The organism is Inquilinus sp. YAF38 (assembly GCF_052113205.1).
In the GTDB taxonomy this organism is placed as follows: domain Bacteria; phylum Pseudomonadota; class Alphaproteobacteria; order DSM-16000; family Inquilinaceae; genus Inquilinus.
This window is the reverse complement of the sequence record NZ_JBFRCU010000054.1, coordinates 1-49,861: the sequence shown is the minus strand read 5'-3', so window position 1 is coordinate 49,861 and position 49,861 is coordinate 1. Positions and strand designations below refer to the sequence as shown.

General features: G+C 69.5%; 51 protein-coding genes and 1 tRNA gene. 20 read left to right on the top strand and 32 right to left on the bottom strand.

Features of this window, described 5'->3' with window-relative positions:
* The 10 genes from AB4Z01_RS22440 to AB4Z01_RS22395 all read right to left on the bottom strand — a co-directional run.
* On the bottom strand, positions 1 to 130 hold a 130-nt coding region (locus AB4Z01_RS22440; RefSeq protein WP_441697745.1), incomplete at its 3' end, for a transposase family protein.
* A 176-nt stretch (positions 131 to 306) separates the two neighbouring features.
* Positions 307 to 1,410 carry an NAD(P)/FAD-dependent oxidoreductase gene (locus AB4Z01_RS22435; RefSeq protein ID WP_441697743.1) on the bottom strand — a complete coding sequence of 368 codons (1,104 nt, stop codon included), beginning with the start codon at positions 1,408 to 1,410 and terminating at the stop codon, positions 307 to 309.
* A 7-nt stretch (positions 1,411 to 1,417) separates the two neighbouring features.
* The gene (locus tag AB4Z01_RS22430) at positions 1,418 to 2,935 is read right to left on the bottom strand and encodes an ABC transporter substrate-binding protein (protein WP_441697742.1); all 1,518 of its coding nucleotides are present in this window, start codon (positions 2,933 to 2,935) and stop codon (positions 1,418 to 1,420) included.
* A gap of 26 nt (positions 2,936 to 2,961) precedes the next feature.
* Positions 2,962 to 3,942 carry an ABC transporter ATP-binding protein gene (locus tag AB4Z01_RS22425; RefSeq protein WP_441697740.1) on the bottom strand — a complete coding sequence of 327 codons (981 nt, stop codon included), beginning with the start codon at positions 3,940 to 3,942 and terminating at the stop codon, positions 2,962 to 2,964.
* The gene (locus AB4Z01_RS22420) at positions 3,939 to 4,919 is read right to left on the bottom strand and encodes an ABC transporter ATP-binding protein (RefSeq protein ID WP_441697738.1); all 981 of its coding nucleotides are present in this window, start codon (positions 4,917 to 4,919) and stop codon (positions 3,939 to 3,941) included. Before AB4Z01_RS22420 ends, AB4Z01_RS22425 begins: the two co-directional genes overlap by 4 nt.
* A complete protein-coding gene (locus tag AB4Z01_RS22415) occupies positions 4,916 to 5,773 on the bottom strand; it encodes an ABC transporter permease (RefSeq protein WP_441697736.1) in 858 nt (285 codons plus the stop codon). Before AB4Z01_RS22415 ends, AB4Z01_RS22420 begins: the two co-directional genes overlap by 4 nt.
* Complete coding sequence (locus tag AB4Z01_RS22410) at positions 5,770 to 6,708, bottom strand: ABC transporter permease (RefSeq protein WP_441697734.1); 939 nt, start codon at positions 6,706 to 6,708, stop codon at positions 5,770 to 5,772. The genes AB4Z01_RS22415 and AB4Z01_RS22410 overlap by 4 nt, the downstream gene beginning before the upstream one ends.
* Positions 6,709 to 6,737: 29 nt before the next feature.
* Positions 6,738 to 7,631 (bottom strand): proline iminopeptidase-family hydrolase, encoded by an 894-nt coding sequence (locus AB4Z01_RS22405; RefSeq protein WP_441697733.1) that lies wholly within the window; start codon positions 7,629 to 7,631, stop codon positions 6,738 to 6,740.
* A gap of 132 nt (positions 7,632 to 7,763) precedes the next feature.
* On the bottom strand, positions 7,764 to 8,459 hold the full coding sequence (locus AB4Z01_RS22400) for an SDR family NAD(P)-dependent oxidoreductase (RefSeq protein ID WP_441697731.1): 696 nt from the start codon (positions 8,457 to 8,459) through the stop codon (positions 7,764 to 7,766).
* 9 nt (positions 8,460 to 8,468) lie between these two features.
* On the bottom strand, positions 8,469 to 10,082 hold the full coding sequence (locus AB4Z01_RS22395; protein ID WP_441697729.1) for a GMC family oxidoreductase: 1,614 nt from the start codon (positions 10,080 to 10,082) through the stop codon (positions 8,469 to 8,471).
* A gap of 187 nt (positions 10,083 to 10,269) precedes the next feature.
* Between AB4Z01_RS22395 and AB4Z01_RS22390 the strand changes: the two genes are divergently transcribed.
* Positions 10,270 to 11,301: a glycosyl transferase family protein gene (locus tag AB4Z01_RS22390; RefSeq protein WP_441697727.1), complete on the top strand. Its 1,032-nt coding sequence runs from the start codon at positions 10,270 to 10,272 to the stop codon at positions 11,299 to 11,301.
* On the opposite strand, the gene AB4Z01_RS22385 is transcribed toward AB4Z01_RS22390, so the two are convergent.
* Together AB4Z01_RS22385 and AB4Z01_RS22380 are read right to left on the bottom strand one after the other, a co-directional pair.
* A complete protein-coding gene (locus AB4Z01_RS22385; protein ID WP_441697725.1) occupies positions 11,298 to 11,816 on the bottom strand; it encodes a hypothetical protein in 519 nt (172 codons plus the stop codon). The two genes, AB4Z01_RS22390 and AB4Z01_RS22385, sit on opposite strands and share 4 nt — an antisense overlap.
* 33 nt (positions 11,817 to 11,849) lie before the next feature.
* Positions 11,850 to 12,704, bottom strand: a complete 855-nt coding sequence (locus tag AB4Z01_RS22380) for an MBL fold metallo-hydrolase (protein WP_441697723.1) — start codon at positions 12,702 to 12,704, stop codon at positions 11,850 to 11,852.
* Positions 12,705 to 12,791: 87 nt separating this feature from the next.
* Between AB4Z01_RS22380 and AB4Z01_RS22375 the strand changes: the two genes are divergently transcribed.
* Positions 12,792 to 13,406 (top strand): TetR family transcriptional regulator C-terminal domain-containing protein, encoded by a 615-nt coding sequence (locus AB4Z01_RS22375; RefSeq protein WP_441697721.1) that lies wholly within the window; start codon positions 12,792 to 12,794, stop codon positions 13,404 to 13,406.
* A 74-nt stretch (positions 13,407 to 13,480) separates the two neighbouring features.
* On the opposite strand, the gene AB4Z01_RS22370 is transcribed toward AB4Z01_RS22375, so the two are convergent.
* Both AB4Z01_RS22370 and AB4Z01_RS22365 read right to left on the bottom strand, forming a co-directional pair.
* Positions 13,481 to 14,695, bottom strand: a complete 1,215-nt coding sequence (locus tag AB4Z01_RS22370) for an NAD(P)/FAD-dependent oxidoreductase (RefSeq protein WP_441697719.1) — start codon at positions 14,693 to 14,695, stop codon at positions 13,481 to 13,483.
* A gap of 65 nt (positions 14,696 to 14,760) precedes the next feature.
* Complete coding sequence (locus tag AB4Z01_RS22365; RefSeq protein ID WP_441697718.1) at positions 14,761 to 15,666, bottom strand: LysR family transcriptional regulator; 906 nt, start codon at positions 15,664 to 15,666, stop codon at positions 14,761 to 14,763.
* Between the two features lie 95 nt (positions 15,667 to 15,761).
* Here AB4Z01_RS22365 and AB4Z01_RS22360 point away from each other — a divergent pair, with 95 nt between their 5' ends.
* Entirely contained in the window at positions 15,762 to 16,511 is a 750-nt protein-coding gene (locus tag AB4Z01_RS22360; RefSeq protein ID WP_441697716.1) for an SDR family NAD(P)-dependent oxidoreductase, read from the top strand.
* A 4-nt stretch (positions 16,512 to 16,515) separates the two neighbouring features.
* Here the strand turns inward: AB4Z01_RS22360 and AB4Z01_RS22355 are convergent, their stop codons facing one another.
* From AB4Z01_RS22355 to AB4Z01_RS22345, 3 genes are all read right to left on the bottom strand, one after another.
* Entirely contained in the window at positions 16,516 to 16,992 is a 477-nt protein-coding gene (locus AB4Z01_RS22355; protein ID WP_441697714.1) for a heme-binding protein, read from the bottom strand.
* Between the two features lie 65 nt (positions 16,993 to 17,057).
* A complete protein-coding gene (locus tag AB4Z01_RS22350; protein WP_441697712.1) occupies positions 17,058 to 18,086 on the bottom strand; it encodes a methyltransferase in 1,029 nt (342 codons plus the stop codon).
* Positions 18,087 to 18,233: 147 nt separating this feature from the next.
* Entirely contained in the window at positions 18,234 to 18,539 is a 306-nt protein-coding gene (locus AB4Z01_RS22345; protein WP_441697711.1) for a hypothetical protein, read from the bottom strand.
* Between the two features lie 217 nt (positions 18,540 to 18,756).
* Here AB4Z01_RS22345 and AB4Z01_RS22340 point away from each other — a divergent pair, with 217 nt between their 5' ends.
* Positions 18,757 to 19,545 carry a metallophosphoesterase gene (locus AB4Z01_RS22340; protein ID WP_441697709.1) on the top strand — a complete coding sequence of 263 codons (789 nt, stop codon included), beginning with the start codon at positions 18,757 to 18,759 and terminating at the stop codon, positions 19,543 to 19,545.
* Here AB4Z01_RS22340 and AB4Z01_RS22335 read toward each other — a convergent pair.
* Both AB4Z01_RS22335 and AB4Z01_RS22330 read right to left on the bottom strand, forming a co-directional pair.
* The gene (locus AB4Z01_RS22335) at positions 19,542 to 20,765 is read right to left on the bottom strand and encodes an adenylate/guanylate cyclase domain-containing protein (RefSeq protein ID WP_441697707.1); all 1,224 of its coding nucleotides are present in this window, start codon (positions 20,763 to 20,765) and stop codon (positions 19,542 to 19,544) included. The two genes, AB4Z01_RS22340 and AB4Z01_RS22335, sit on opposite strands and share 4 nt — an antisense overlap.
* A 64-nt stretch (positions 20,766 to 20,829) precedes the next feature.
* The gene (locus tag AB4Z01_RS22330) at positions 20,830 to 21,600 is read right to left on the bottom strand and encodes a sulfite exporter TauE/SafE family protein (protein WP_441697705.1); all 771 of its coding nucleotides are present in this window, start codon (positions 21,598 to 21,600) and stop codon (positions 20,830 to 20,832) included.
* Positions 21,601 to 21,750: 150 nt separating this feature from the next.
* Here AB4Z01_RS22330 and AB4Z01_RS22325 point away from each other — a divergent pair, with 150 nt between their 5' ends.
* Complete coding sequence (locus AB4Z01_RS22325; protein ID WP_441697703.1) at positions 21,751 to 22,677, top strand: glycine/sarcosine/betaine reductase selenoprotein B family protein; 927 nt, start codon at positions 21,751 to 21,753, stop codon at positions 22,675 to 22,677.
* A 24-nt stretch (positions 22,678 to 22,701) separates the two neighbouring features.
* Here AB4Z01_RS22325 and AB4Z01_RS22320 read toward each other — a convergent pair whose 3' ends face one another.
* Complete coding sequence (locus AB4Z01_RS22320; protein WP_441697702.1) at positions 22,702 to 23,679, bottom strand: GlxA family transcriptional regulator; 978 nt, start codon at positions 23,677 to 23,679, stop codon at positions 22,702 to 22,704.
* A gap of 164 nt (positions 23,680 to 23,843) precedes the next feature.
* On the opposite strand from AB4Z01_RS22320, the gene AB4Z01_RS22315 reads away from it, so the two are divergent.
* The 3 genes from AB4Z01_RS22315 (at position 23,844) to AB4Z01_RS22305 (ending at position 26,628) form a co-directional block, all read left to right on the top strand.
* Complete coding sequence (locus AB4Z01_RS22315) at positions 23,844 to 24,479, top strand: HD domain-containing protein (protein WP_441697700.1); 636 nt, start codon at positions 23,844 to 23,846, stop codon at positions 24,477 to 24,479.
* Positions 24,480 to 24,661: 182 nt separating this feature from the next.
* Complete coding sequence (locus AB4Z01_RS22310) at positions 24,662 to 25,228, top strand: helix-turn-helix domain-containing protein (protein ID WP_441697699.1); 567 nt, start codon at positions 24,662 to 24,664, stop codon at positions 25,226 to 25,228.
* Between the two features lie 206 nt (positions 25,229 to 25,434).
* Complete coding sequence (locus AB4Z01_RS22305) at positions 25,435 to 26,628, top strand: MFS transporter (protein WP_441697697.1); 1,194 nt, start codon at positions 25,435 to 25,437, stop codon at positions 26,626 to 26,628.
* A 116-nt stretch (positions 26,629 to 26,744) separates the two neighbouring features.
* On the opposite strand, the gene AB4Z01_RS22300 is transcribed toward AB4Z01_RS22305, so the two are convergent.
* The 5 genes from AB4Z01_RS22300 to AB4Z01_RS22280 form a co-directional block, all read right to left on the bottom strand.
* Positions 26,745 to 27,005, bottom strand: a complete 261-nt coding sequence (locus AB4Z01_RS22300; RefSeq protein ID WP_441697695.1) for a MoaD/ThiS family protein — start codon at positions 27,003 to 27,005, stop codon at positions 26,745 to 26,747.
* Between the two features lie 30 nt (positions 27,006 to 27,035).
* Complete coding sequence (locus tag AB4Z01_RS22295; RefSeq protein ID WP_441697693.1) at positions 27,036 to 28,118, bottom strand: WD40/YVTN/BNR-like repeat-containing protein; 1,083 nt, start codon at positions 28,116 to 28,118, stop codon at positions 27,036 to 27,038.
* Positions 28,119 to 28,288: 170 nt separating this feature from the next.
* Positions 28,289 to 30,697, bottom strand: coding sequence for a hypothetical protein (locus AB4Z01_RS22290; RefSeq protein ID WP_441697691.1), 2,409 nt, complete (start codon positions 30,695 to 30,697; stop codon positions 28,289 to 28,291).
* Between the two features lie 400 nt (positions 30,698 to 31,097).
* Positions 31,098 to 31,952, bottom strand: a complete 855-nt coding sequence (purU, locus tag AB4Z01_RS22285) for a formyltetrahydrofolate deformylase (protein WP_441697690.1) — start codon at positions 31,950 to 31,952, stop codon at positions 31,098 to 31,100.
* 150 nt (positions 31,953 to 32,102) lie between these two features.
* Positions 32,103 to 32,513, bottom strand: a complete 411-nt coding sequence (locus tag AB4Z01_RS22280; protein WP_441697688.1) for a VOC family protein — start codon at positions 32,511 to 32,513, stop codon at positions 32,103 to 32,105.
* Between the two features lie 186 nt (positions 32,514 to 32,699).
* Here AB4Z01_RS22280 and AB4Z01_RS22275 point away from each other — a divergent pair, with 186 nt between their 5' ends.
* The 8 genes from AB4Z01_RS22275 (at position 32,700) to AB4Z01_RS22240 (ending at position 38,765) form a co-directional block, all read left to right on the top strand.
* The gene (locus AB4Z01_RS22275) at positions 32,700 to 33,908 is read left to right on the top strand and encodes a Tm-1-like ATP-binding domain-containing protein (protein ID WP_441697686.1); all 1,209 of its coding nucleotides are present in this window, start codon (positions 32,700 to 32,702) and stop codon (positions 33,906 to 33,908) included.
* 10 nt (positions 33,909 to 33,918) lie between these two features.
* Positions 33,919 to 34,749 carry a phosphoenolpyruvate hydrolase family protein gene (locus tag AB4Z01_RS22270; protein ID WP_441697684.1) on the top strand — a complete coding sequence of 277 codons (831 nt, stop codon included), beginning with the start codon at positions 33,919 to 33,921 and terminating at the stop codon, positions 34,747 to 34,749.
* A 257-nt stretch (positions 34,750 to 35,006) separates the two neighbouring features.
* Complete coding sequence (locus AB4Z01_RS22265; protein WP_441697682.1) at positions 35,007 to 35,447, top strand: SRPBCC family protein; 441 nt, start codon at positions 35,007 to 35,009, stop codon at positions 35,445 to 35,447.
* A gap of 69 nt (positions 35,448 to 35,516) precedes the next feature.
* Positions 35,517 to 36,842, top strand: a complete 1,326-nt coding sequence (locus tag AB4Z01_RS22260; RefSeq protein WP_441697681.1) for a YbiU family protein — start codon at positions 35,517 to 35,519, stop codon at positions 36,840 to 36,842.
* A gap of 257 nt (positions 36,843 to 37,099) precedes the next feature.
* On the top strand, positions 37,100 to 37,276 hold the full coding sequence (locus AB4Z01_RS22255; protein ID WP_441697679.1) for a hypothetical protein: 177 nt from the start codon (positions 37,100 to 37,102) through the stop codon (positions 37,274 to 37,276).
* A 51-nt stretch (positions 37,277 to 37,327) separates the two neighbouring features.
* Positions 37,328 to 37,843, top strand: coding sequence for a DUF1643 domain-containing protein (locus tag AB4Z01_RS22250; protein ID WP_441697677.1), 516 nt, complete (start codon positions 37,328 to 37,330; stop codon positions 37,841 to 37,843).
* 110 nt (positions 37,844 to 37,953) lie between these two features.
* Positions 37,954 to 38,400 carry a hypothetical protein gene (locus AB4Z01_RS22245; protein WP_441697675.1) on the top strand — a complete coding sequence of 149 codons (447 nt, stop codon included), beginning with the start codon at positions 37,954 to 37,956 and terminating at the stop codon, positions 38,398 to 38,400.
* 71 nt (positions 38,401 to 38,471) lie between these two features.
* On the top strand, positions 38,472 to 38,765 hold the full coding sequence (locus AB4Z01_RS22240) for a hypothetical protein (protein ID WP_441697673.1): 294 nt from the start codon (positions 38,472 to 38,474) through the stop codon (positions 38,763 to 38,765).
* 58 nt (positions 38,766 to 38,823) lie between these two features.
* Here the strand turns inward: AB4Z01_RS22240 and AB4Z01_RS22235 are convergent, their stop codons facing one another.
* The 7 genes from AB4Z01_RS22235 to AB4Z01_RS22205 all read right to left on the bottom strand — a co-directional run bounded on the left by AB4Z01_RS22235 (position 38,824) and on the right by AB4Z01_RS22205 (position 47,302).
* A complete protein-coding gene (locus tag AB4Z01_RS22235; RefSeq protein ID WP_441697671.1) occupies positions 38,824 to 40,740 on the bottom strand; it encodes a calcium-binding protein in 1,917 nt (638 codons plus the stop codon).
* 284 nt (positions 40,741 to 41,024) lie between these two features.
* A tRNA-Lys gene (locus AB4Z01_RS22230) sits at positions 41,025 to 41,100 on the bottom strand.
* Between the two features lie 68 nt (positions 41,101 to 41,168).
* Positions 41,169 to 43,028, bottom strand: a complete 1,860-nt coding sequence (mrdA, locus tag AB4Z01_RS22225) for a penicillin-binding protein 2 (protein WP_441697669.1) — start codon at positions 43,026 to 43,028, stop codon at positions 41,169 to 41,171.
* Between the two features lie 3 nt (positions 43,029 to 43,031).
* Entirely contained in the window at positions 43,032 to 43,550 is a 519-nt protein-coding gene (mreD, locus tag AB4Z01_RS22220) for a rod shape-determining protein MreD (RefSeq protein WP_441697667.1), read from the bottom strand.
* The gene (mreC, locus tag AB4Z01_RS22215; RefSeq protein ID WP_441697665.1) at positions 43,547 to 44,371 is read right to left on the bottom strand and encodes a rod shape-determining protein MreC; all 825 of its coding nucleotides are present in this window, start codon (positions 44,369 to 44,371) and stop codon (positions 43,547 to 43,549) included. The genes mreD and mreC overlap by 4 nt, the downstream gene beginning before the upstream one ends.
* 136 nt (positions 44,372 to 44,507) lie before the next feature.
* On the bottom strand, positions 44,508 to 45,545 hold the full coding sequence (locus tag AB4Z01_RS22210; RefSeq protein ID WP_429228616.1) for a rod shape-determining protein: 1,038 nt from the start codon (positions 45,543 to 45,545) through the stop codon (positions 44,508 to 44,510).
* 158 nt (positions 45,546 to 45,703) lie between these two features.
* The gene (locus AB4Z01_RS22205) at positions 45,704 to 47,302 is read right to left on the bottom strand and encodes a hypothetical protein (protein ID WP_441697664.1); all 1,599 of its coding nucleotides are present in this window, start codon (positions 47,300 to 47,302) and stop codon (positions 45,704 to 45,706) included.
* Positions 47,303 to 47,484: 182 nt separating this feature from the next.
* On the opposite strand from AB4Z01_RS22205, the gene AB4Z01_RS22200 reads away from it, so the two are divergent.
* The 4 genes from AB4Z01_RS22200 to AB4Z01_RS22185 all read left to right on the top strand — a co-directional run.
* Positions 47,485 to 48,030, top strand: coding sequence for a sigma-70 family RNA polymerase sigma factor (locus tag AB4Z01_RS22200; RefSeq protein WP_441697662.1), 546 nt, complete (start codon positions 47,485 to 47,487; stop codon positions 48,028 to 48,030).
* A 5-nt stretch (positions 48,031 to 48,035) separates the two neighbouring features.
* A complete protein-coding gene (locus tag AB4Z01_RS22195; protein ID WP_441697660.1) occupies positions 48,036 to 48,791 on the top strand; it encodes an anti-sigma factor family protein in 756 nt (251 codons plus the stop codon).
* A gap of 26 nt (positions 48,792 to 48,817) precedes the next feature.
* Positions 48,818 to 49,534, top strand: a complete 717-nt coding sequence (locus AB4Z01_RS22190) for a Bax inhibitor-1/YccA family protein (RefSeq protein WP_441697658.1) — start codon at positions 48,818 to 48,820, stop codon at positions 49,532 to 49,534.
* Positions 49,535 to 49,538: 4 nt separating this feature from the next.
* Positions 49,539 to 49,861: DUF2076 domain-containing protein (locus AB4Z01_RS22185; protein WP_441697656.1), on the top strand; the 323-nt coding region annotated here is incomplete at its 3' end.

Sequence of the window (49,861 nt, the reverse complement as noted above, 5' to 3'; positions counted from 1 at the left end):
TCTCCACGCAGCTCTTGGCCCCGCACAACGTCGCCGCCAGCGCCACGAACAACAGCTCCGCCAGATCGTGCCGGGCGTTCGGGTCGCGCGGATCGCGAACCTCGCGCAGGATTGTGATCAGCGACGACATCGGGCCTCCTCCGCAAGAGAAAGCCTCTACAGAATCGATCTCTCTTCCTCCCGCAACCCCCTCCTTCATTCAAATGCGATTCCCCTGCCCGCAAGGGGAGGGGGAGGATAGAAGGGATAGGCCGGTCCAAACGGCGGTGTTCCGAAAAGGTCTCGCAACCGGGAGAGGCAACGCGATCAGGAGAAGAAGCGCGCCGGGCGGAAAGTCGCCAGCTCGGGGCGGACGGCGCCGTGCAAGACCTCGTCGGCCACGGCGGCGCCGAGGAAGGCGGCCAAGGTGACGCCGCTATGGGTCACCGCGGCGTAATAGCCCTCGACCTGCGGCAACGGTCCCACGGCGGAATAGCTGTCCCTCGGGATGGCGCGGATGCCGAGGCGCACCGCCTCCGGCTCCACCGGCCCCATCGCCGGCAGGATCGCCCGGGCCTTGCGGATCAGCTCGCGCATCTCCGGCAGGTCGACGCTGGGGCGCGGCGCCGTGGCCGGGTCGAACTCGTCGTCGTTGCGGCAGACCAGCAGGCGGCCGGCACCGTCCGGCCGGATGTCGCAGCCCGGCGCCTTCAGCAGGCGCTCGAGCCCGACCGCGACCGGCGGGGTGAAGGCCAGCAGCCCCGCGGTCGGTGCCAGCGGGATGCGCAGCGCCGGGTCGAAGCCGGCATCGTCGGCCCAGCGGCCGGTGCAGTTGACCACCAAATCGGCACCCAGCGTCCGGCCATCCGCCATGGTCACGCCGGTGACGCGGCCGGAGCGCAGCTCCACCCGCACCACCCGGGCGCCGACCTCGACGCGCGCGCCGAGACGCCGCGCCGCGGCGAGCATGGCCTGGGCATAGACCACCGGGTCGACCCAGCCCTCCTCCGGGAACCAGGCGACCGGCGCGTCGCCCACCGCCGCCGGGTCGATGTCGGGCGCCAGCTCGCGCAGCTGCGCGGCCGAAATCCATTCGGCGGCATAGCCCCAGTCGCGCAGCCGCTCGAAGCGCCGGCGCTGCTCCTCCCGCCCGGCCTCGTCCGCCCATTCCAGGCTGCCGTTCAGGTGCAGCCAAGGCGTCGCCGCGAACTCGTCGCGCAGCGCCGCATGTGCCTTCATCCCGGCGACGTTGAGGTCGTGATAAGCCCGCGGCGTCTTGCCGTGCGAATTGACCCAGGCGAAGCTGGTGCCGGAGGTGCCGGCACCGATCCGCGTCGCCTCCAGCACCGTGACCGACGCGCCGCCCTGTGCCAGGCGGTACGCCACCGAGGCGCCGATGACGCCCGCGCCGATCACGATGATGGAAGTCATTCCGTCCTCAGTTCTTCTTCACGTCTTCCAGGTAGAACCGGCCGAGCGGGGTCTGGCCGAAGCCCTCGATGTTCTTCCGCGAGACCGTCAGATACGGGCTGTAGTAGAGGTCGATCCAGTTGACATCCGTCTTGGCCATCTTCTGCAGGTCGACATACATCGCCTCGCGCTTGGCCGGGTCGGTCTCGACCCGGGCTTTGGCCACCAGCGCCACCACCGCGTCGTTCTTGTAGCGGGTGTAGTAGTTCAGGTTGGCGTCGTAGCCGAGGACGAAGGTGGTCTTCTGGTCCGGGTCGATGATGTCGTTGGTCCAGTAGTTCATCGCCAGGTCGTAGTCGCCGGCCACCTCCATGTCCCAGCTCTGGCTCGGGTCGACCTTCTGCAGGTTGACGGTGATGCCGACCTTGGCCAGCTGCTGCTGGATCAGCACCGACACCTGCTCGTCCACCGTGTCGCCGGTCTGCACCAGATAGGTCAGCGCGATCGGGCCGGCGCCGGCCTTCGCCAGCAGCGCCTTCGCCTTCTCCGGATCGTAGGGCCGGGCGCCGTTGTCGTCGGTGTGGTACAGCGCGCCCTTCGGGACGTAGGAGTTGGCGACCGTGCCGATGCCGAAGGTGACGGTGTCGACGATCACCTTCTTGTCGATGGCGTAGTCGATCGCCTCACGCACCTCCAGCTTGTCCAGCGGCGCATGCGAATGGTTGATCAGCAGGTGGTCCTCGCGGGTCGAGGGGTCCTTGTGCATCGTCAGGTTGGAGTCCTTCTCCAGCTCCGCCACCTTGGCGAAGGGCACGAAGATGGCGGTGTCGAGCTCGCCGGCCTGGACCTTCAGCATGCGGGTGTTGTCGTCGGGGACCGAGATCCATTCGACGCCGTCGAGGCTGACCTTATCGGCCTGCCAGAAGCTCGGGTTCTTCTTCAGCACCACCTTGTTGCCGCGGCTCCACTCCTCCATGGTGAAGGCGCCCGAGCCGATCGGCTTCTCGGCGAAGGCATCCTCGCCCATCGCGGTCACGACCTTCTGCGGCAGGATCCCCGTGCCGGGCAGCGCCAGGCTGGCCAGGAACGGCGTTGCCGGCTGGTTCAGCGTGATCACCAGCGTGTGGTCGTCCTTGGCCTCGGCGGTCTTGATCACCTTGTAGTTGTCGGCGATCAGCGACCCCGGATTGTCGCGCGCCCGCAGCAGCGAGAAGGCGGCATCGGCGGCCGTGACCGGGCTGCCGTCGGAGAATTTCGCGTCGCGCAGCTTCAGCGTGTAGACCACGCCGTCGTCGGAGACGGTCCAGCTTTCGGCTAGGCCGGGGACCAGCTTGGTGCCGTCCTTGCTGACCCGGATCAGCACGTCATAGACGTTCGAGAACACCCAGTAGTCGACATTCTGCGAGGTCTTGATCGGGTCGAAGGTGGTGCCGTCCTCGCGCCGGCCGATGGTCAGCACGCCCGCCGCCTCGGCCGCCGCCCCACCGGCGACCAGCGCCGCCAGGAACGCCGCCGACGCGACGCCGAGAATCCTGTTCCGTTTCATCGTGAGCCTCCGGTTGTTGCCCCGCCTCAGTTTGCGGGGATTGCTGGATAGAGATGGCAGGCGGTAAAGCGCCCGTCGACCGGCCGCAGCGCCGGCGGCGCCCCGGCCCGGCATTCCGCCATGGCGAAGGGGCAGCGCGGATGGAAGGCGCAGCCCGGCGGCAGGTCGAGCGGGCTCGGCGGCTCCCCGGCCAAGAGGTCCGCCGGCAGCGTGCGGTCGGGGTCGATCTCCGGGATCGCCCGGACCAGCGCCTGGGTGTAGGGGTGCTTCGGCGCGGCGAACACCGCCTCCGCCGCCCCCTCCTCCACGATCCGGCCGAGATACATCACCGCCACCCGGTCGCACAGCCGCCGCACCACGGCGAGGTCGTGCGCGATGAAGATCAGGGCCAGGTTCATCCGGGCCTTCAGCTCGATCAGCAGGTTGATGATCTGCGCCTGGATCGAGACGTCGAGTGCCGCCACGCATTCATCGGCGATGATCAGCTTCGGCTCGACCGCCAGGGCGCGGGCGATGCCGACGCGCTGGCACTGGCCGCCGGACAGCTCGGCCGGGCGCCGGGCCGCGTGCTCGGGCCGGAGGCCGACCAGGGTCAGCAGCTCCGCCACCCGGGCCGGGACGCGGTCGCGCGGCACCTTGCGGTGGACCCGCAGCACCTCGGCGATCGCCTCGCCCACCGTCATGCGCGGGTTCAAGGCGCCATACGGGTCCTGGAAGATCATCGCGGTCTCGCGGCGCAGCCGGGCCACGCCGGCGCGGCCGCCCGACGCCACGTCGGCACCACCGAAGCGGATGGCGCCGCCCGTGGTCTCGCCGAGCCGCAGGATGGCACGGCCGAGCGTGCTCTTGCCGCAGCCGGATTCGCCGACCAGGCCCAGCGCTTCGCCCGGCGCCAGGGTGAAGGAGACGCCGTTGACCGCCCGCACGAGCCGCGGCGAACGCCCCGGCAGCGGCAGGCCGCCGGCGCGGAAATGGACTTCGAGGTCCTGGACGTCGAGCAGGGTCATGCAGCATCCCCCAGCGCCCGGTGGCAGGCGGCCATATGGCCGGGCTCCGGCCAGGACGGCTCCGGCCGCACCGCCATGCAGCGGTCGAAGGCGCGGTCGCAGCGCGGGTGGAAGCGGCAGCCGGAGGGCAGGTCGGCCAGGGACGGCGGCTGGCCGGGGATGAAGGGCATCAGGCCGTTGCCGCTGCCGCCGTGGGCGGGCTGGCAGGCGATCAGCCGGGCCGTATAGGGGTGTCGCGGCGCCGCCAGCACGGCCCGCTTGGCCCCCGCCTCGCACAGCGTGCCGCCATACATCACGGCGATGCGGTCGCAGCTCTGCGCCACCACGCCAAGATCATGGGTGATCAGGATGATGGCGAGGCCGCGCCGGTCGCGCAGATCCAGCAGCAGCCGCAGGATCTGCGCCTGCACGGTGACGTCGAGCGCGGTGGTCGGCTCGTCGGCGATCAGCACCTCCGGGTCGCAGGCCAGCGCCGTGGCGATCATTGCCCGCTGCCGCATGCCGCCGGAGAATTCATGCGGATAGCCCCCGGCCCGCCGCTCCGGGTCCGGGATGCCGACCTGGCGCAGCAGGTCCACGGCGGCCGATCGCGCCTCGCGCTTCGAGGCGCCGCGGTGCAGCCGGATGCCCTCGGCGATCTGGTCGCCGATCCGCATCACCGGGTCGAGATGGCTGGACGGGTTCTGGAAGATCATGCCGATCTCGCGCCCACGCACCCGGCGCATCGCCTCCGGGTCCAGCGCCGCCAGGTCGCGGCCCTTCAGCCACACCGAGCCGCCGGCAATGCGCAGCCCGCCCGGCAAGAGGCCGATCAGCGCCCGACAGGTGACGCTTTTGCCCGAGCCGCTCTCGCCCACCAGCCCCATCACCTGCCCCGCCTCCAGCGCGAAGGAGACGCGGTCGACGATGGTCGTCTCCTCCCCCGCCCGCGTCAGGGCCACCGACAGGTCACGCACCTCCAGCAGCGGCGCGGTCATTCCTTCACCCCGAGCCATTCGCCGAGACCGTCGCCGAGCAGGCTGAAGCCGAGCGCGATCACCGCCAGCGCCCCGCCGGGGAAGGCGGCGATCCACCAGGCGCGGATGATGAAATTCTGGCTTTCCGCCACCATCACGCCCCATTCCGCGGTCGGCGGCTGCACCCCGAGGCCGAGATAGCTGATCGAGGCGCCGAGCAGCATGGTCAGCACCACGTCGGACATCGAGAACACGAGCGAACTGACCAAGGCGTTCGGCAGGATGTGCCGGGCCATGATCCGGAGATGGCCGTAGCCCAGGCTGCGCGCGGCGGTGACGAAGTCGCTGGCCTTCAGCACCAGCACCTGGGCCCGCACCAGCCGGGCGTAGGACACCCATCCGACCAGGGCCATGGCGATGAAGAAGCTGCCGAGGCCGGGGCCGAGGATGGCCATGATCGCCAGCATCAGCACCAGGAAAGGAAAGGCGATGACGATGTCGACGACCCGCATCACCACGATGTCGACCCAGCCGCCGAAATAGCCGGAAACGCAGCCGACCGCGGTGCCGAGGATGAAGGGGATCAGCACCCCGAACACGCCCATCATCAGGTCGAGCCGGGTGCCCCAGATCATCCGGGACAGCACGTCGCGGCCGAAATTGTCGGTGCCGAGCCAGTGCCCCGGCCCGGGCGGCAGCAGCGCATTCGCGGTGTCCTGCGCGATCGGGTCGTAGGGCGCGATCACCGGCGCCAGCAGCGCCGTCAGCACGAAGAAGCCGACGATGCCGGCGCCCCACCACAGCGCGCCCGGCACCCGTGGCAGCTTGAGCTTGAAGCGCAGCCGGGCGGCGGACGTGCCGGCGACGGCGCTCACAGCTTTACCCGTGGGTCGAGGGCGACGGTCAGGATGTCGGCCAGGAAGTTGACGGTGACGCTGGCGACGGCGAAGGCCATGGCCACGCCCTGCACCACCATGTAGTCGCGGGTGAAGATGCCGCGCACCAGCAGCTGGCCCATGCCGGGGATCGAAAACACGTTCTCGATGATCACCGTGCCGCCGATCAGCCAGCCGATATTGACCGCCAGCAGGTTGATGGTCGGCACGATGGCGTTGGGCACGACATGACGCCAGAACACCATGCCCTCGGGCAGGCCGCGCGCCCTGGCCGCGGTGGCCTGGTCGGAGCGCAGCTCGGCGATCATCGCGGTCCTAAGGGTCCGGGTCAGCACCGCCGACAGGGCCAGGGCGATGGTCAGCCAGGGCAGCACCAGATGGTGCAGCCGGTCGGCCCAGTCGTCGCCGTAGCCTGCCACCGGGAACAGGCCCAGCGTCACGCTGAACAGGATGATCAGCATGATCCCCAGCCAGAACGGCGGCAGGCCGAGCCCGGTGGTGGAGATGATGCGGATGGCGTGGTCGGCCAGCCGGCCGCGGCGGCGCGCGGCGATGGCGGCGAAGGGCACGGCGATCAGCAGCGACAGCAGCACGGCGCCGAACACCAGCAGCAGCGTCGGCTCGATCCGCTCCGCGATCAGGCGCAGCACGGGAACCTTGTACAGGATCGACCGGCCCATCTCGCCCTGGGACAGGTTCTGCAGGAACAGGCCGTATTGCGTCCACAGCGGCTCGTCGAGCCCGAACTGGGCGCGGATCCGGGCGACCGCGTCCGGCGTCGCCTTGGTGCCCAGCAGTACCCGCACCGGGTCGCCGGGGATCGAGCGGATCAGCACGAAGGTGATGACGCTGATGCCGAACAGCACCGGGATCAGCTGCAGCGGACGGGTCAGGACGAAGCGGAAGCGGTGCATCGACGGTCAGCCCGGGCGGCGGGCGGGCATCAGGCGGTCGCCCCATGCGCCTTCAGGAAGTCCAGCAGCACAGGATAATACGCATGCGGCTCTTCGTAGAACGGCATATGGCTGGAATTCGGGAAGACGTGCAGCCGGGCGTTCGGCAGCGCCAGCTTCATGCGTAGCGCGCAGGCCGGGGTCAGCTCGTCATGCTCGCCGCAGGTGATCAGCACCGGGACGTTGATCCGGCGCATGTCCGGCAGCCGGTTCCAGTCCTTGAGATTGCCGGTGTAGAGGAACTCGTTCGGGCCCTGGATCGTGCCGTAGGGCCCCATGTTCCAGTCGTCGAGCGAGCGCTTGACCGGCGCCGGCCAGTGGTCCAGCCGGCAGACATGGCGGTGGTTCAGGATGGTGATCGCCGCCTGATAAACCGGGTGGTCCAGCGTGCCCTCGGCCTCGTGCCGCTGCATCATCGCCACGGTCTCGGGGCCGAGCGCCGCCCTCAGCCGCTCCAGCTCGCCGATCAGATGCGGGATGTCGGCGGCCGTGTCCTCCAGGATCACTGTCTTCAGCGCCTCGGGATGGGTCAGCGCGTATTCGACGCTGAGCCAGCCGCCCCAGGAATGGCCGAGCAGATGCACCCGGCCGAGGCCGAGCGCCTGGCGTACCGTCTCCACCTCTTCGACATAGCGGGTGATGGTCCACAGCGCCGGGTCGGTCGGCCGGTCGGAGGCGCCGGTGCCGAGCTGGTCGAAGGCGACGACGCGGTAGCCCTGGTCGATCAGGCAGGAATGGGCGTCGCGCAGATAGTCACAGGGCAGCCCCGGGCCGCCGTTGAGACACAGCACCGTCTCCGGCCCCGAGCCGAAGCTGTAGGCCACCACCTTGTGGCCATCCACACGAATCTCGTCCCGCCGATCCGGCGCGATCTCCCGCCACATCCTGCCATCCCCGTCATGATCTTTTTTGCGTCGCGAGACGCTAGACTGATCGGACAAATCAGACAAGCCGGCCGACAGGGGAAGATTATGACCCGCGGTCGCAGCGGCGGATCCGCGGAGAGACCGGCCCGGTCACGCCTTGCCGTACACCGGTACGACCGCGCCGCGGCCGACCTTATTGTCCGGCGAGGCCAGGTACAGGATGGTCGCCGCCACCTCCTCCACCTTCGGCCAGGCGGCGTAATCGACCTTGGGCATGGCGGCGCGGTTGGCCGGCGTGTCCATGATCGAGGGCGCCACGGCGTTGACCAGGATGCCCTGCCCCGCCACCTCCTGCGCCAGCGCCACGGTCAGCGCGGCCAGCGCGGCCTTCGACGCGGTGTAGGCGGTCATGCCGGCGCCCTGGCGCCATTCCAGCGCCGGCCGCGCGACGACATTGACAATGCGGCCGCCGCCCTGCCCGATCGCCGCCACCGCGGCGCGGCAGCACAGGAAGGCGGAGACAAGGTTGGTGTCGAGCTGCTGCTGCAGCATCGCCTTGTCGGTGTCGGCGATCGCCGCCATGGCGAAGCCGCCGGCGACATGGATCGAGGCCCAGAGCCCGGGCAGCGCCCCGTAGAACGCCGCCACCGCCGCCTCATCGGCCAGGTCCGGCACCGGGGACAGCACCACCCGGTCGTGGCCGCGATGGGCGAAGCGGCGCGAATCCTTCAGGTCGCGGACCGGGACGTGGCAGGTGGCGCCTACCTCGAGCAGCAGCCCGACAACCGCCGCGCCGAGCGCGCCGGTGCCGCCGGTGACGACGACGTGACGATCCTGGAACTCCATGGCATCTCCTCAGCCCTGACGACGATCCTCCAGGATCATCGCCGCGGCTTTCTCCGCGATCATGATGGTGGGCGCGTTGGTGTTGCCCGAGATGATGGTCGGCATGATCGAGGCGTCGGCGATGCGCAACCCCGCCAGACCGCGCACCCGCAGCCGCTCGTCGACCACCGCCAGCGGATCCTGGCCCATCTTGCAGGTGCCGACCGGGTGGAAGATGGTGGTGGCGATATCGCCCGCCGCCCGCATCAGATCGGCCTCGTCCTGCAGCGCCGGGCCCGGCCGCACCTCCTCCGGCGCGTAGCGGGCCAGGGCCCGTGCCGCGGCGATCCGCCGGGTCAGCCGGATGGCGTCGGCCGCGACCCGGCGGTCCGCCTCCTCCGACAGGTAGTTCGGCCGGATCGCCGGCGCCGCGGTCGGGTCCGGGCTCTTGATCCGGATCGAGCCGCGGCTGTGCGGCCGCAGGTTGCAGACCGAGGCGGTGAAGGCCGGATAGCTGTGCAGCGGCTCGCCGAAGCGGTCGAGGCTGAGCGGCTGGACATGATATTCGAGATTGGCCGTCTCCTGCGCCGCGTCGCTGCGGGCGAAGGCGCCGAGCTGGCTGGGTGCCATGCTGAGCGGACCGCTGCGGAACAGCGCGTATTCCACGCCCATGCCGATCCGGCCCAGCACGCGGTTCGCCCGCTCGTTCAGGGTCGGCACGCCCGTGACCTTGTAGACCAGGCGCAGCTGCAGATGGTCCTGCAGGTTCTCGCCCACCCCCGGCAGATCGTGCAGCGGCTGCACGTCATGCGCCGCCAGCAGGTCGGCCGGGCCGATGCCGGAATGCTGCAGGATGGCGGGGGAGCCGACGGCGCCGGCCGCCAGCACCACCTCGCCCGCCGCGGCATAGGCCTCGGTGCCGTCCGGCCGCCGGAACACCACGCCGGCGACGCGCTTGCCCTCGAGATGCAGCTTCAGCACCTGGGCATGGGTCTCGACCGTCAGGTTGGGCCGCTTCAGCGCCGGTTTGAGGAACCCCTTGGCCGTGGTCCAGCGGATGCCGCGGCGCTGGTTCACCTGGAAATAGCCGCAGCCCTCATTGTCGCCGGTGTTGAAGTCCTCGGTCGGCGGGATGCCGGTCTCGGCCGCGGCCTGGCGGAAGGCGTCGAGGATCTTCCAGGACAGGCGCTGCGGCTCGACCCGCCATTCGCCGCCGGCGCCGTGGAAGGCCGAGCGGCCCTGCCAATGGTCCTCGGACCGGATGAAATGGGGCAGCACGTCGTCCCAGCCCCAGCCGGCATTGCCGAGCTGCCGCCACTGGTCGTAGTCGCGCGCCTGGCCGCGCATGTAGATCATGCCGTTGATGGCGGAGCAGCCGCCCAGCACCTTGCCGCGCGGATAGTTGATCGCGCGGCCGCCCAGGCCCGCCTCGTGCTCGGTCTTGAAGCACCAGTCGAGGCTGGGATTGCCATGGGTGTAGAGATAGCCGACCGGGATATGCACCCAGATGGTGCCCGGCTTGCCCCCGGCCTCCAGCAGCAGCACCGACGCCTTGGGATCGGCCGACAAGCGGTTGGCCAGCACGCAGCCGGCCGAGCCGGCGCCGACGATGACATAATCGAACGCTCCGATCGTCCGCGTCATCGGCCCGCCGTCGTCTTCAACACCATTCCGAACCCCGATCCGCCTGGGCTTTTGATGTTCGATGCCGATCTTCCTACAAGGCCGGCAGCCATACAATCATCGCGACCTGGGCGCCCGCGACCCCGCAGCGCTCGACGGGCCGGGCGACCCGCGCTAACCATTCCCGATCCGACAGGCGAGAGAGCACATGGCCAGCGACGTCGAAACCGTGACCGCCACCCTGGACTCGCCGCCGCGGCAGCGTATGGCGGCGCATCTGGCGGCGATCGGCCGCGGCCCCGGGCGGTCGCGGCCGCTGACCGAGGCCGAGGCGCAGGACGCCTTCGGGATCATCCTGTCCGGCGAGGCCGACCCGATGCAGGTCGGCGCCTTCCTGCTGCTGGAGCGCTATCGCGGCGAGACCGCGGCGGAACTGGCCGGCATGATCCGCGCCGGCCGCGCCGTCGTCACCGCCGCCCCCGCCACCCGGCCGGCGCTCGACTGGCCGTCCTACGCCGCCGGCAAGACCCGCGGCGCGCCCTGGTTCCTGCTGTCGGCCCTGCTGGTCGCCCGGGCCGGCCACCCGGTGCTGATGCACGGCATCAATGTCCGCGTCACCGAAGGCATCGAGACCGAGGATGCGGTGCGGGCGCTGGGCCTGCCGGTGCCCGAGACCCCGGCCGAGGCGGCCGGTATCCTGGACGCCACCCGCTTCGCCTATCTGCCGCTGCGCGCGGTCAGCCGCACCCTGACCGAGCTGATGGAACTGCGGCCGGTGCTGGGCCTGCGCAGCCCGGTCAACTCCGCCGCCCGCCTGTTGAACCCGTTCGCGGCCAAGGCCAGCTTCGTCGGCGTGTTCCACCCGGCCTATCAGGATCTGCACCGCGACACAGCGCGCCTGTTGGGCCAGAGCGACCTCTGCGTGGTCAAGGGTGCCGGCGGCGAGGCCGAACGTACGCCCCTGAAGGCACTGTCGCTGCAGCGCCTGGTGGCCGGCGAGGCGCTGGACGAGACGGTGCCGCCGATCGTCGGCGAGGGCCGCGGCGAGCGGCTGGCGCGCCACGACCTGGAGCATTTCCGCGCCGTCTGGACCGGCGCCGCCGAGGATCCGCCCGCCGAGGCCACGGTGGTCGGCACCGCCGCGGTGGCGCTGGCCGTGATCGCCGGCGATAGCGGCGAAGCCGCCCACGCCCGCCACCTGGAGCGGGCGGCGGCGCTGTGGCGGGAGCGGAACGGCTAGGATTTCGATGCCGGCGGCACCGGCAGCAGGATCTCAGACGCGATCTTCCACTCCCCGCGGGTCCGGATCCAGTCGATGATGACCAGGAACGGCCTGGGCGTGCCGTCCTGGCCGGCATAGGAGACGGTGATCGTCACCGGATCATAGGATTCGGCGACCTCGCGGGTCAGCCCGACGACCTTGAGCTTCGCCAGGTCCGGCTGCAGCGCCACCGGCCCGGACGCGGCGATGTCGTGCAGCTTCCGCTCGATCGTCTCGTTGCCCCAATAGGCCGCCCAATTGCCCTCGGACGGGATGGCGCTCTTGGCGACAAGGAGGGCCGAGGGCGAGCGCCAATACATCCCGCCCAGGGCCGCGAGGTCATGCCGGTTCGCCGCTGCCATCAGCGCTTCGAAGTGCGAGCCGACCGCAGCCAGGGTGCGCGCATCCAACGGGTCCCCGGCCGCGGCGGCCGGCGCCGCAATCGATGCGGCCGCGAGCGCGAGGGCGACCGCTGCGAAGGTGCTCTTCATCATCAATGCTTTCCGCGTTCGAAATGTCTGAATCGCCTATGCCTGCGGTTTGGCGGCCTTGGCTGCACCCCAGAGCGAGCCGGGATTGGCGCGGCCGGGATGGAGGGCGAGCATGGCGTCGTAGAGCTCGCGCGCCGTCGTGGTCGTCATGTCCAGCCGGTCGAAGTCGCGGAGATACTGCCGCGTCTCGCCGATCACGCGGGGATGGTCCTCGGCTCCCGGCACCTTGTGCGCGGCGATCACGGTCCCGGCGCCCAGCGCCTCGAGCCGGTCGAGCGTGGCGATCCATTCCAGCCGGCTCTCCCTGTCGGTCTCGCCGAGATAGGGGTGAATGCCGTTGTAGACCGCGTCGCCGCCGACCAGCAGCCCGATCGACGGGACATGGAGGCAGGTCGAGACCGCCGTGTCGGTGCGCCCCGCATCGACCACGGCGAGCCGGTGCCCCTCCAGCTCCAGCGCATCGCCCTGCAGCGGTACGGCAGCCGGGAGGCGATCGAGGATCTCACCGGGGAAAAGCCGGCGCCAGAAGCCGTCGACGCTGGCCGGCGCCAGATGCGCCTGCATCGCCCGGACCACAGCCGGCGTGGCCACCGCCCGCGCCTCAGGAAACCGCTCCAGCAGCGGCGCCAGGCCGAAAAAATGGTCGCCATGCGCATGGGTGACGTAGATCGCCGTGAGGCGCTTGCCGCTGGCGACCACCCAATCCATCAGGGTCTGCGACTGGGCGGCGGTGAGGAAGGTGTCCACCAGGACGGCATCGCGTTCGCCCTGGATCAGCACCGAGGAGTTCGCCACCCAGGCCAGCGCCTGCTGGCCGGGCGGCAGGTCGCGGCTGAGGCCGGGGCGCTTGATCGTCAACACATCCCAGCGCAAGGCCGGTCCGGTGGTCATGGTTGTATCCCTTTGCTTGACGGCGATCCGCGAGCGTCGATAAAATAAATATGACCGGTCGTCTTAAGTTAATCAAGGAGCCTCGATATGGCATCTCGCACGGCGGTTCGGCGAGGTCCGAAGCCGAAGCCCGGCACCCGGGGCACCCTGGTGCAGGCGGGCCTCGGCCTGATGCATGCGGAGGGATATGCGGCAACGGGGATCCAGGCCGTCGTCGAGGAAGCCGGCGTCCCCAAGGGGTCCTTCTACAACCACTTCGCCAGCAAGGAGGCGTTCGGGGCGGAGGTGATCGACGCCTATTCCGAACGCACCCAGGCAAAGCTGCGCGATATCCTGACCGACCCCTCCCGGGCGCCGCTGGCGCGGCTGGAGGCCTATTTCGACGACCGCATCGCCGCGTTCCGGGAGGCCGGCCATGTCCGCGGCTGCCTGATGGGCAATTTCAGCGCGGAGGCTGCCGACCACAGCGCCTTGATCCGGGAGCGCCTGGCCGGCCATTTCGCAGTCTGGACCGGGCTGATCGAGGCCTGCATCGCCGAGGCCCAGGCCGACGGCTCGGGGGCGCGCCGCTTTCCCGCCCCGCTGCTGGCCGGCTTCGTCATGAACAGCTGGGAGGGCGCGCTGCTGCGGATGCGGGTGGAGAAGAGCGACGCCCCGCTCCTCGCCTTCAAGCAGATCGTCTTCGACGGGCTTCTGGCCTGACCGGCATTGCCGCGCCGATTCCGGCGGGCTGGAGACGCCGATGAACCCGACCACCTCGGCGCCGGCTCTCCGGCTCACCGCGGATCGAACCCGAACACCACCTCGTCCGGATCAGGCAGGCCGAGGATGGCGCGGGAGATGATCTGGGCGGCGATGGCGCTGAAGGTGAAACCGTTGCCGCCATAGCCCAGCACGGCGAAGCACCGGTCCAGGCCCGGGACCCGGCCGATCGTCGGCAGGCCGGTGCGGCTTTCGCCGAAGCTGCCGGTCCAGCGATACTCCGGCGTCGGGTCGAGCGACGGCCACAGCGCCGCGACTTTGCGCGCGATGACCTGGCTCTTCCTGGTGATCAGCGCGTCCCGCTTGTCGTCATCGGCGAAGGGCTCGTCCTCGCCCCCGGCGACGACCCGCCCGTCCAGCGTCGTGCGGGCGTAGAAATACGGGTCGCTGGCTTCCCAGATCAGGGCCCGGCTGGGCCATGGCGGGCCGGCCTGCGGCACGGTGGCGATCGCCCAGGTGGAATGGATGTCGCTGGCCGCCGCCGGAACGAAGGGCAGCAGCTCATAGCCGGTGGCGAAGACCGCATGGCGGGCCTTGATCCGACCCCCATCCGCCGTCGTGATGGTGACGCCGCTGCGACTCTCCTTCACCTCCCTGGCCTCGACCGGGGCGTGCAGCGAGGCACCCCGTGCGATCGCCGAGCGCCACAGGCCGCCGACCAGGCGCAGCGGATCGGCCTCGGCGCTGCCCGCCGTGACGATGGCGCCTTCGAGCCGCAGGCCAGTCAGGCGGTGCAATTCCTCGCCCTCGACGAAGCGCGAGCGCAGGCCGATCCGCGCCCGGGCCTCGGATTCACGGCGCAACGCCGTCAGGCCGAGCACGTTGCCCGGCAGATAGACCGAGAGGCGATCCCGCAACCGCGCCTGGATGCGGAGATCGCGGATCCGCGCCCGCAGGGAACCGACGGCGGCCGCGGACCGCCAATAGGCCCGCGCCGCCCGCTCGCCCCCCACCTCGTCGGCCAGCTGCGTCAGCGGCCGGTCGAGCTCGGTGGCGAGCAGGGCCGTGCTGGCCGCCGAAGAACCCCGCCCGAATTCACGGCGGTCGATCGCGATGACGGTCAGCCCCGCCTGCAGCAGCGTATCCGCGACCAGGGCGCCCGACACGCCGCCACCAACGATCGCCACATCCGCCGCGCCGTCGCCGTCGAGGGGCAGTGCGGGGATCCGCGGCATGCCGTTCGCCGTCCACACCGGCTGGCCGGATCGAAGGTCGAGATGGCGGGCCATGCGGTTCCTGGGATGTGGAGGTCCCTGCGGAAACCGGGCCGGGCTCCGTCTCGTTCCCCGGGGCCTCAGCCCTGCCCTTCACCGACGATCCGGCCGATCTCCTCGGCGATGAAGTCCGACAGGATCCGGACCCGGGCCGGCGCCGTCTGGCCGAAGGCGTGCAGGGCCTGGAACGGCATCGGCGGCAGGGGCTTGTCGGGCAGCACGACGACGAGATCACCGCGGCGCAGATCTTCCTCGACGATGCAGCGCGTCAGATAGGCGACGCCCATCCCCAGCTTTGCCGCCGCGCGCAGGCCGAAGCCGGAATCGAAGCCGATCCGGCCGCGCGTCGCGATGGTGGTGCCGTCGGCGAAGCGAATCTCCGGCACCCTGCGCCCGACAAAGTACCGTGCGAAGGGCAGCGCCCGAAGATCGTCGATGGTGCGAGGCGCTCCCCACCGGTCCAGGAAGGCCGGAGACGCGACCAGCACCATCTCGAGCTGCGCCAGGGTTCTGACCGTCAGGTCGCTCTCCGGCATGTGGCCGACCCGGAAGACGACGTCGTAATCCTCGCGAATGAGGTCGACGGGCCGGTCGGTGATGCCGATCTCGAGATCCAGCGAGGGATGGCGCGCCAGGAACCGCGTCAGGATGGCGTCCATCAGCAGCCGGGCGATCTCGCTGGGCAGGCTGACGCGCAACCGCCCCCGAGGGTCCGCAGAGGGCTGCACGGAATCCGCCGACTGCTCGATCTCCTGCAGCAGCGGCGACACCCGGTCGAAGAAGGCCTGCCCCTCCGGCGTCAGCGCCAGGACACGGGTCGACCGCCGGAACAGCCGGGCGCCGAGATGCCGCTCCAGGCGAGCGACGCTCTTCGACACGGCCGACGGCGTCGTGCCCAGATCCCGCGCGGCGGCGCTGAAGGATCCGGCCTCGACGGCGCGGACGAAGGCGACCAGGCCCGGCGCCTCGCTCAGCAGATGGGGCATCTTGACCTCCAGGCACAGATCATGTGCCCGCCCCCCATCTAATGCGGCGCCCTGGCGATGGGTACATCCATTCCGCAATCCAGCGGAGAAAACGGATGCTCAAGCTCGAAGGAAAGGTCGCCGTCATCACCGGCGGCAACAGTGGAATTGGCAAGGCGACGGCCCGCCTGTTCGCGCAGGAAGGCGCCCGGGTCGTCGTCACCGGCCGCCGGCAGGACGTCCTCGACCAGGCGGTCGCGGAGATCGGCCATGGCGCCATCGGGATCTGCGGCGACGTCGCGGACCTCGACCATCACCAAGCCATCGCCGAGGAGGTCGGGTGCCGCTTCGGTGGGCTGGATATCTATGTCGCCAACGCCGCGGTGATCACGATCGCCCCGTCGGCGACGGTGACCCCGGCCGAGTACGACGCGCATTTCGCCGTCAACACCCGCGGGGTCTTCTTCGGCGTGCAGGCCATCGCCCCGGTCATGCGCGACGGTGGCAGCATCATCGTCACCAGCTCCCTCGCCGCGACCAAGGTCCTGGACAACCACGCCGTCTATGCCGGGTCGAAGGCGGCGGTCACGGCCTTCGCGCGCAGCTGGGCGTTGGAGCTGAAGGCCCGCAGGATCCGCGTCAATGTCCTCAGCCCGGGGCCGACCGAGACCGCCATCCTCGGCAAGCTCGGCATCCCGGAGGCCGAGGTGCCGGGCTTCCTGCACGCCGTGTCGCAGACGATCCCCGCCGGCAGGATGGGCAGCGCCGAGGAACTCGCCTCCGCCGCGCTGTTCCTGGCCTCGGACGACAGCAGCTTCGTCAATGGTGCCGAGCTGCATGTCGATGGCGGCATGGCGCTGGTCTGATCGCTCAGCCGCGGCCCGCCCCGGCCTGCCCCGCCTTGTACGTCTCGATCGCGCTGGTGATCAGCCGGTGATCATCCTCGTGCGGCAGGCCGGAGACGCCGATGAACCCGACCACCTGGGCGCCGATGCGGATCGGGAAGCCGCCGCCATGGTCGATCATCGGCGTGCGCACCGACGGGCTCTCGGCCAGAGTCCGGCCGCGCGCCTTGAGCCGGTGGTGCAGCCACAGCGTGCTGTGGCCGAACTGCCGGACGGCGGCGGATTTCAGGTCGAGCCAGACCTGGTTGTCGGCCGCGGTGCCGTCGAGCGCCGCGGCGAACAGCACCCGGTCGCCGAGCTGGATGCGGATCGCGACCGGCGCCGGCGCGCTCTCGACCAGCGTGCGGCCGATCGCCCAGGCCTCGGCGAAGTCGAAGCGGTCGAAGGCCAGCCGCGCCTCCTCGGCCTCCAACTCGGTGGTGCGGGCGGCATGATCGGTCATCGGTCCCTCCTCGACTCTGCGGGACCGATCCTGCCACAGCCTCGCCAGCCATGGGCACCCTGCGGCTACTTGATCCCGACCACCATCGAATAGGGGCCGACCAGGGCCTCCTGGCGGACCGAGACGAAGCCGGCGTCGCGCAGCCAGCCGATGCAGTCGGCGCCGGTATAGTCGAAGCCGCCCGGCGTCTCGATCAGCATGTTCAGGCTCATCAGCAGGCCGGCCGCATTCTCCCGCCGGTCGTCGTCGATCATCCGGTCATAGACGATCAGCGCCCCGCCCTGCGGCAGCGCCGCATGGGCCTTGGCCACCAGCATCCGCTTCTCCTCCAGGTCCCAGTCGTGGAGGATGTGGCCCATCACCAGCACTTCGGCCGAGGGCATCGGCCCGCGCATGAAGTCGCCCTCGTGGAAGCGCACCCGGCCGGCCAGGCCGCGCTGCGCCACATAGGCTTCGAACACCGGCCGCACCGGCGGCAGGTCGAAGCCGCCCACCTCGAGATGCGGATGGGCGAGGGCGAGCTCGGCCGGCATCGACCCGGCCGCGGCGCCGATGTCGATGACGCTGCGGACCCCGGCCCAGGGGAAGCGGACGGCGAGCGCGCGCGCCACCGGCAAACTGACGCCGGTCATGGCGTTGAGGAAGCCGGAGAGGCCTTCGGGGCTGGCATAGACCGCGCTGAAGAGGTCGCCGCCCGCCTTGGCCTCGTTCTGCGGCCGGCCGGTGCGCAGCGCTTCCGTCAGGTTCCCCCAGAACGGGTAGAGCCGCCGGTTGGCCATCTCCAGGATACCGCCGACATAGGAGGGCTTGCCGCGGTCGAGATAGAGATCGGTCTCGGCGGTGTTGGCGTAGGCGCCATCGGCCCGGTCCAGGACGTGCAGCGCCACCAGCGCGTCGAGGAAGTCGCGGGCGCCGCGCGGATGCAGGCCGAGCCGGACTCCCAGCGCCTCGGCGTCGAGCGGGCCGCCGGCCAGCACGGTGAACACCTCCAGCTCGACCGCGCTCAACAGGGCCTTCGAGGCCCAGAAGCCGAACCCCAGCTGCAAGATGTGCTCGGGCGTGACCGGGGCCTGCCGGCCGGCCGCACTGGACATGATGGCTCCCTCCAAACGGGGCATAGCGCCATCATGACGATCGGCCGGGCAGAGCGGCCGCGGCAATCCCCCGATTGGGAGACCAATTGGGGGGCATCGTTCGAAGGACACGGGCGGCCGGACCTTCGCCCGGCCGCCCGGTTCGCGTCAGGCGTCCTTGTCGGGATCGATCGGCCCGAGCTCGATGACGACATCGGTCGGTTCGGGCTCGTGCGGCGCCAGCGTCGTCCGCTCGGCATCCGCCCAGCTGGCCAGCTTGATCACCTGCCCCGCCGGAGCCCCGGCCGGAGGGATCTCGACCGCCTCGAGGATGTAAAGACCGTCGCCGTCGAGGAGGAAGGTGTGCTCGCCGAACATGGTGCTGAGCTGGGGCATCGCCGGATGGTTGTCGGGCAGGGCCTGGGCCCCGAACCGGGTCACCGTCCGGTCGACCAGTGCGGTGTTGAGCTTCATCGCGTTGCTCCTGTCGATGGAGCCGCCCCTCGGGGCAGCCTGTCGATCGGGTCGCGCCGGGCCGGATGCCGCGGCGCGTCGCGGGACCTCCCACACTCGGGGTGGTGCGATTTCGGCCGTCCGCACGACTTACCTAAGAGCTGAACAGCATCCTGCAACCCCGGCAGACCATTGTTATGATGGCCGTCGTGATTCGATCGAACCGAGGCGCAACGCCATGAAGCCGGAGGATTTCGACCGACTGCCGCGCCACCTCGACCCGCGCCGTGATCCCTGGCGTCCGGCGATCCGGCCGCTGCCGCCGGACCGGGCGGTGGCCGCGATCGGCGACGTGCACGGCCAGGCCGACCTCCTGGAGGCGATGCACCGGCTGGTGGCGGCGGAGTTCGCGGCACTGCCCGGCGGCACCGGCTGCACCCTGATCCATCTCGGCGACCTGGTCGACCGCGGCCCGGAGAACCTCCGCGCTTTGGCCCTGGCGCGGCAGGGCGTCGCGGGCGCCGAGACGATCACCCTGCTGGGCAATCACGACGACCGCATGCTGGCGCTGCTGGACGGCGCCACCGACCATAGCTCCCTGCAGTTCTGGCTCAGCTATGGCGGCGAGCGGGTGCTGGCCGAATGCGGCGTCACCGATCTCGACGGCGACTGGCGCGCCCGGGTGCGGGCGGCGATCGGGCCCGACCTCTTGGGCTGGCTGCGCGGCTGCCCGGTCACCCACCGGATCGGCGACCTGGTCTTCGTCCATGCCGGCATCGACCCGCAGCGCCCGCTGGCACAGCAGGACCGCCGCACCCTGCTGTGGATCCGCGACCCGTTCCTGGACTGGCCCGGCCCCTTCCCCGAGGGCGTCGCGGTGATCCATGGCCACACCCCGGCCGACCGGCTGGACCTGGACCATCCGCACCGCATCGACGTCGACACCGGCGCCTTCGCCACCGGCTGCCTGTCGGCAGTGCTGATCCATGGCGATCGGATGCGCGGCCTGCGGGTCTGGCGGCTCTAGGCCGGGCGAGGATCGAGCGTGAACAGCTCCTGCGGCATGCGCACGCCGCGCAAAGCGTAGCGGCCGACGCAGACCAGGCCGGCCGCCTCCCCGCCCGCCGCCGCGGCGAAGGCGGAGGAGACCAGCAGCGACTGGTCCGCCGACCGGCACATCTCGGCGATCCGGCTGGTCTCGTTCACCGCCGGGCCGACCACGGTGAAGTCGAGCCGGTGGGCGCTGCCGATATTGCCGAAGAACACCTCGCCGATATGCAGCCCAGCATAGATCTCGGTCACCGGCTGGCCGGCCGCCTCGCGCTGCGGGTTCAACGCCGCGATCGTCGCCTGGGCGCCGCGCACCGCCGCCAGCGCCGCGCGGCAGGCCCGCGCGCGGCCCTCGGTCCCGCCATTCTCCGGCCGGAAGATCGCCAGCACGCCGTCGCCGATCAGCTTCAGCACGTCGCCGCCCGCCGCCTGCACCGCCGAGATCACCGCGTCGGCGTAGTCGTTGAGCAGCGGGATGATCTGTTCCGGCGGGGCGGTGTCGGTGATCCGGGTGTAGCCGCGCAGGTCACTGAACCACAGCACCGCGTCGATCCGATCGGCGACGCCGCGGGCGATCCGTCCGGACCAGACGGAGTCGCAGGCGTCGCGGCCCAGATAGGTCTCCAGCAGCGTCGAGGCCATCCGCGCCAGGGTGGCCGCCTTGATCGCCATCGCCAGGGCGGGCAGGACCTTGAGCAGCCCGGCGATCTCCTGGTCGCTGAAGCCGCCGGGCTGGTCCGTGGTCCAGGCCGAGAACAGCCCGTCCCAATCGGCGATCGCGCCCTCGGGCTCGAAGCGGTTGAGGACGCCGAGATAGTCGGTCATCCCCTCCTCCCGCGCCGTGGCCACGGCCGGGAACTCGGCGCCGCTCTCCGCCGTCACCCGCCGGCGCATCCATTCCTCGCCGGTGTCGATCAGATGAAAGAACGGGCTGGCCAGCCACTTCTCCTCGCGCTCGCCCGCGGTGGTGCGGCCATAGCCGGTGAAGCTGGCCTCGTCCTCGCCGCGACGCCAGCGCACGGCGTTGCCCTCATGGATCGGATGCAGCGTGTCGATGACCAGCAGGCCGCTGGCGATCGGCAAGCCGGCGAACACGGCCCGGGCGCAGAAGCCGGCCAGCAGCTCGGTCTCCGACAGGCCGATCAGCCCCGCCTCGATGATCCAGGCGGACAGTGTGGTGAGCTTGGAGTCGTCCATTGATTCTCCTCGACCGGAAGCTTTACACCAACCGGAAGGCCGGCGCAGCGCCGAGGCGATGGCGTCAGGTCACGCCCAGCACGCCGTCGACCAGCAGCTTCAGCCCGATCGCCACCAGCAGCAGATGGCACCACAGGTACAGCCGCGCCTCGTCGATGCGGTCGTGGAAGCGGCGGCCGATCCAGACCCCGACCGGCACCACCGGCGCCGCCGCGGCAATGGCGGCGAGGTTCCGCGGCTCCAGCACGCCGAGATAGAGGTAGGGCACCTGCTTGACGACGTTGCAGAGCATGAACACGATCGCCGAGGTGCCGGCGAACACGGTCTTGTCCAGCCGCTGCGGCAGCAGGTAGATCGCCAAAGGCGGGCCGCCGGAATGGGCGACGAAGGTGGTGTAGCCGGTCAGCGTGCCCCACAGCGCCGCGCGGCGGCCGGAGGGGGCGGCGCGCGGCTGCTCGATCCGGCGGCGGGCGAAMCAGCGCAGGGCGAAGACCAGGGTGACCAGCGCGATCAGCAGCGTCACCCAGGCCGGGTCGACCAGGGCGAAGGTCAGCCCGCCCAGCGCGATGCCGCACAACAGCGGCAGCACCAGCACCCGCAGGTTCGGCCGGCTCCAGGTCCGCGGCGGGAAGGCCCAGACGGTGAACACGTCCATCAGCAGCACCAGCGGCGCGATCACCGCCGCCGCATCCACCGCCGGCATGACGAAGGACAGCGCCGGGATGCCGAGGATGGCGAAGCCGCCGCCGAAGCCGCCCTTGGTGAAGGCGATGACGAAGATGGTGCCCAGCAGCACGGCGAGGAGGACGGGATCGGTCGGCATCAGCGCGACCATGGCCGGCCCGGCGCGCTCCGCTCAACCACCGGATTGCACCGAGGGCAATTCAGCGCGGGACACCGGATTCGCGCTCGCATTGGACACGTCGCCCGCGGATCGTAGACTGGCCGCCGAGTCGATCACGTGCCGGGACTGGGAGCACCCTTGATGGCCGGAGAGCGATCATTCGGATTTGCACCCGTCCATGATGCGCCGATTCCCTATCTGCAGAGGATTCGGTCCTACTATCAGGCCCTTGGCTACGGCGCGCCCTATGAATGGGCGCATTGCGTAAGCGTGCCGTTCCATCCCCTGGACAAGCCGCTGTCGCAATGCCGGCTGGCCATCGTCACCACGGCCGCGCCGTACCAGCCCGGTAAGGGCGACCAGGGGCCCGGGGCCGCTTACAACGCGGCGTGCAAATTCTACTCCGTCTATTCGGGCAGCACGGCGGAGGACCCCGATCTGCGGATCTCGCACGTCGCCATCGACCGCAGGCACACGACGGCCGAAGACCCCGCGACCTATTTCCCGCTGGCGGCGCTGCGCCGGATGGAGGCGTCGGGCCGGATCGGCTCCATCGCCCCCCGCTTCCACGGCCTGCCCACCAATCGCAGCCATCGCACGACGCTCGAGGTCGATTGCCCGGAGATCGTCGCCCGCTGCCAGGCGGATGCCGTCGATGCGGCGATCCTGGTTCCGAACTGCCCGGTCTGCCATCAGAGCGTCAGCTTGGCCGCCCGGATGCTGGAGGAGAGCCGCATTTCCACGGTCGTCATGGGGTGCGCCAAGGACATCGTCGAATATGTGGGCGTGGCGCGTCTGCTGTTCTCGGACTTTCCGCTCGGCAACGCCGCCGGGAGGCCGCGGGACCGGGAGTCGCAGACCCTCACGTTCGACCTGGCCTTGACGCTGCTGGAACAGGCCCCCGCGCCTCGCACCACCGTCCAGTCCCCGCTGGTCTGGAGCACCAACCCGGATTGGAAGCTCGACTATTGCAACATCGACCGCCTCTCGGCCGAGGAGATCCGGCAGCGCCGGGCGGATTTCGACCGGCAGAAGCAGATCGCACAGGCGGTCCGCAATTCGGATTGAAACGCGCGATCGGTCCGCGCTCCCCTACCCCGTCCCACCCTGCACCCGGAAGCTGGCGCGATACTGGGCGGGCGTGACGCCGAGGCGCCTGGCGAAGACGATGCGCATCCGGTCGGAGCTGCCGAAGCCGCAATCATAGGCCACGGCCTTGAGGGCGCGATCGCTGCCCTCCAGCAGGTTGCGGGCGGCGTCGACCCTGGCGCGTTCGACGAATTCATGTGGGGTCACGCCGGTCTCCTGCACGAACAGCCGCGCCAGGTTGCGGCCACTCATCCCCGCCACCCGGGCCAAATCCTCGACCGTGAAGCTCGCGCCGATGTTGTCCATGACATGCGCCTGCACCCGGGCGAGCGGTGAATCCGGGTCGGCCGGGGCGGTCAGGAACGGGCTGAACTGCGACTGGCCGCCCTGGCGCTGCGCCACCACCACCAGCCGCTTCGCCACCGCCAGCGACACCCGGGCGCCGTGATGCTCCGCCACCAGCGCCAGGGCCAGGTCGATGCCGGCGGTGACGCCGGCCGAGGTCACCAGCGCCCCGTCGCGCAGATAGATCCGGTCGAGCTCGACCTGCGCCTTCGGGAACAGCTCGGCCAGGCGCTGTGCGTTCTGCCAATGCGTGGTCACGCGATGACCGTCGAGCAGCCCGGCATGGCCGAAGGCGAAGGCACCGGTGCAGATCGACCCGTGCAGCCCCGCTCGCGGCGCGGCCGCCGCCAGCCAGACAGACAGAAGCGGATCCGCCGCCGCGGTCGGCAGGCCGGGGCCGCCGGCGACCAGCACCATCGAGAACGGCTCCGTGGCGTCGCCGAAGCTCCGGTCCGCGATCATCTGCATGCCGTTCGAAGCGCGCAGCGGCGCGGTGTCGGCGGCGACCAGAAAAGTCTCGTAGCGGTCGCCGCCGGCGATGAAGCCGTTGGCCTCGGCGAAGACATCGACCGGCCCGGCGACATCCAGCGCCTGCACCCCCGGAAAGATGGCGATCGCGACCGTCCGCACCGGCATTCCGTTCCCCTCCAGCCGTCATCGACCGATCCCACGGCCGCCGGCCGGCCGCAATGTCCGATTTCCGCGTGCGCTTGTCCGGAAGCGCCGCCCCGGCCGCGTTGAGACGACCCGTGCCAAAGGCTCACATCAGGGGCATCGAAACCGATCGAAGGTCCACGACCATGTCCATCGCCGGCATCCGCATCCCCGACAGCGCCCTGGCCCGCGAGATCACCGAGCTGGTGCGCGACACCGAAAGCGACCTGCTGTTCCACCACTCGACCCGGGTCTACCTGTTCGGCGCCCTGACCGGACAGCGCAAGGGCCTGAAATTCGATCCCGAGCTGCTGTATGCCGGGGCGATGTTCCACGACATGGGGCTGGTCGACGCCTATTCGAGCCCCGACCTGCGCTTCGAGGTCGACGGCGCCAACGCCGCGCGCGACTTCCTGAAGCGGCACGGCATCGCCGATTCCGATATCGACCTGGTGTGGGATTCCATCGCCCTGCACACCACCCCGGGCATTCCGGAGCATAAGCACCCGGTCGTGGCGCTGGTGACGGCCGGGGTGGAGATGGACGTGCTGGGCCTCGCCTTCCACGACTTCACCCAGGAGCAGCGTCGTCAGGTGGTGCACGCCCATCCGCGCGGCCATGACTTCAAGCACGGCATCATCGAGGCCTTCACCCACGGCACCATCCGCAAGCCGCAGACCACCTTCGGCAATGTGAAGGCCGACGTGCTGGCCCGGATGGACCCGAGCTACAAGCGGGTCGACTTCACCGAGGTGATCCTGAACTCGGATTGGGAAAGCTAAGGCCCGCCTCCCCTTTCCTCACCGTCATTGCGACCCCGGCCTCGAGCCGGGGGGAGCAATCCAGGGCCGTTTGGCGTGGCCCTGGATTGCTTCGTCGGCTTCGCCTCCTCGCAATGACGGCACAGGAGTGACCCCTACACCACCCTGGACAGCCCGGCCCGGACGGGCCATCTTGGCCTATCATGACCGTCCCGGGATACAGCATCTGCGCCGCCGACGGCCTCGGCCGGTCGTTGCGGCTGTGGCGCGCGCTGCGGCGGGTCAAACAGGCCCATGCCGCCGAGTTGCTGCGCGTGTCGCAGGCGATGGTGTCGCGCTGGGAGGCCGGCACGCTGGCCCCCGATGCCGAAGAGCAGACCCGCCTGCGCCAGCTGATGAGCGCCCGGCTGGACAGCGCCGGCGACCATGCCCTGGCACGGCTGGTCACGGAGTCCTCCGCCAGCACGCATCTGGTCTGCGACCTGACGCACCGGCTGCTGGCCGCCTCGCGCGGGCGCAGCCAGGACTGGAACTTCCGCACGCCAGAGCTTCTGGGCGTCTCGCTCTGGCGCTTCGCCACGCCGGAGATCCAGGCTGCCGAGGCCGCCCTGACCGGCGATGGCTGGTTCGAGCCCGAGCCGCCGGCGGTCGAGCTCGACACCGGGGCCAACGGCTCGCCGATCGTCCCGATCCGCCAGGGCCGCATGCGCTGGACCCGGCTGCAGCTGTCGGACGGTGCCTTCGTGCGCCTGGCGGAAACCATCGCCTGAGCCTCCGGGCGAGACCTTTCAGGATCCCCCAATCCGTCATCCCCGCGAAAGCGGGATCTCGTCACGCCAGGACCGGAAAGAGATTCCCGCTTTCGCGGGAATGACGACAAAGGGATGGAAAGATCTCTCGGCCGTCTGAATTTCTTATTCAGCCGCCCTCTCCTGCTCCTTCGCTAAGGTCACCCTGTCCTGAACACGGAGTGATCATGTCGTCGCGCGGATCCTGGCTGGCGATCCTGGTGATCTATGCCGCCGGCGTGGCCGCAGCGGCGCAGCTCGGCAAGCTGTCGGCGCTGCTGCCGCCGATGCAGCACGACCTCGGCCCCGACCTCACCGTCGCGGCGCTGCTGGTGTCGCTGCTCGAGATCGGCGGCGCCACGCTGGGGCTGTTCGCCGGGGTGGTGATCAGCCGCGTCGGCGCCCGCCGCGCCCTGCTGGCCGGCCTGCTGCTGATGGCGGTCGCCGCGGCCGGCATGGCCGCCACCTCGGCCGTGGCCGGGCTGTTCCTGTGGCGGATCGTCGAGGCCGCGGCCTATCTCGCCGTGGCGGTCGCTGCCCCGACCCTGACCATCGCCGTGGCCACCCCGGCGCAGCGCGCCACCGCCCTGGCGCTGTGGAGCACCTTCTTCCCGGTCGGCTTCGCCGTCGGCAGCATCCTGGCCGGGCTGGGGGTCGAGGCCGCGCCCTGGCGCTGGGTGCTGCTGGGCAGCGCCGGGCTGACCGCCTTGCTGCTGCTGCCGGCCTGGCGCCTGCCGACGCCGCCGGAGGCCGCGCCGCGCCGGGCCGCAAAGGGCGGCGCGCATCCGCTGCGGGCGCCGGCTGGCGCCTGGCTTATGGCGGTGGGCTTCGCCTGCTACACGGTGTTCGAAGTCGGCCTGCTGGCGGTGATGCCGGCCTATTTCACCAGCCAGCGCGGCGTCTCGGCCTCCATGGCCGGGCTGATTACCGGCGCGGCCGCCTTCGCCGCGGTGCTGGGCGGGCTGGCCGCCGCCTGGTGGATGCGGCGGGACCGGCCGCTCGGCAGCTTCACCGCGGTCGGAATCGTGGTGCCGGCGCTGCTGCTCTTCGCCGTGTTCACCCCGTCGGAGGGATCCTGGTTCTGGCCGGCGGTGGCCGCGATGCTGCTGAACGCGATCTCCGGCGCCGTGCCGGCCGTGGTCTTCGCCCGACTGCCCGACACCGTCGGACCCGGCGGCGACATGGCCACCGCCAATGGCCTGCTGGCCCAGGGCGGCGCCTCCGGCTCGCTGCTGGGACCGCCCCTGCTCGCCGCCGCGGCGAGCCACTGGGGCTGGCCTGCCGCGGCCGGCGCCGGCCTGGTCGCCTCGGCGCTGTGCCTGCTGCTGCTCGCTTTGGCGCAGCGCGGCCATGCCGGCGTGGCGGCAATCAGCCGCCGCTGATCTGCCCCTTGACTGTCATTGCCGGGCTTGACCCGGCAATCCAGAAGATGTCGACGCTCTCTGGATGCCCGGGTCAAGCCCGGGCATGACAATGAAGTGGGTTTGGTGAGCCTACTTCATCCGCCGCTTATGGCCGTAAGAACAAATACCTCAGCCCCCGGCGCCAGCGGCGTCTCCAATCTGGCGCGCCGGCCATCCACGAAGATGTTGATGTGGCGCCGGATCGCCGGGCTGGAATCGCGGATGCGGTCGCCCATGCCCGGCCAGCGCTCATTCAGCCCATCGATCGCCTCGGCCACCGTGCCGGCGCGCAGTTCCACCCGCGGCGGCGCCCCGGGGAACAGGATGGTCAGCACCGTCGGCAGCCGCACCAGCACGGCCTCTTTTGTCCTCGGCTCGGCCATGGCTCAGCGGTCGACCACCAGCGTCTCGACCGACAGGATCGACGGCAGGTGCTGGGCGATGCAGTCCCAGCTGTCGCCCTCATCGGCGCTGGCGAAAAGGGCGCCGCCCGAAGTGCCGAAATACACCCCCGCCGGGTCCAGCCGGTCGGTCGCCATGGCCTGGCGCAGCACCCCGAAATAGGCATTCTCCTGCGGCAGGCCGCGGCGCAGGTCCTGCCAACTGGCGCCGCCGTCGCGGGTGCGCCAGACCGCGGCCCTGCCGTCCGGCACGAAGCGGCCCTTGATGTCGCCGTTCAGCGGCAGCAGGAACAGCGTGTCGGCGTCGCGCGGATGGGAAGCGGCCGGGAAGCCGAAGCTGGAGGGCAGCCCCGCCTCGATGCTGTCCCAGTGCCGGCCGCCATCGTCGCTGCGGTACATGCCGCAGTGATTCTGCTGGTACAGCCGCTCGGCCGTGCCCGGCGCCATCACCAGGCAGTGCACGCATTGCCCGAACTCCGGATAGCGCTGGCCCTCGGGCAGGAAATCGGCGCGGGTGCCGCGGTTGCGGGTCTCCCAGGTCGCGCCGCCATCGGCGGTGTGGAACACCCCGGCCGCGGAGATGCCGATCCAGATCTTGCCCGGGTCGTCCGGGTGCAGCACCAGCGAATGCAGGATCAGCCCGGCTCCGCCCGGGCTCCATTCCGGCCGGGTCGGGTGGCGCTGCAGCCCCTCGACATGGCTCCAGGACTGGCCGGCGTCGTCGCTGAGGAACAGGCCGGCCGGCTGCACGCCGGCATAGACCCGGCCGTCGCGCACGCCCAGGCTCCACACCGCCTTGATCGGCTCCTGCCCCTCGGCATAGGCCAGCCCGTCGCTGGAATGGGTCCAGCTCTCGCCGAGATCGGTCGATTTCCAGACCGCCGGGCCGAACCATTCATTGCCGCCGGCGCCGTAGATGGTGCCCGAGGCTGGGTCGGCGACGACATGGTTGATCGGCCATGTCTCGCAGAACGGCCCCCGCAGCCGCCACGACCGCCGTGCCGGGTCGCTCTCGGCGATGAACGCGCCCTTCTTGGTCCCGACCAGGACCAGGATTCGTTGTCCCATGCTGTCTCTCCCTCGCCCCGCCGGACCGATTGTTGGTTTGGTCCGGCGGATCCCATATTTAACTTTTCAGTTAAGTTATGGCAGGGCGAGGCCGCTTGTCAAACCGGGAGGCCGGACCGGCCGTGTTTCGGCGGAGCCAAAGGGAGCAGCCACCTCGACGCCCCATCGTCCTACTCCCGGAGCTTCCGCTCTTCCTCCTCCTGCCCTTCGGCCCAGTTGACGGCAGCCGCGGCTTCCTTCTGCCACGTCTCCACGGCGGGCTCTTCCGTCGGCTTTTGAGTCGATGTACCGGCGACGGCGGGTTCCTCCGGATCGATGCGCCGTTCTTCCTCGGGCTTCGGTGGCACGTCCTCGGGCTTCAGCGGCGTGGCAGAAGAACTTGCCTCCTCTTTGCGACGTGGCCGCGTTCGCGTCATGGCCAGGGACTCGTCGCCCGGAAGCGCTCCCATATCCTCCGGCTCGTCTTCATCCAGAATTTCCTCGATCCGCGACGTCTCGCCTTCGAGCCGCGTAACTTCTTCGTCGAAGCGAGCCTTGAATTTCGCGAGGGCGCTTTCGAGGCGGTCCATATACCTCTCGTCGAAGCCTTCCGGCAGTTCGAAGCCACCGCCAGCGTTGTCCTGGCCTGCCGGCGGTACCGCCGGCAGGCCGCGTGCGGTGCCGCGCATGAGCCACAAGGTGGAGGCCGAAACAGCCTCGCCCATGCGACCGCTGATCAGGAGGTAGGTCAGCATCTGATAGGCCGTATAAAGGGCGAAGTTGACCTTGCCGTCAGCGATATGGAGGTTCGGATGCTTGGTGATGAGCAGGCTGGGGGTATGGTCCGTGTGGGTCGCGTTCGCCGGCAGCCCCTCCGGACGCTCGGTCGTTACGAGATCGAACGCACCTTCTTGAAAGGCGAATTCGAAGGCCAGGTTGATTCCGGACGGGATCGTGCCGACGAGTGATCCCCCGAGATAGCTGCCAAAGGTCCTGATCGCGGATTCGACGTTCATCGAATTGTCGCGCAGCCGTGCCAATTCGACCAGAAATGCCGTCACGTAGTAAGGGATATAATCAGACAGCAGTGCCGGGATGCGGATGGCGCCCAGGGAGTTCAGTGTGCCGATCAGGGCCGCCGCGCCCAGCAGGCCGGGAGCGGCGATCGTCTTCGCCCGCTGTTCCTCCTTCGTGATGAGCTCGACCTGCGCCATGACGTTCTTGATCAGGGGATCGAGCAATTCGCCGATTTTCTGGATGCCCGATCCCACCTGATCGAGCAGTTGGCTTTCCGCATCGCCGATCCGGCCACCTTCCTCGTATCGTTCACGGGCCGTCCGGACCACCGACCAGAGGCCGCTGGCGAATTTGTAGTGATCGCGGATCAGCCCGGGCACATCGGTGTCGTCAGTGGGCACGGCTACGCCGCCGCTGTTCAGGTGCGCCATGCGGACGGCATCATTCGCCAGCCAGCGTCGGACGAAGTCCAGTGTCTCGGGGTCATCTCGGCCCGCTTCTCCGGCGGTCTTGCGCCAGGCCCAGTCCTTCATCTTCTGGTATTGATCGGGAAAATTGGATGCCATGAACAGGGCGAACTCGGCCGTCGCCACGATGGCGGGGAACCATTTGCTCTCATTGACCTCGATCGCCGCTTCGGCCGGCCCCTGGATAGCCGTGTTCTCGGGATGCTCGTCGGCATAGGCCTTGATGAAGGCCTGGGTGGCATAGAAAACAGCCGGCAGGAACCAGATGAGATGACGATCCCGGAAGTTGTTCTTCCAGAGTCGGGCATTCAAGGCGGGGTTGAGCAGCAGGCCGGTCATCTGTGTGACCGTCCGGGCATAGGCACCGCCCAAAGCGCCGGTATACAGCCAGCTCGCGGGTCGTGTTTCGTTCGAATAGACGAAAGGCAGCGGGATCAGCGCGAATGATGCGACCGTCCCGGCAATGACGCCGAGGCGCTCGCGGGGCGTCCGATCATAGGCGATCGAGCCAAGGTCGGAGACGACCTGATCCAGCTGATCGGTGACCTGCTTCTTTGCGAAGACCAGATCCGGGTCGGTGTCGTCGCCCAGATCTCCCACCATGGCCCGCATCTGGGCAAAGACATCGCGCATCGTGCTCAGCACGTTCTGCGGATCGGAGACGTCTGCATCGCCGCTGCCGTCGAATTCGAGGCGGCGAAGCTGGTCTCTGAAGTCGCGAGACGAGATCAGGTCGGTGTACATCGTCGTCCCCTTCCAGAGCCGGTTCAGGCCGGCCGGCTTGGTCGGGGGTACGATGGCGTCTCTCGCCGCCGCCTGGGCGGCCTCGATCACCGCATCGGGATCTCGTGCGTAGCGAATTAGGAGCTGAGGGTCTACCTGCGTGACCGCCTGCAGCCATGCGGTGAGGTTTGCGGGAAGCTCAAGCCCGCCCTGCTCGAGATCTCCGGCCGGCCGCTTGCCGCGCGCTTTGGCGCTCAGGGGCGGCGGCGGGCGCAGGGGGTCACGCGGAGCCACGGTGATCTCATCCGGCTGCGCCTGCCGGCGTGCCAGATCTGCCGATGAATCAGCTGGAGGCTCGGGATCCAGAACCTTGGTGATGCCCGTATCGCTCATGAGAACGTCTCCTTGTCTGCAGCACGATCCGGCGTAATGCCGCGTCGACATCGGAGACTTTGATAATCAAGGCACGAGGTTGTTTCCCAATGCGGTCTTGATATTGCCCGATCAGGCTTATGCATGCCCGGGCAAGTGGCTCGGAAAAGACCGGGAGTCGATCTCGAAGGCCGTTGGCATAAGACCAACGGTCGAAAATATTGACTCGTCATCCCGTGCGCGCTGCGGCGCGAAGTGCCGCTGCGCAGACACGGGATCTCGGCGCGATCCCAGAGAGATCCCGTGTCTGCAGCGCATTGCATGCTGCGCCGCGCACGGGATGACGGGTCGTTGTTTATGATGCTTGGCACAAGACCCCAGCGCCGGCGGCTGCTTCAGCCCGCCGGCGCCGGTACCGATCTCAGCGGAACACCACCGTCTTGGCGCCGTTCAGCAGCACCCGGTGCTCGGAGTGGTATTTGAGCGCACGCGCCAGCACCACGCTCTCGACGTCGCGGCCGATGCCGACCCATTCGTCGGCCGAGGCGGTATGGTCGACCCGGAGCACGTCCTGGTCGATGATCGGGCCTTCGTCCAGATCGTCGGTGACGTAGTGCGAGGTGGCGCCGATCAGCTTGACGCCGCGTGAATGGGCCTGGTGATACGGCTTGGCGCCCTTGAAGCTGGGCAGGAAGGAGTGGTGGATGTTGATCACCCGCCCCTCCATCTTCCGGCATAGGTCGGAGGACAGCACCTGCATGTAGCGGGCGAGGACGACGAGGTCGATCTTCTCCTCGTCCACCATCTCCAGCAGCCGCCGCTCCTGCTGCGCCTTGTTGTCCCGGGTCACCGGCAGGTAGTGGAACGGGATGCCCGCGGCGGCGACCCGCTGGTAGCTGTCGCGGTGGTTCGACACCACGGCCGGGATCTCGATCGGCAGCGACCCGATCTGCACCCGGTACAGGATGTCGTTCAGGCAATGGTCGAACTTCGAGACCATGACCAGGGCGCGGATCTTGCGGTCGGCGTCGTGCAGTTCCCAATCCATGCCGTAATCGGCGCCGATCGGGGCGAAGCCCTCGCGCAGGGTATCGATATCGGCGGCGCCCTCCACCGCCTCGACCACCACGCGCATGAAGAAGCGGCCGGTGTCGCGGTCGAAGAACTGCGCGCTTTCGAGGATGTTGAGGCCGGAGCGGAACACGAAATCCGAGATCCGGGCGACAATGCCCGGGACGTCGGTGCAGGAGAGCTTGAGGATCAGCCGTTTCGCCATGGGGTGCCGCGTCGTCTCGCTGAAGGGCCGGCGGGCCGGCCGTGAAGCAATATTCGACACCTAACACGGCAGCGGCCGTCGCCTGCGGCTTGATTGCGACGGCCGGATGCCTGGGGCCGACGCGGCCCCGACTGGCTCGGCGATTCCCGGCTAGGCGGTCTCCCGGTACGGCACCAGGTCGGGCGTGGTCCCGTCCTTGAAGTCGACATGGACGTGGTTGCCGTCCGGGTCGTGGAAATTGACCTGGACCAGCCCGCTGCGCGGCGGGCTGCCCAGCTTGGTCTCGATGCCCAGGCCCTTCAGATGGGCCAGGAAGTTGTCGAGATTGCCGCTGCTCTGGAAGGCGAAATGCGACAGCTGCACCTGCTCCGGATGCAGGTGCTCCTTCACCTCGACCAGATGCACCACCGCCTGGTCACCGAGATACAGCCAGGCGCCGGGGAACGGGAAGTCCGGCCGCGGCCCCGCCTCCAGGCCCAGCGCGTCGCGATAGAAGCGGATCAGGCGCTTCTGGTCGGCGGTCCAGATGTTGACGTGGTCCAGGCGTGTCAGGCTGGTCATGGGCGCTCTCCCGGCTGGGTTCCCTTGAATGGATTGCCGCCAGCATAGACCCTGATTGTCGGACGAAAGAAGCCGGAACCGCGTCGCTTGATCCCACGACCCCTTGCGCCGAGGGGGGCCGCGGCGCGACAACCGAAGGCAAGAACCGGCGCGGCGACGCCGGCGACCGTCAGGGAAGGAAGCGCCATGAAGGCCTATGTCATCGGGACCTGCGACACCAAGGGCCGGGAGCTGGCCTATGTCCAGGCGCTGATCGAAGCCCGCGGCGTCGAGGCCGTGCTGGTCGATGTCGGCACCCGGCCCGGGGAGATCGGGGCCGATGTCCCGCGCCCGGACGTGTCGGCGCAGGAGGTGGCGCGCCACCATCCGGATGGACCCGATGCCGTGTTCAGCGACGACCGCGGCCGGGCGGTGGCGGCGATGGCCCAGGCGCTGCGGGGCTTCCTGGCCAGCCGGGCGGATGTCGGCGGCGTCATCGGTCTGGGCGGGTCCGGCGGCACGGCGCTGATCACCCCGGCACTGCGCGACCTGCCGGTCGGGGTGCCGAAGGTCATGGTCTCGACCGTCGCCTCCGGCAATGTCGCGCCCTATGTCGGGCCGGCCGACATCATGATGCTGTATTCGGTCACCGACGTGTCCGGGATCAACCGCATCTCGCGCGCCGTACTGGGCAACGCCGCCCATGCGCTGGCCGGGATGGTGGCCCATCCGGCACCGAAGAGCGACGCCGACAAGCCGGCGATCGGCCTGACCATGTTCGGCGTCACCACCCCCTGCGTCGAGCAGGTCAGCCGGGCGCTGGAGGGCGAGTACGACTGCCTGGTCTTCCACGCCACCGGCACCGGCGGCAAGTCGATGGAGAAGCTGGTCGAATCCGGCCTGATCGGCGGCGTCATCGACATCACCACCACCGAGGTCTGCGACCTGCTGTTCGGCGGCGTGTTCCCGTGCGGCGAGGACCGGTTCGACAGCATCATCCGCACCCGTGTGCCCTACGTCACATCCTGCGGCGCGCTCGACATGGTGAATTTCGGAGCGATGGAGACGGTGCCGGAGCGCTATCTGAAGCGGACCCTCTACGTCCACAACCCGCAGGTGACGCTGATGCGGACGACGGTAGAGGAAAATATCGAGATCGGCCGCTGGATCGGTGCCAAGCTGAACCGGATGGACGGGCCGGTCCGCCTCCTGATCCCGGAGGGCGGCGTGTCGCTGATCGACGCGCCGGGCCAGCCGTTCCACGATCCCGCCGCCGACGAGGCCCTGTTCCAGGCGCTGGAGGCGACGGTGCGGCAGACTCCGAACCGCCGGCTGGTCCGCCTGCCCCATGCGATCAACGACCCGGCATTCGCCGCAGCCCTGGTGCGCGAGTTCCGCGCCATCGCCCATCACTGAGGACGCTGCCATGACCCGTTTCGCCCGCGCCGACCTCCTGGCCAAGTTCCGCGGCATGGTGCAGCGGCGCGAGCCGATCGTCGGCGGCGGCGCCGGCACCGGCCTGTCCGCCAAATGCGAGGAGGCCGGCGGCATCGACCTGATCGTGATCTACAACTCCGGCCGCTACCGCATGGCCGGCCGCGGCTCGCTCGCCGGCCTGCTCGCCTATGGCAACGCCAACGAGATCGTGGTCGAGATGGCCCGCGAGGTGCTGCCGGTGGTGAAGAACACTCCGGTCATCGCCGGAGTCAACGGCACCGACCCGTTCCTGCTGACCGACCATTTCCTGGCCGAGCTCAAAGCCATGGGCTTCGCCGGGGTACAGAACTTCCCGACCGTCGGGCTGATCGACGGGCTGTTCCGCCAGAACCTGGAGGAGACCGGGATGGGCTACGGCCTCGAGGTCGAGATGATCGCCCGCGCCCATGCGCTGGACCTGCTGACCACGCCCTATGTGTTCTCGGCCGCGGAGGCGGTGGCGATGGCCAAGGCCGGAGCCGACATCATCGTGCCGCATATGGGCCTGACCACCGGCGGGTCGATCGGCGCCGAGACGGCCAAGACGCTGGATGACTGCGTCGCCCTGGTCGACGAGTGGGCCGCGGCGGCGCTGGCGGTGCGGCCCGACATCATCGTGCTGTGCCATGGCGGCCCGATCGCGATGCCCGAGGACGCGGCCTATGTGCTGCAGCGCTGCCGCCACTGCCATGGCTTCTACGGCGCCAGCTCGATGGAGCGGCTGCCGACCGAACAGGCCCTCACCGCCCAGACCCGCGCCTTCAAGCAGGTCTCGTTCTGAGTTTACAGGAGGATTTCACGGCAATGTCACCTTCCTCATTTGTCATCCTCGGGCTTGACCCGAGGATCCAGGGGCTTTCAAGAGCCGCTCTCGGTGGCCCCTGGATTGCCGGGTCAAGCCCGGCAATGACAATAAAAGTGTAGTCAGCACCTAGATCTGCAACCCGAAGAGCTTAACCGGACAGCCGTGGCCAAGCCCGGCAATGACATCAAAAAATAATCACCGCGACACCGCACCATCCCTGGAAGGAAACGACCATGATCCGAGTGACCACCAGCAGCGTGATCAACGCCCCGGTCGAGACCGTGTGGCAGGCGATCCGGGACTTCAACGATCTGCCCGGCTGGCATCCCGCCATCGCCAGCAGCAAGGTCGAGGACGGCGGCAGCGCCGACCGCATCGGCTGCATCCGCAGCATGGAGCTGGCCGGCGGCGGCGGCACCATCCGCGAGAAGCAGCTGACCCTGTCGGATGCCGAGCACAGCGTCACCTATTCGATCCTCGCCTCGCCGATGCCGGTCGAGAACTACGTCGCCACGCTGCGCCTGCTGCCGGTCACCGACGGCAACCGCAGCTTCGCCGAATGGACCGCCGAGTTCGACGTCGCGGCCGATAACGAGGCGGCGATGCGCAAGCTGATCGGCCAGGACGTGTTCCAGACCGGCTTCGATTCCCTCAAAAAGCGCTTCGGCGGCTGAGCCGCCGCGTCTTTACGCCGGGGTGCACCCGATGCAGGGTGCGCCCCGATCGGAACCAGGTGCAGGGCCATGACCGAGATCGACGATACCGCGCAGATCCGCGCGGTGAAGCGGGAGCTGCGCAGCGCCATCGGCGACGTCGCCGCGGTCTGGCGGCGGCTGGAGGATGCGGTGCGGCGCGAGGCCGACGCCATCCGCGAGATCGACGCCCAGGGCAGGTCACCGGTGCCTGTGGTCCGTTTCGGCGACATCGTCGAGAACAATGTCCCTGCCGAAACGGTGGCCGAAATCCATCGCCGCGGCGCCGCCCTGATCCGCGGCACCGTCGACCGCGACCAGATCACCCGCTGGAACGACGCGGTCGCCGCCTACATCGACGACAATGGCTATGCCAGCCAGAAGGACGACGGCAATCTGCAGAAATACTTCGGCGGGCTGACCGCCAAGACGCCGCAGATCTTCGCCATCTACTGGTCGCGGCCGCAGGTCGAGGCCCGGCAGCATCCGAACATGGCGACGGCCCGGCGCTTCATGAACCGGCTCTGGCGCTTCTGCGACACGGGCGACGAGGCGACGGCCGGCCGGATGTTCTTCGACCCCGACCGCGAGGTCACCTATGCCGACCGGGTTCGCCGCCGTCAGCCGGGTGACACCACGCTCGGCCTGTCGCCGCATATGGATGGCGGCTCGATCGAACGCTGGCTCGACCCCGGCTATCGCCGCGTGTACCGCACCATCTTCAGCGGCGACTGGGACCGGCACGACCCGTTCGACGGCGAGTTCCGGGTCGAGGCGCGTGAGTTCCCGGCCCCCAACACCAGCACCTTCTTCCGCTCCTATCAGGGCTGGCTGGCGCTGACCCGCCAGGGCAGGACCGACGGCACGCTGCAGGTGGTGCCGATGATCCGGCATTCGATCGCCTACCTGCTGCTGCGGCCGCTGCTGGACGACGTGCCCGAGGATCTGATCTGCGGCGCCGCCCGCGGCAAGGCGCAGGCGATCCTGCCGCAATGGCATCAGCCGCTGATCGATTCCCAGGTCTCGATCCCTACCGCCGAGCCCGGCGACACCGTCTGGTGGCATCCCGACTGCATCCACGCCGTCGGTGACGAGCATCGCGGCACCGACTATTCGAATGTGATGTTCATCGGCGCCGGCCCGCTCTGCGCCAAGAACGCCGAATACGCCGCCCGGCAGCGCGGCCGCTTCCTGGCCGGCGAGACCCCGCCCGACTTCTCGCCCGAGCATCGCGAGAAGGCCTATCGCGGCCGCGGCACCGAGGCCGACCTGACCGATCTCGGCCGCCGTCAGCTGGGGCTGGAGTCCTGGCCGACGGAGGGCCTGTCCCCCGCCCGCGCCGCCCTGATCCGCGAGGCTGCCGCGACCGCGGGCTGAGGCGCGGCGCTTCGCGTTGCCGCGACGGTGCGGTCCCCGACCGTGATCTGACCCGAAATCCTCCCCGCTTCAGGACGGCCGGCGCATCCGCGGACTCGACTCAAGCGCCGTCTTCGTCTAGAACAAAACACGAACAATCAACTCAGCGAGACCCCCTGATGGCCGCGAGACCCGCCGCGACGATGCCGATGGATTCGCTGTCTCGAATCCGTCCCTTTACCCCTGCCCGCCCCGACATCCGAGGAGCTGTCCGCCCGATGCGTCCGATCCGGGACATTCGATCCCAGTCCGATCTCGAGGAGGCGGTGCGGCGCTGCGAGCTGCGCTGGCGCGCCCTGGAGCGGGGGCTGCGCGAGGACGAGATCGCGGCGCTGCTGTCGCTCGGCCTCGACCGGGCGGAGGCGCAGCTGCGCGCCCTCGGCCCGCATGATTAGACGCCGCCGGATGGCTGGGCTAAGAACGGCCGATCCCGACCGGAGACCGGCATGGCCCAGCCCGACCTGTTCACCGACCGCGGCGCCGTCTTCAGCGACTGCGGCCGCTATCGCACCCTGCTGTGGCGGCGCTGGGACCCATCGGTGCCGCCGGCCAATTTCCTGCTGCTGAACCCGTCCACTGCCGACGAGCTCAAGAACGACCCGACGGTCGAGCGCTGCGAGCGCCGGGCGCGGGCGATGGGCTATGGCGGGCTGATCGTCACCAACGCCTTCGCCCTGCGCTCGACCGACCCGAAGGCGCTCTACGCCGAGCCCGACCCGGTCGGCCCCGGCAATCCGGAGGCGATCGTCCAGGCCGCCCGCGCCGCGGCGCTGGTGGTCTGCGGCTGGGGCCGGCATTGCGACGCCGTGCGCCCCGGCTGGGGCCGCGCGCTGCTGCGGATGCTGGCCGAGGAGGCCGGGGCGGTGCCGCACGCCTTGGCCATCACCTCGGACGGCTCGCCCAAGCACCCGCTCTATGTCGGCTATGCCGTGCAGCCGGCGCCGGTGCCCGCGGCCGTTTGAAACTGTCAGTCGCGGCCCTCGCCACTGCCGGCGCGCCGTCCTAAGATCGGCCCGATCCGAGGGTCCCGTCGGGCCTGACCGCCGCCCCTCCCGGATCGCGAGGGGGATGCATGCTCCAGGCCACCAGGGACCGTCGCCCGCTGTCCAGCCGCGATCCGGACCGCGAGCGCATGCCCGGCCTCGCGGTCGCTTTGCATGCTCTCGGCATCCTGCTGTTCGTCGCCGGGCTGCTGAGCGGCGCCATCCTGGCCCGCCGGCTGTTCGGCACCGCCGACCTGCTCGGCCAGGTCTCCGCCCTGATCCCCGACCGGCCGACCGACATGCTGGGCTTGCCGGACGCCCGCATCGCCCAGCTGGCCGACATGATCGGCGACGGGCCGGGCTTGAGTCGGCAGCTGCGGGTCGAGGCCTGGACCATGGGTGTCGGCGCCGCGATCTCCGGGCTGGTGCTCTGGCTGCTCTGCGCCGGCCTGGCCTCGGCCCTGTCCCGGCTGCAGCGGATCGAGGCGGCGCTGCGGCTCGTCCGCGCCCCGCGCCAGGAATTCACGAAGGAATAACGCATTCTGTCCTATGCCCGCACCGAACCGGCCATCGCCCTCAAGAAGCACCGGATTCGGAGGTGGAGCATATGACCGGAGGCCAGTGCCGCGAGCCGCCCGCCGATATCGCCGGATGGGCCGGCCGCTACCTGGAGCGGCTGGACCAGCCCTTCGACGACTGGGAGGCCGATTTCTTCCGCCGCGGCTGCAGCTTCCTGTCGCGCCGGATGGCCGCCGGCGCTGCCTCCAGCTGGCGCTCCCTGAGCCTGCCGCCGGACCGCCGCGCCGAAATCTACTCCGGCCCGCTCGCCGCCCGGCCGCTGACGGTCGACGAAACCGAACGGTTCCGCGGCATGCTGGAGCGGATCGCGCGGGGGGCGTGACGGTCAGTGGATGGAGGGACGCCCGCCGCAACAAGGCCGCGCACGGGCGCCCAACCTGTCACAGCACGAAATCGCCGGCCTGCAAGGTGGTCGCGCTGACGACCACGATCGACATGTCCGCCACCTTGTCGCCATTCAGATCGGCCTGCACGACCTGCAACCCGCCGCTGATCGCCACCCGCAGCTCGTGGCCGGCGCCGGTGAAGGCGCCCCCGCCGAGGAAGGTGAAGCTGGTGTCGCCATTCCCGGCATTGCCGTCGGCGTCGATGGCCCCCAGGTCGATCCGGTCGGCCTCGCCATGCGAAAAGTCGTAGATGGTGTCGCGCCCGGCCACGGCCACGGTGCTGTCGCCAAGGGCCTTGTAGACGAAGATGTCGGATCCGGTGCCGCCCTTCAGGATATCGGCCCCGCCAGCCCCGACCAGCACGTCGTTTCCATCCATGCCCCAGAAGGCGTTGGCGCCGGAGTTGCCGGTGATCGTGTCGGACTGGGCCGACCCGAGCGCATTCTCGACGCCGCTGTAGCTGTCCCCGGCCGCTTCGCCGCCGCTGCCCGCGCTGGTGGTGAGATTGACCGTCACCCCCGCAGTCGAGGACGCGTAGTTGACGACGTCCATGCCGGCGCCGCCTACCAGCACGTCCGCCCCGATCCCACCGACGAGGGCGTCGTTGCCGTCACCGCCGTCCAGGGTGTCGGATCCGCCTTCGCCGTAGAGGGAATCGTCGCCGCCACCCCCGTTCACCGTATCGTTTCCGAGGCCGCCGTAAAGGCGGTCCGCCCCGGCCAGGCCCGACAGCGAATTGGCGCCGGCGTCGCCGAGGATGAGATCGTCGAACGCCGAGCCGATGACATTCTCGACGCCGACGAAGCTGTCCCCCGCCGCTTCGCCGCCCGTGCCACCGGACGCCAGGCCCAGCACGACCGCAGCCGCGGCGGCCGAATAGCTCGCCGTATCGTTCCCGGCGCCGCCATTCAGCACATCGGCTCCGGCGCCGCCGACCAGCGTGTCGTCACCGTCGCCGCCCTGCAGCGTGTCCGCGCCGGCCTCGCCATTGAGCACATCGTTGCCGGCAGCTCCGGCAAGCACGTCGTTGCCGTCGTGTCCCCACAGCGAATTGTTGCTGCCATTGCCGGTCAGGGTGTCGTTGAAGGCCGACCCGCCGAGATTCTCGATCCCGGTCAGCACGTCGCCTGCGGCGTCGCCGCCGGTGTTGACGTTGCTGGCGATGTTGACGGTCACTCCGCTCTGGGATCCCGCATACTCGGCCCGATCGGTGCCGACGCCCCCATCCAGCTTGTCGGCCCCGGCGCCACCGTTCAGGATGTCGGCACCGTCGCCGCCCGACAGCGCGTTTGCAGCGGCGTCGCCCGACAGGGTGTCGGCGTAGGAGGAACCGATGATGTTCTCCACGCCGCTGAGCCAGTCGCCCTGCGCGTCGCCGCCGCTTCCCGTGCCGGTGTAGAGGCTGACCGTCACCCCGGCCGTCACCACGGAGACGCTGTAGGTGGCGGTGTCGATCCCGGCACCGCCGATCAGCGTGTCGGCACCCTGGCCGCCGTCGAGCAGGTCATCGCCATCGCCGCCGAGCAGCGTGTCGTTGTCAGTGCCGCCCTGGAGTTGGTCGTCGCCGTCGCCGCCGAGCAGTGTGTCGCTGTCGGCGCCGCCCTTGAGCTGGTCGTTGTCGGCGCCGCCATCGAGGAAATCGTTGCCCTTGTCGCCGAGCAGGAGGTCATCGCCACCCAGGCCAAGAAATCGATCACTGTCCGGACCAGTGAAATCGGCGATGATCGTGTCATTGCCGTTAGTGGCAATAATATTATAATAGCCCGCGGTGTATTCGGATCCGATTGGCAGGACATACTGGTAATGATACGTCATGCCATTGACAATATCCGTGGTCCAGTTGACGGTAACGCCCAGCTGGCCCGGGGTATAGGGAAGATAACTCAGATCGAGGACAGTGGGATCGGACATCATTGTCTCCTTGGGCATTATTGCTTTGATGTCAAATGTGGTCGCCGGACGCTGCATATCGGTGAGCCAGAAAGGTCAGCCGGACGCGCCGTATATCATTTTATGTCAGGCAATGCCGCGCAGGCAATTCGCTGGATGCGACCCTCGCCCGGCGACAGTGCCACCTTCCCGGCGTCGGGACCAGCGCGGAAGGGTGATAGGGTCGGACGCCATGGCGACGGAAAACGAAAAGGCGCCATCCCGGATGGAGATGGCGCCTGAATTCGTGGCCCCGCTTCGCGAACTGGTGGGCGCAGTAGGGCTCGAACCTACGACCCGCTGATTAAGAGTCAGCTGCTCTACCAACTGAGCTATGCGCCCGTTCGCTCGGGACGGCCGGTGATATAGCCGCCGCCCGGACCGGTTGCAACCCTTTCTTCACGAAAGCCTCAACCTTTGTCGGCGCCCTCCCCCGGCGCGGCCGACAGCAGGCGCCGGCCGGATTCGCGCTGCTGGCATTCCAAAAGGATGTCGCGGGCGATCGGCGCGGCATATTCGCTGCCGCCGCCGCCGTGCACGACGATCACCGAGCAGGCGTAGCGCGGCGCGCCGACCGGGGCGTAGGCGACGAACCAGGCATGGTGGCGCTGGTTCCACGGCCAGTTGTCCGGGTTCACCCCGGAGGCGCGCTCGGCCATGCTGATGCGGCGGACCTGGCTGGTGCCGCTCTTGCCGCCCATCTCCATGCCCTTCTGCTTGATCTGCGACCGCTTGCCGGTGCCGCGGGTCATCACCGCCACCGTACCCTCGATCACCGTCTCGATATGGCTCCTGGCGATGCCGATCGACGGCACGTCCGGCACCTCGGGCATCACCTCGTCGCCGACCGCCATCACCAGGCGCGGCACCACCGCCTTGCCACCGTTCACCAGCCGCGAGGTCATGGTGGCCAGCTGCAGCGGCGTCGCCAGCACATAGCCCTGGCCGATGCCGGCGATCAGCGATTCTCCGAGCTGCCAGGAGGTGCCCATCGCGCCCTCCTTCCAGGCCTTGGTCGGCATCAGCCCCGGCCGCTCGTTCGGCACGTCGATGCCGAGCTTCTGGCCGATGCCGAACTTGTTCGCGCCCTCGGCCAGCCGGTCGATGCCGAGCCGCCGCGCCATCTCGTAGAAATAGACGTCGCAGGACTGGGCCAGCGCGTCGACCACGTTCAGGCTGCCATGGCCGCCGCGCTTCCAGCAATGGAAGCGGTGGTCGCCGAGATCGACATAGCCGGGGCAGAAGACGCGCTGGTCCGGCGTGACCACCCCGGCCTCCAGCGCCGTCGCCGCCACCGCGATCTTGAAGGTCGACCCCGGCGGGTATTGGCCGTTGATCACCTTGTTGTTGAGGATGCCGTACGGATCTTCGACCAGGCGGCGCCAGTCGGCCGTGCTGATGCCGTTCGGGAACAGATTGGCGTCGTAGGACGGGTGCGAGGCCATGGCCAGGACGTCGCCATTGTGCACGTCCATGATCACGGCGGCGGCGCTGAACTCGGTCTTCAGCCGCTCCATGACGTAGCGCTGCAGCTCGAAATCGATGGTCAGCCGCACCTCCTGGCCCGGCTTGCCCTCTTCCCGGTTGATCTCGCGGATCACCCGGCCGACGGCGTTGACCTCGACCTGGCTCGAACCGGCGACGCCGCGCAGGCCGGTCTCGTATTGCCGTTCGACGCCCGATTTGCCGATGCGGAAGCCCGGCAGGCTCAGCACCGGCTCGCCGGTCAGGTCGGCCTCGGCCACGGCGCCGACATAGCCGATGATATGGGCCATCTCGACGCCGAAGGGATAGCGCCTGGATTCGCCGACCTCGATCGACAGGCCCGGCAGCTCCGGCCCGTTGACGTCGATCCAGGAGACCTGCTCCCAGCTCAGGTTCTCCTTCACCGTCACCGGCACGAAGGCGCGGCGGCGCTTGACGTCGCGGACGATGCGGGCCAGGTCGGCGTCGGTCAGCGGCACCCCCTGCCCCAGCCGGCCGAGCACGCTCTGGATGTCCTTCGCCTCCTCCGCCACCAGCACGACCCGGAAGTTCTGGTCGTTGACCGCCAGCTGAGCGCCGAAGCGGTCGGTGATCAGGCCGCGCGACGGGGCCAGCAGCCGCATGTTGATGCGGTTCGATTCGGCCAGAACCTTGTAGCGGTCGCTCTCCTCGACCTGGAGGTAGTACAGCCGGCCGCCCAGCACGCCGAGCAGGCCGAGCTTCAGCCCGCCGAGGGCGAAGGCGCGGCGGGTGAAGCCGCGGGAGCGGTCGGTGTCGCGCTCCATGGCCTAGTCCGCCGCCCGCAGGAAGCCGCGATGCACCTGGATGAACAGCCAGGCCAGCGGCGGGAAGATGGCGACGGTCAGCACCAGCCGGATCAGCAGCGGCTGCGGCGGCACCACCGCGACGTCATAGAGGCTGACGCCGATCCATTCGACCACGGTGACGACGGTCGCCAGCACGGCATAGCCGAGCCACAGCACCGCAAACGGCCGGCCGACCAGGAAGCGGCGCTGGCGCAGCAGCACCCATTGGCACAGCAGCAGGATCGCGGCGTGCAGCCCGATCGGCGAATCGGTCAGCGCGTCATGCAGCAGCCCGACCAGGAAGATCAGCCACATCGGCATCAGGTCGGGCCGGTGCACGCCCCAGTAATAGACCGAGGCCAGCGGCAGCAGCGGCGCGATCGCGCTGTAATAGGGCAGCTGCGTCGGCGTCACCCCGACCAGCACCAGGATCAGCGTCACGGCCCCGGGGGCGGCATGGCGGGCGGCGAGGTCGAGCTTGTGCAGCAGGTCCCCGGTCATTGCGCGAAGCCGGGCACCGGCTGCATCGCCATCCCGGGATCGAGCGCGCGGAAATCGACGACCTTGACGTAGGGCACGGCCTCCAGCGCCTCGATCGGCTGGATCCGCACGGCGCTGTCCTGGGCGGCGGCGACGATGCCGACCGGCAGGCCGGCCGGGAACATGCCGCCATTGCCGGAGGTGACGATGCGGTCGCCGACCCGGATCGAGGCGTCCGGCGGCAGGTACAAAAGCCGCGGCCGGTCGGTGTTGTCGCCGCCGATGATGGCGCGCTGCTGGGTGCGCTCCACCACCACCGGGATGCGGGCGTTCAAGTCGGTGATCAGCAGCACCCGGGCGGAATGATCGCCGGTCTGCACGATCCGGCCGATCAGGCCGCGGCCGCCGAGCACCGCCTGGCCGTCGCGGATGCCGTTGGCGGAGCCGAGATTGATCGTCAGGCTGCGCACGAAGGCGCCGCCATTGTCGGCGACCACCCGGGCGGTCAGGAAGGAATGGGCTGAATCCGGCGTGTAGTTCAAGAGGTTGCGCAGGGTCAGGTTCTCGGCCTCGAGCCGGAAGGTGACGTCCTGGTACTGCCGCAGCGTTGCCACCTCCTGCCGCAGCCGGGCGTTCTCGCCGCGGATATCGGACAGGCTCTGCATCTCCGTCACCACCCGGGCGACGCTGGCGGCCGGGCGCGACATGGCGTCCAGGATCGGCGCCACGGCGTCGACCACACGGGCGCGTGCGCCGTCCAGCAGAACGGCGTCGATCTTGCCGACCATCAGGAGGCTGATCGCGGCGAACAGCAGCAGGCCAAAGGAGAATCGGTGCGCCACGGCCCTGATGGCCGCGATGCGAACCCCCGGTCTGCTCCGCTGCATCATCCGCATGTCCCGTCCGCCCAAGACCGGATTCCTGAAAGGCAGAGTACTACCGTCTTTCCGATTTCCCCAGTATGCACCGGGGCGCCGATCAGTACATGTTGATCAACACGTGCTTGAGCGTCTTCATCTCTTCCAGCGCCCGGCCGGTGCCCAGCGCGACGCAGGTCAGCGGATCGTCGGCGATCGACACCGGCAGGCCGGTGGCGTGCCGCAGCACCAGGTCGAGATTGCCCAGCAGCGAGCCGCCGCCGGTCAGGACGATGCCCTTGTCGACGATGTCGGCGGCCAGTTCCGGCGCGGTGTGCTCGAGCGCCACCTTCACCGCCTCGACGATCTGGCTGACCGGCTCGGACAGACTCTCGGCGATCTGGCGTTCGGAAATCACCAGCTCCTTCGGCACGCCGTTCAAGAGGTCGCGGCCCTTGATCTCCATGTACCGGCCCTCGCCATCCTCCGGCGGGGCGGCGGAGCCGATCTCCTTCTTGATCCGCTCGGACGAGCCCTCGCCGATCAGCAGGTTATGGTTGCGCCGGATATAGGCGATGATCGCCTCGTCCATCTTGTCGCCGCCGACGCGGACCGAACGGGAATAGACGATGCCGCCGAGCGACAGCACCGCGACCTCGGTGGTGCCGCCGCCGATGTCGACCACCATGCTGCCGGTCGGCTCGGTCACCGGCAGGCCGGCGCCGATCGCCGCCGCCATCGGCTCCTCGATCAGGTAGACCCGGCGGGCGCCGGCGCTCTCGGCCGATTCCTGGATGGCGCGGCGCTCGACCGCGGTCGAGCCGGAGGGCACGCAGACGATCACCTCCGGCGCCGCGAAGCTGCGCCGGTTGTGCACCTTGCGGATGAAATGCTTGATCATCTCCTCCGCCACCTCGAAATCGGCGATGACGCCGTCGCGGAGTGGGCGGATGGCGGTGATGTTGCCCGGGGTGCGGCCCAGCATCTGCTTGGCCTCGTCGCCGACCGCCAGGACCTGCTTCTTCCCTCGGATGTTGGCGATCGCCACCACCGACGGCTCGTTCAGGACGATGCCGCGGCCCTTGACATAGACCAGCGTGTTCGCCGTGCCCAGGTCGATGGCCATATCGGCCGAGAGGAAACCGAAGAAGTTGAACATGCGGCCGTGATGTCCTGTCAGCCGGGCTCGGCTGGGCGGGTCCAGAGCGAGGGGCGGGAGCGGCGGGCCGATCCCGCCGCCGCGTTGCTTTAGACCAGCGCGGTCGGAGTCTCAAGCGGAGAGTCTGGCGGAATCATGGCAGCCGGGATCACCCGATATCACATGCCGCGCTCGGCCATCGACCCGCTGATCCCGATGTCGCGCGGCGCGGCGCACTGCCCCGGCCGGCGATACAGGCAGATCTCGCTGGGGCAGCTCTCCAGCCGGTAGCCGGTGTTCGGCGGCATCTGCTGCGGCCGCGCCATCACATAGTTGAAGGACGGGGCCGACCGCCACAACCGCCGGGTGTCGTCGCCGAACCAGAACACCGGCACGTCGCGGTGCAGGGTGGTGTAGCCCGGCAGGTCCCACCACGGCGTCAGCAGGCCGACGCCGCACAGCGTCTCGCGGTCATGCAGCGCCGTGGCTGTGGCGATGCCGGGGGCGACGCGGCTCCATTCCGGGCCCCAGCGGTCGCTGGCCGACAGCAGGCCCGAGGCCAGCACCCAGGCGGCGCAGAGCACGGCCAGGGGAATCCAGCGCGGCCCGCGCGCCCAACGTTCGGCGGGCCAGCGTTCGGCCGCCAGCCCGGCCAGGCGCCGGGCCAGCCGCTCGGTGCCCAGCGCGGCGAGGATCAGGAAGAAGGGCAGCGCCGGCAGGACGAAGCGGTATTCCTTGTGGGCGACCAGGCTGTGCGACAGCACCACCGCCAGCGGCACCGCCACCAGCATCGGCTGGCCGCGCGCGCCGAGCACGATCAGCGCCGCCATCGGCGCCAGCCACCACGACCAGACCCGGACATATTCCTCGAAGTAGAAGCCCAGCGGCATGACGCCGAAGCTGTGGCTCTTCTCCTCGACGATGTTGATCCAGAAGTTCTTCAGCACCGACTGGAACGGCCAGCCCAGCGTCGCCCAGTCGAGCAGCCCGTTGCACAGCACCACCGGGACCAGCCCGGCCAGCAGCATCGGCCGCAGCCGGCCGCGCCAGTCGCCCCGGCTGGCGACCACGGCCGCGGTCAGGATCGCCGGCAGCAGGTGGAAGCGGAAGACGAAGACCAGGCCGAACAGCACCCCCGCCCAGATCAGCCGCCGGCGGTCGCCCGCCTCCGCCGTCCAGGCCAGCCAGCAGCCGATCAGCAGCAGGCTGGTGGCGATCGATTCGGTCAGCGCCGTCGGCGCGTAATAGACCAGCTCGAACCAGATCGTGGCGATGAAGGCCGCGGTCAGCCCCGCCGTCAGCCCGGCGATGCGCCGGGCCCAGAGGAAGGCGACTGCCGGAATGCTCAGCGACAGCGCCGACCACAGCGCCTTGGAAACGCCGAGATAGGAGGACGGGTCGTCGCTGACCCAGGACACCGCCTTCATCAGCCCGGCCAGCATTCCCGGCAGCAGCCAGGAGCGGATGCCCTCGCGGTACTCCCACGGCACCATGCCCTGGCCGAAGGCCAGCCGGTGCGCCTGCTCGTAATACTGGAACAGCTCGTCGGCGTGATGGATGCGCGGAAGGGCCAAAGCGAGGACGAAGCGGAGCAGAAGCCCGAGGGTCAGCAGCCCGGCCAGGCCGACCACCCAGCCGGGCCAGCGGTCGAGGACGCCGGGCCGCGACGGATACGGCAGGGCAACCGAGGCAGCCGCGGAGCCGACCGGCCGACCCAGGTAGCGATCGGAGACGGAGGGCTCGACCGATCGCCGTTGCTCCGCAGTGTCGTCGGTCATGTCGCTCCGAATCGGGCCGAAATATTGAGTATTGCTGCCTATAACACCGGCAGGCCGGTTTTCGTCTGCAAAAACCTCGCAAAAATCATCATATCCAGGATCTTGTTGAGAGTTTGTCCGCGCCTCCGCCGAAAGATGGCGCGGCGCCGGATTAAAATCGCTGGCGGCTGCGTATATGGGTCATGAAACGCCGCAAGGATGATTTCGACGTCATCGCCGAGCTGCCCGGGCTGAAGCGCTACGCCCTGGTCCTGACCCGCGATGCCGCCGAGGCCGAGGACCTGCTGCAGGACACCCTGCTCAAGGCCTATGAGGGGCGGCGCGGCTGGCAGCCGGACCGGGCGCTGCGCCCGTGGCTGTTCTCGATCATGCACAACGCCCATGCCTCGCGGCTGCGCGGCCGCCGGGCCGAGGACGCCCGCATCGCCCAGGCGACGGAGTTCGCCCCCCGATCCGGGGCGCCGAGCCAGGACGCCCGGGTCCAGCTGGCCCAGGTGCAGCGGGCCCTGCTGACCCTGCCGGAGGAGCAGCGCGAGGCGCTGCTGCTCGTGGCGGTCGAGGAGTTCCGATACCAGGAGGCCGCGACCATCCTCGGCATCCCGCTCGGGACGCTGATGTCGCGCCTGGGCCGGGCCCGGGCGGCGCTGCGCGAGACCGTCGGCAGCGCCGAAGCACCTGCGAACCGCACCGACGGACCGACCCCGCCGCATCTCCGGCTGGTGGAGTAACAGCCATGCCCCGAACCACCCCCACCGAAGCCGAGATCCAGGCCTATATCGACGGCGAGCTCGACCTGCCGCGCCGGATCGAGATCGAGGCCTGTCTCGAGGCCAACCCCGCCCTCGCCGCCCAGGTGATGGCCGATCTGCGCCTGCGCGACGCGCTGCGCCTGGCCTTCGCCGAGGATGCCGGCATCCGCGTCGCCAGCTACGAGAATGCCCGGCTGCTCGGCCGCGCCGTGCGCTGGCGCCGGCTGGCCGGCCGCCTGCGCCGGGTGGCCGCGGTGGTGCTGCTGGTCGGCATCGGCTGGGGCGCCCAGTCGATCCTGGGCGTCACCCGGATCGACAGCGCCTCGGCGAATATCCCGGCCTATGCCGACGAGGCCGGCGACGCCTACCGCACCGTGCTGTACCGCCATCTGGTCGACCCGGCCGAACCCAAGGGCGGCGTCAAGCCGGAGGACCTGGCCAAGGCGCCGATCACCCTGCCCGACCTGCCGCCGGGCTGGTCGATCCGGTCGATCGAGGTGGTGCGCTGGGACGGCGGCTCCGGCTTCGAGGCGACGATCGACACCGACCGGTTCGGGCTGGTGACGCTATTCGCCGCCACCACCGACAGCTTCGACGTGCAGCCGCCGCAGGCGCAGCGGCCGAAGGACGTCACCGTCGCCTATTGGCAGGTCGGCCCCTCGGTCTACGCGCTCTGCGCCGAGGCGAAGGCGGACGACCTGCTGGCCGCCGCCAACGGCCTGGCCGACACCCTCTACTGAACGATCCCCAAGGAGAGACCAACCCCATGAACATGCCGCAATATCAATGGCAGACGACGGCGCGCCCGACGGCCGCCGAGCTCGATGTCGGCCTGCGCCAGCACATGCTGCGCGTCTACAACTACATGGGCCTGGGCCTGGTCCTGACCGGCCTTGTGGCCTATCTGGTCAGCAGTGTTCCCGCGATCTATGGGCCGATCTTCGGCAGCAATCTGAAATATGTCGTGATGCTGGCCCCGCTGGCCTTCGTCTTCTTCCTGTCGTTCCGCATCCACGCCGTCTCCTCCTCCACGGCGCAGCTGGTGTTCTGGGCATTCTGCGGCGCCATGGGCCTGTCGATGGCCTCGATCTTCCTGGCCTTCACCGGAACCAGCATCGCCCGCACCTTCATGATCACCGCGGTCATGTTCGGCGCGATGAGCCTGTACGGCTACACCACCAAGGCGGACCTCTCCCGCTTCGGCTCGTTCCTGATGATGGGCCTGGTCGGCATCATCATCGCCTCGATCGTCAACATCTTCCTCGGCTCGACCGCGCTGCAGTTCATCGTCTCGGTCGCCGGCGTGCTGATCTTCACCGGCCTGACCGCCTGGGACACCCAGCGGATCAAGGAAGAATACGCCGAGCATTACGGCAGCGAGAGCCTGAACAAGATGGCGCTGATGGGCGCGCTGTCGCTGTACCTGAACTTCATCAACATGTTCCAGCTGCTGCTGAACCTCACCGGCAGCCGAGAGGAGTAACCGCGTGTACGACACCGAGAAGCAGGCCATTGACGACCTCTTCGTGAAGCTGGCGCGGGCCGAGCGTGACGGCGGCCCGCGCGACGCCGGTGCCGAGGAGCTGATCCGGCGCCGCCTCGCCGAGCAGCCGGCTGCCGCCTACTACATGGCCCAGGTCATCCTGGTGCAGGAGCAGGCGCTGGCCGCCGCCCAGGCCCAGATCAACGAGCTGGAGCGGCGCGCCGCCCAGCCGGCGGCCGGCGGCTTCCTGGCCGGCCTGTTCGGCGGCGGCCAGCAGCAGCGGCCGCAGCCGGGCGCCTCGCCCTGGGGCCGGCAGCAGGCCCAGCC

What these genes read in the sequence shown, in the direction of transcription:
- AB4Z01_RS22435 (WP_441697743.1), bottom strand. Translation starts at nt 1,410, where the DNA reads ATGACTTCCATCATCGTGATCGGCGCGGGCGTCATCGGCGCCTCGGTG.
- AB4Z01_RS22430 (WP_441697742.1), bottom strand. Translation starts at nt 2,935, where the DNA reads ATGAAACGGAACAGGATTCTCGGCGTCGCGTCGGCGGCGTTCCTGGCG.
- AB4Z01_RS22425 (WP_441697740.1), bottom strand. Translation starts at nt 3,942, where the DNA reads ATGACCCTGCTCGACGTCCAGGACCTCGAAGTCCATTTCCGCGCCGGC.
- AB4Z01_RS22420 (WP_441697738.1), bottom strand. Translation starts at nt 4,919, where the DNA reads ATGACCGCGCCGCTGCTGGAGGTGCGTGACCTGTCGGTGGCCCTGACG.
- AB4Z01_RS22410 (WP_441697734.1), bottom strand. Translation starts at nt 6,708, where the DNA reads ATGCACCGCTTCCGCTTCGTCCTGACCCGTCCGCTGCAGCTGATCCCG.
- AB4Z01_RS22405 (WP_441697733.1), bottom strand. Translation starts at nt 7,631, where the DNA reads ATGTGGCGGGAGATCGCGCCGGATCGGCGGGACGAGATTCGTGTGGAT.
- AB4Z01_RS22400 (WP_441697731.1), bottom strand. Translation starts at nt 8,459, where the DNA reads ATGGAGTTCCAGGATCGTCACGTCGTCGTCACCGGCGGCACCGGCGCG.
- AB4Z01_RS22395 (WP_441697729.1), bottom strand. Translation starts at nt 10,082, where the DNA reads ATGACGCGGACGATCGGAGCGTTCGATTATGTCATCGTCGGCGCCGGC.
- AB4Z01_RS22390 (WP_441697727.1), top strand. Translation starts at nt 10,270, where the DNA reads ATGGCCAGCGACGTCGAAACCGTGACCGCCACCCTGGACTCGCCGCCG.
- AB4Z01_RS22385 (WP_441697725.1), bottom strand. Translation starts at nt 11,816, where the DNA reads ATGATGAAGAGCACCTTCGCAGCGGTCGCCCTCGCGCTCGCGGCCGCA.
- AB4Z01_RS22380 (WP_441697723.1), bottom strand. Translation starts at nt 12,704, where the DNA reads ATGACCACCGGACCGGCCTTGCGCTGGGATGTGTTGACGATCAAGCGC.
- AB4Z01_RS22375 (WP_441697721.1), top strand. Translation starts at nt 12,792, where the DNA reads ATGGCATCTCGCACGGCGGTTCGGCGAGGTCCGAAGCCGAAGCCCGGC.
- AB4Z01_RS22370 (WP_441697719.1), bottom strand. Translation starts at nt 14,695, where the DNA reads ATGGCCCGCCATCTCGACCTTCGATCCGGCCAGCCGGTGTGGACGGCG.
- AB4Z01_RS22365 (WP_441697718.1), bottom strand. Translation starts at nt 15,666, where the DNA reads ATGCCCCATCTGCTGAGCGAGGCGCCGGGCCTGGTCGCCTTCGTCCGC.
- AB4Z01_RS22360 (WP_441697716.1), top strand. Translation starts at nt 15,762, where the DNA reads ATGCTCAAGCTCGAAGGAAAGGTCGCCGTCATCACCGGCGGCAACAGT.
- AB4Z01_RS22355 (WP_441697714.1), bottom strand. Translation starts at nt 16,992, where the DNA reads ATGACCGATCATGCCGCCCGCACCACCGAGTTGGAGGCCGAGGAGGCG.
- AB4Z01_RS22350 (WP_441697712.1), bottom strand. Translation starts at nt 18,086, where the DNA reads ATGTCCAGTGCGGCCGGCCGGCAGGCCCCGGTCACGCCCGAGCACATC.
- AB4Z01_RS22345 (WP_441697711.1), bottom strand. Translation starts at nt 18,539, where the DNA reads ATGAAGCTCAACACCGCACTGGTCGACCGGACGGTGACCCGGTTCGGG.
- AB4Z01_RS22340 (WP_441697709.1), top strand. Translation starts at nt 18,757, where the DNA reads ATGAAGCCGGAGGATTTCGACCGACTGCCGCGCCACCTCGACCCGCGC.
- AB4Z01_RS22335 (WP_441697707.1), bottom strand. Translation starts at nt 20,765, where the DNA reads ATGGACGACTCCAAGCTCACCACACTGTCCGCCTGGATCATCGAGGCG.
- AB4Z01_RS22325 (WP_441697703.1), top strand. Translation starts at nt 21,751, where the DNA reads ATGGCCGGAGAGCGATCATTCGGATTTGCACCCGTCCATGATGCGCCG.
- AB4Z01_RS22320 (WP_441697702.1), bottom strand. Translation starts at nt 23,679, where the DNA reads ATGCCGGTGCGGACGGTCGCGATCGCCATCTTTCCGGGGGTGCAGGCG.
- AB4Z01_RS22315 (WP_441697700.1), top strand. Translation starts at nt 23,844, where the DNA reads ATGTCCATCGCCGGCATCCGCATCCCCGACAGCGCCCTGGCCCGCGAG.
- AB4Z01_RS22310 (WP_441697699.1), top strand. Translation starts at nt 24,662, where the DNA reads ATGACCGTCCCGGGATACAGCATCTGCGCCGCCGACGGCCTCGGCCGG.
- AB4Z01_RS22305 (WP_441697697.1), top strand. Translation starts at nt 25,435, where the DNA reads ATGTCGTCGCGCGGATCCTGGCTGGCGATCCTGGTGATCTATGCCGCC.
- AB4Z01_RS22295 (WP_441697693.1), bottom strand. Translation starts at nt 28,118, where the DNA reads ATGGGACAACGAATCCTGGTCCTGGTCGGGACCAAGAAGGGCGCGTTC.
- AB4Z01_RS22290 (WP_441697691.1), bottom strand. Translation starts at nt 30,697, where the DNA reads ATGAGCGATACGGGCATCACCAAGGTTCTGGATCCCGAGCCTCCAGCT.
- purU (WP_441697690.1), bottom strand. Translation starts at nt 31,952, where the DNA reads ATGGCGAAACGGCTGATCCTCAAGCTCTCCTGCACCGACGTCCCGGGC.
- AB4Z01_RS22280 (WP_441697688.1), bottom strand. Translation starts at nt 32,513, where the DNA reads ATGACCAGCCTGACACGCCTGGACCACGTCAACATCTGGACCGCCGAC.
- AB4Z01_RS22275 (WP_441697686.1), top strand. Translation starts at nt 32,700, where the DNA reads ATGAAGGCCTATGTCATCGGGACCTGCGACACCAAGGGCCGGGAGCTG.
- AB4Z01_RS22270 (WP_441697684.1), top strand. Translation starts at nt 33,919, where the DNA reads ATGACCCGTTTCGCCCGCGCCGACCTCCTGGCCAAGTTCCGCGGCATG.
- AB4Z01_RS22265 (WP_441697682.1), top strand. Translation starts at nt 35,007, where the DNA reads ATGATCCGAGTGACCACCAGCAGCGTGATCAACGCCCCGGTCGAGACC.
- AB4Z01_RS22260 (WP_441697681.1), top strand. Translation starts at nt 35,517, where the DNA reads ATGACCGAGATCGACGATACCGCGCAGATCCGCGCGGTGAAGCGGGAG.
- AB4Z01_RS22255 (WP_441697679.1), top strand. Translation starts at nt 37,100, where the DNA reads ATGCGTCCGATCCGGGACATTCGATCCCAGTCCGATCTCGAGGAGGCG.
- AB4Z01_RS22250 (WP_441697677.1), top strand. Translation starts at nt 37,328, where the DNA reads ATGGCCCAGCCCGACCTGTTCACCGACCGCGGCGCCGTCTTCAGCGAC.
- AB4Z01_RS22245 (WP_441697675.1), top strand. Translation starts at nt 37,954, where the DNA reads ATGCTCCAGGCCACCAGGGACCGTCGCCCGCTGTCCAGCCGCGATCCG.
- AB4Z01_RS22240 (WP_441697673.1), top strand. Translation starts at nt 38,472, where the DNA reads ATGACCGGAGGCCAGTGCCGCGAGCCGCCCGCCGATATCGCCGGATGG.
- AB4Z01_RS22235 (WP_441697671.1), bottom strand. Translation starts at nt 40,740, where the DNA reads ATGTCCGATCCCACTGTCCTCGATCTGAGTTATCTTCCCTATACCCCG.
- mrdA (WP_441697669.1), bottom strand. Translation starts at nt 43,028, where the DNA reads ATGGAGCGCGACACCGACCGCTCCCGCGGCTTCACCCGCCGCGCCTTC.
- mreD (WP_441697667.1), bottom strand. Translation starts at nt 43,550, where the DNA reads ATGACCGGGGACCTGCTGCACAAGCTCGACCTCGCCGCCCGCCATGCC.
- AB4Z01_RS22210 (WP_429228616.1), bottom strand. Translation starts at nt 45,545, where the DNA reads ATGTTCAACTTCTTCGGTTTCCTCTCGGCCGATATGGCCATCGACCTG.
- AB4Z01_RS22205 (WP_441697664.1), bottom strand. Translation starts at nt 47,302, where the DNA reads ATGACCGACGACACTGCGGAGCAACGGCGATCGGTCGAGCCCTCCGTC.
- AB4Z01_RS22200 (WP_441697662.1), top strand. Translation starts at nt 47,485, where the DNA reads ATGAAACGCCGCAAGGATGATTTCGACGTCATCGCCGAGCTGCCCGGG.
- AB4Z01_RS22195 (WP_441697660.1), top strand. Translation starts at nt 48,036, where the DNA reads ATGCCCCGAACCACCCCCACCGAAGCCGAGATCCAGGCCTATATCGAC.
- AB4Z01_RS22190 (WP_441697658.1), top strand. Translation starts at nt 48,818, where the DNA reads ATGAACATGCCGCAATATCAATGGCAGACGACGGCGCGCCCGACGGCC.